Here is a 57,340-nt window from a genome sequence, read left to right as displayed (position 1 = left end):
CCGGTGATGGGGTCGGGTCAGTGGGCCTCGGCCCGGGCGCCCGGCCGCGCAGGATCGCCCTGAGCGGTGCCCCGGGCGGTGAGCTGGGAGAGCAGGGCCAGCGCGGCTCGCGCGGGGGAGTCGGCCTGGGTGGTGGCGACCACGATGTTCTGGTCGGGCCCCTGGCCCAGGGTCTGTTGTGTGACGGTCAGCTGACCGACCAGCGGATGCCGCATCCCGTAGGAGGCCACGGCACATGCCTTGACGCGGTGGTCGGCCCACATCGAGGCGAAGTCCGTGCTCTTCGCGCTCAGTTCACCCACCAGCGCGTGCAGCGCGGCGTCGTCCGGGTGTCGGCCGGCCACCAGACGCAGATTCCCCACCACGGCCCTGGCCTTGCTGGGCCAGTCCGCGTACAGGTCACGGGTATGGGCGTCGAGGAACACCAGCCGCGCCATGTTGGGGCGCTCCGCAGGCCGGTCAGGGGCGCCGGGGTCGAGGTGTGCGGCGAACAGCGCGTGGCCCAGCCGGTTCCACGCCAGGACGTCGCTCCGGCGGCCGGTCACGATCGCCGGGACGTCCGCCAGCGCATCGAGCAACTGGCAGGTCGCCGCGGTCACATGCTCGGGCGCCGGCCGTCGGCCCCGGCCGGGGCCCTTGGCCGACCGGGCCAGGTTGTGCAGGTGCAGGCGCTCGGACTCGTCCAGGCGCAGCGCCCGGGCGATGGCATCCAGGACCTCCGGTGAGGCGTTGAGCGACTGCCCCTGTTCCAGCCGGGTGTAGTAGGAGCTGCTCACACCGGCCAGCAGGGCCAGCTCCTCGCGCCGAAGCCCCGGCACCCGCCGCCGCTCCCCGTAGGTCGGTATCCCGAGATCCTCAGGAAGCAGCTGGGAGCGCCGCGTCCGCAGGAAGTCCCCGAGCTGCACTTGTGCGTTCATGGATCCGAGTATGGGCCGGACCGCACCGGACAGCCTGTCCCTGCTGGGGATAGGCACCCGCGGGTCCGGCTCCCCGGCACGACCGGGTTTCCGGTCCGGTGAGCGGACCGAAGCCATTCCACCGCCCCGCCCCACCGCGGACAATCCGAGTGCGGGACGGCCTCCGTGTGCGGGACGACCGCGGTTGTGCTCATGAAACAATCAAAGACGGCACCTGGCTTGTCGGTGAACTGATCAATTACTGGATCGCACAGGGGGTCCGAGGTGGCTGAGACGGCGTCCGAGTCTGTCGTGTACATCGTGGACGACGACCAGGAACTGTGCGCGTCGCTCGCCTGGCTGCTGGAGTCGGTCGCCATCCGGTCGCGGTGCTTCTCCGACGCCAGGTCCTTCCTGGACTCCTGTGACCCGGAGCAACCCGCCTGCGTCGTCCTGGACGTACGGATGCCGGAGATCAGCGGGTTCGGCGTACAGGAACTCCTGAACCGGGCCGGATCCGTGCTCCCGGTCATCTTCGTCTCCGCCCACGGTGACATCAGGATGTCGGTGCGGGCGCTGCAGAGGGGGGCCGTGGACTTCCTGGAGAAGCCCTACGACCCGCAGCACATGATCGAGGTCGTTCAGTCGGCGCTGCGCACCGCCGAGGAACGGTTCGCGGCGGCGGCCCGGCGGCGCGGCCTCCTGGAGCGCCTCGACGGCCTGACGTCCCGCGAGAGCGAGGTCCTGGATCTGGTGATCGACGGGGCGCCCAGCAAACACATCGCCGCCCGGCTCGGCATCAGCGCGAAGACCGTCGATGTGCACCGCACCCGTATACGGGAGAAGACCGGGGCGGAGTCCATCGCCACCCTGGTGCGCGATGTGCTCCGGGCGGGGCTGCGGCTGCCGACCCCGTAACCACGAGGAACCCCTATGCGCCCTCCGGAACCGGCCGACTACCAGGCGTTGGTACAGGCACTCAAGTACTGCGTGCTGGTGCACGACGCCGAGACCAAAGAGATCGTCTGGGCGAACAGAGCGGCTTGTGAGCTGCTGGAGTTCACGGTCGACGAGCTGAAACCGCTCAAGGCTCCGGACATGAGCGGCAACGCCCGGCAGTACAGGCGCGAGATCGGTGTGGCCTGGCTGCAACGGGCCGTCGACCACGGGGAGAGCGCCACCGAGTGGTGCTACCGCTCCAAACGGGGCGACGAGGTCCTCACCGAAGCCATCGCGATCCGGGTCGACCTGCCGTCCCGCCCCATCGTGATGGTCCAGTTCCGGGACATCGCCGAGGAGAAGGCGACCCAGCGCGACCTGTTCAGGACCGAGGGCCGGCTCCAGGCGTTTCTGCGCAACCTCGACGAAGGCATCGTCGTCCTGGACGACGACCGAACGGTGACCTTCGCCAGTGAGTCGGCCGCGAAGCTGCTGGACATGGATATCGCCGAGCTGCGCGGATCCGACTTCGGGGAGTACTGCGACGCGGCGTCGTACGCGGAGCTGAACGAGGTCGTCGCACGGACGCTGACGGGCTCGCCGCCCCAGGACTCGCGGTATCGGCTCGCCGCCCCCGGCGGTGCTCCCCGGTGGTACGCCGGGACCTGTCAGTACATCGAGATCGAGAGCGATCTGCGCGGGCATCTGCTGCTGTTCCACGACATCTCGGACCGGGTGCGCGCGGAGGAGGAACACCGAAGGGACACCCAGCACCTCAATTACCTGGCCCGCTACAACGCCATGGGGGACATGGCCATGGCCGTCGCACACGAGGTCAGCCAGCCCCTGGCGGCCGCCTTCAACTTCGTCGAGGGCGCGCGCGGCAGGCTGGACTCCGCCCCGGGGGCGGGTGCGTCGGTGAGTTGGGGGCTCGACAACGCCACACGGCAGATCGGCCGGGCGAGCCGGATCCTGAAGAGCCTGCGGCAGTACGTGGTGCGACTCGAACAGTCCGAGCAGCTCATCGACCTCAACACGATCGTCGCCGACTGCCTCTACTTCATCGAACTACGGGCCGCTCAGCATTCCGTCGTTCTCACCCTCGACCTCGCCGACGAGCCGCTTCCGGTCCGCTGCGAGAACGTCCTCATCGGACAGGTCGTCATGAACCTCGCCTTCAACGCGATCGACGAGATGTCCCGATGGCCGGAAGACCGGCGGAGAGTCGAGCTGAGTACGCGACGCTCGGCCGACGACCACGCCGAACTCACCGTCCTCGACCACGGCCAAGGACTCTCCGCCATCCCCGGCGGCCAGATCTTCGAGGGTGTCTTCACCTCGAAGGAGAACGGAAACGCCATCGGTCTTGCGCTGAGCCACCGCATCATCACCCGGCACCGCGGCCGCATCAGCGCGACCGAGAACGAACCTCAGGGTGCGGTCTTCTCCTTCGCGCTCCCGTTCGGCTCCGGCGCGTAAAGAATTCCTTACCCCGGTACGGGAATTACGCACAACCACGCCAAGTGAATCCCCATGGCGGGATATCCGGTCGCGGAAATAACCTCGAAGTGCACTCGCCGACAGGGAGCCCCACACCGAAGAACGAGGAGACCCGTGTGCTGACCTTCGAGGATACGCTGGCGCAAGTGGCCAGGCGGCGCGCAGAATTCACCGCAGGGCACCATGTGCCGCGCGACATGATCGAGGAGTTCAAGCGGACCGGCATCTACCGCGCCGCCACCCCGAAGCGCTTCGGCGGTGACGCGCTGCCGCCGAGTGACTTTCTCCGCGCCATCGAGCGGATCTCCGAGGTGGACGGCTCGGCGGGCTGGGTCGCCAGCTTCGGCTCCGCCTCGGTCTATCTCGCGGCCCTGCCGCTGGACACCCAGGCCGACCTGTACGCGGACGGCCCCGACGTGGTGTTCGCGGGCGGGCTCTTCCCGCTCCAGCCGGCCGAGCCTGTCGACGGCGGCTTCAAGGTCAGCGGGCGCTGGAAGTTCTCCAGCGGGTGCAAGGGCGCCGATGTCCTGGGCGTGGGGATCGGGGTGGGCGGCGAGGGGCCGGGCAAGCCGCGGACCGCGGTGCTCCGGCCCAGCCAGGTCGAGATCGTGGAGAACTGGGACGTGGTCGGTCTCGAAGGGACCGGGAGCCACGACCTCAGCGTCGACGGTGTCACCGTCCCCGAGGAGTGGACGTTCGTGCGCGGCGGCGAGCCGACCGTCGACGAACCCCTCTACCGCTATCCGACGGTCGCGTACGCCGCGCAGGTGCTGGCCGTGGTCAACCTGGGCGTCGCACGTGCCGCACTCGACCACGCCATCCGCGTCGGCAGCGGCGCGGGCGGGATCACCGGCGCCCCGGTCCCCGCCGACCGCCCGTACTTCCGTACCGCGGTCGCCAGGGCGGAGGCGGAGCTGCGATCGGTCCGCGCCTTCTTCTACGAGATGACCGACGAGGTGTACGAAGCCGTGGCAGGCGGTGCGACCGCAACGGACGAGCAGACCGGTCTGCTCCGGCTCGCCGCCGCCCACGCCGCGAAGGTCGGCTTCGACGTCGTACGCGCCGCCTACAACGTGTGCGGGACCGCGGCCATCCACGCGGGCAACCCGATGCAGCGCTATCTGCGTGACGCGTCGGTGGTGCCCCAGCACGCCTTCCTGACGGAGGGCATGTACGACGGCGCCGGGGCCGTCCTGACGGGCGTCAAGCCCTTCCCCGGCTTTGTGTGACCCAGTCCCGCCGAGGGCGCAGGCCCTCCCGAGAGCTAAGGAAAACCATGTCCGAAACACCCGCGACCCCGCTCCGCGTGCTCTTCTGCATCGGTATCAACCAGAACTTCTTCGACCTTCCCACCGGACAGGGCGGCGCGGTGTGGGAGGCGTTCACCGGCATGATGACCGCGCTGGGCGAACTGCCCGGCGTCACGGTCATCGGTGACATGGACGACGACCAGCACATGGTCGGCCCGTCCGCCTCCTGGCCCTGGACGTCGTACATCCTCGCGGACGTCCCCGACCAGCAGACCGTCGCCGCTGCCTGCAACCTGTTCAGGACCACGCGGGTCGGCGAACACTCCCTGTGGCGTTACGCCCAGGTCGAGGCCCGTATCGGCCGTCCGCTCACCACGCCCGCGAGCATGGCGGGGGAGGCGGGACAGTGACCTCCGGCACCGGCGGTCCGCCCGCCAGGACCGCACACAGCAGGCTCGGACCGGGCTCCGCGGTCGCCGTGGTGACCGGCGCGGCCGGCGGCCTCGGACAGGTGATCGCGGCCCGGCTGCACGAGCAGGGCTACCGGGTCGCGCTCACCGACCTCTCCGGCGAGCGGGCCGAACGGGCCGCGTCCGCACTGGATCCCAGCGGCGGGACCGCTGCCGGGCTGTGTCTCGACGTACGGATCAAGGCCGACTTCGAGCGGGTGAGGGACGCGATCACCGCACGCTGGGGCGAGGTCCATGTGCTGGTGAACAACGCGGGGGTCTCGAAGGCCGAGCCGCTGATGGACATCACGCCGGAGAGCTTCTCGTCCGTCGTGTCGACCAACCTCGACGGTGCGTTCTTCGGCAGTCAGGTGTTCGGGGCGTACTTCGCGAGCCGCGGGTACGGCCGCATCGTCAACGTCGCCTCGCTCGCGGGCCAGAACGGCGGTACGGCCACCGGTGCGCACTACGCGGCGGCCAAGGGCGGCGTCGCCACCCTGACCAAGGTCTTCGCACGCGATCTGGCGAACCGGGGGGTGACCGTGAACGCGGTGTCCCCGGGGCCGCTCGACGTACCCGCCGTGTACGAGATCGTCGGGCCGGAGCGGATCGAGGGGATGAAGGAGAACATCCCGGTGGGCGACCTGCTCTCGCCCCGGTTCGTCGCCGACGCGGTCGCCCTGCTGGCCGCGGAGCACGCGGGATCGGTGACCGGAGCCTGCTGGGACGTCAACGGCGGCCTGTACATGCGCTGACGCGCGCCCGGCCGGGGAGAGCAGACGGGAAAGACCGCCCGACCCGGCAGTCAAGCAACGCATCGCTCGAGGAGATGACACGTGATGACGACTACGAGCCCGACCCGGGCGGACTTCCGTGAGGCGATGGCGCACCTGCCGGCAGCCGTCAACATCCTCACCACGGACGGCGCCGGCGGCCGGTGCGGAATCACGGTCAGCGCGGTGTGCTCGGTCACCGACTCGCCCCCCACCGTGCTGGTCTGTGTGAACCGGAGCAGCGCCACGCACGATCTGTTCAGCGCCAACAGCCGCGTCTGCCTGAACGTGCTCGGCGGCGAACACGAGGAACTCGCCCTGCACTTCTCCGGCGCCACGAAGGTGCCGATGGCGGAGCGCTTCTCCTGGGACATCTGGGAGCCCGACGAGACCGTCCCCGTACTCCGCGACGCGCTCGTCAGCATGGTCGGCACCATTCGCGACCGCAGGCCCACGGGCTCGCACACCGTGATGTTCGTGGAGACCGAGCGGATCACCATCCGGCAGGGCGGCGACAGCCTCGTCTACTTCAACCGGCGCTTCCACCGGCTCGACCCCGCCGCATGAGGCGGACGACCGCTGTGCCGGCCGCGGGTATTCGCCCGTGGCCGGCCCGGCGGCATTGATATCGCCGGCGTCTTAATACCCGCTGAACCGATATTGGTCGTGCCCGGAATCCGGCTCTAAGCTGAGGTGCATTCGAGGGGGCTTTTGATGGAACTCAAGCACTTTCGGTATTTCGTGGCCGTCGCCGAAACGCGTCATTTCGGAAAGGCCGCTGAACGGCTGCACATGGCCCAGCCGCCACTGTCCCAGGCGATTCGCCGCCTGGAGACGGAACTGGGTGTGGAGCTGTTCACCCGCACGACCCGGCAGGTCACCCTGACCGGCGCCGGCGAGGTGTTCCGCACCGATGTGCAGCGGATCCTCAAAGCCGTCGACGACGCGGTGGCCAGAGTCGGGCGCTTCACCTCAGGCACGGAGGGAGTACTCCGGATCGGCCTGACCGGATCCGCCTCGTACCGCCAACTGCCCTCACTGGCACGGCTGGTGAAGCTGGAGATGCCGCACGTACTGCTGGAGGTGCACACCGAGATGCTGACGCCCGCCCAGGAGAAGGGACTTGCCGAGCGGCGCATCGATGTCGGAGTCCTCCGCCCGCCGGTGCGGGAGGACGGGATCACCCACCGCCCCATCGCCGCCGAACCCCTGGTCGCGGCCGTCCCCGCGGAGCACTGGCTTGCCGGCGCCGGGTCCGTACGGGTCGAGCAGCTGCGGCACGAGAACTTCATCATGTACGGGGCCACGCTCGGCTCCGTCGTCCACGACCTGGTCGTACGCAGCTGTCTTGCCGCCGGTTTCGCTCCGCACTGCGCCTACGAGGTCACCGAGACCTCGGCCGCCCTGGCGCTGGTCGCCGCGGGCCTCGGTGTCGCCGTGCTCCCGGACTCGATCCGCTCCGCACCCCGCGAAGGGGTGCTGTGCAAGGAGATCGAAGGCGCGCTGTCCGTCCGGCTCGACCTGGCCTGGCGGACCGATGACACGTCGCCGCTGCTGCGGAATCTCCTGAAAGTGCTCGAACGGAACGACATATTTCTTGAAGGAGCGGCATGAAGATCGTCAAGGTGGAGGCCGTACCCTTTGCCATTCCCTACAAGAAGCCGCTGAAATTCGCGAGTGGTGAGGTGCACAGCGCCGACCACGTCCTGGTGAGGGTGCACACCGACCAGGGGCTGACCGGAACCGCCGAGGCCCCGCCCCGCCCCTACACCTACGGCGAGACCCAGGAATCGATCGTCGCGGTGATCGACAAGATCTTCGCGCCGCAGATCCTGGGGCTGACGGCCCTGGAGCGAGAAGCGGTCCACGGCAGGCTCGACCGGACCGTCGGCAACCCGACTGCCAAGGCGGCCGTCGACATGGCCCTGTGGGACATCCTCGGTCAGGCCGCGGGCCTGCCGGTCTCCGGACTGCTCGGCGGCTACACCGACCGTATGCGGGTGAGTCACATGGTCGGGTTCGCGCCCACCGACCGCATGGTCGCCGAGGCCGAACGGATCCGGGACACCTACGGCATCACCACGTTCAAGGTGAAGGTCGGCCGGCAGCCCTACCGCGCCGACGTCGAAGCCTGTCGGGCGCTGCGCGAGGCGCTGGGCCCGGAGACCGAGCTCTACATCGACGGCAATCGGGGCTGGAGCGCGTCCGACTCGGCGCGTGCCCTGCGGGAGATGGCCGATCTCGGTCTGACCTTCGCCGAGGAACTCTGCCCCGCCGACGACGTGTTGGGACGGCGCCGGCTGGTCGCCCAGTGCCCCGTCCCCTTCATCGCCGATGAGAGCGCGACACGCCCCGCCGAGGTGACGCGTGAACTCCTCGGCGGCTCCGCCACCGCCATCAGCATCAAGACCGCCCGCACGGGGTTCACCACCTCCCAGCGTGTCCTGCACCAGTGCGAGGGGCTGGGCGTCGAGGTGGTGATGGGTAATCAGATCGACGGCCAGCTGGGCACGTTGTGCACGGTGGCCTTCGGGGCCGCCCACCGCGCGTCCTCCGCGCACGCCGGTGAGCTGTCCAACTTCCTCGACATGACCGATGACCTCCTCGCCGAGCCGCTCACCATCGCGGACGGCACCCTGCGGATCCGCGAGGGTGCCGGACTCGGAATCGACATCGACCCCGACAAGCTGGCCCGCTACCGCCAGGACCGCTGACCGGCGCATCCGCCGCAGGACGACCGACAGACAAGGAACGGCACAGTGACCGACATCATCACGGACCAGCCCGCCGACCAGCCCGCCGAGCAGGCCACCGCGGCCGCCTCCGGAGCCGCCGCCACCGAGCGGTTCCGTACGCATGCGAAGCAGAACTCCGGCGCCGCCGGCACCGACACCCGCCGTGTGGACACCCTGGTCTCCGAACTCCTCGCCGCCACACACGCCGTCATCCGGCGCCACCAGGTCACCTACGCCGAGTACGACGCCCTCAAGGCATGGCTGATCCAGGTCGGCCAGGACGGTGAGTGGCCGCTCTTCCTCGACGTATGGATCGAGCACGTGGTCGAGGAGGTCGCGGGTGAGAGCCGGGAGGGCAGCAAGGGCACCATCGAGGGCCCGTACTACGTCCCGGACGCCCCGCGTCTGCCCGCCGACGCGACCCTCCCCATGCGCGACGACGAGGAAGGCACCCCGCTCCTCTTCCAGGGGCAGGTCACATCCGTGGACAACACCGTGCTGGCGGGCGCCACGATCGAGATGTGGCACGCCGACAACGAGGGCTACTACGCGCAGTTCGCCCCCGGTCTGCCCGAGTGGAATCTGCGCGGCACGGTCATAGCCGACGACCGGGGCAACTTCAGGATCCACACCATCGAGCCCGCGCCCTACCGGATTCCCACCGACGGCTCCTGCGGCCGGCTCATCGCCGCCGCGGGCTGGCACGCGTGGCGCCCCGCGCACCTCCACCTGAAGGTGTCGGCCCCCGGACACCAGCGTGTCACCACCCAGCTGTACTTCAAGGGCGGCAGCCACGTCCAGGACGACATCGCCTCCGCGGTGAAGCCGGAGCTGATCCTCGACCCCGCCCCCGCGGCGGACGGCGACGGCCGCGAAGTCACCTACGACTTCGTGCTCGACAAGGCGTGACACAACAAGCGAACCGATCGGCCCCGGCAGAGGACACAGGCATGCTCTTCGCAGTGAAGATGAACGTCGAGATACCCCGCGACCTGGACGAACAGGTCCGAGTAGACCTGGTGGAGCGGGAGAAGACGTACTGTCAGGAATTGCAGAAGTCGGGTACCTGGCGCCATATCTGGCGGTGCGCCGGACAGTACGCCAACCTGAGCATCTTCGATGTGGCGGACAACGAGGAACTGCATCGCATCCTGTGGAACCTGCCGCTCTTCCCGTTCATGACCATCGACATCACCCCGCTGGCTCAGCACCCGTCCGATCTGGCGGCCGGTGCGCGGTGACCCCCGGCCGCCTCCTGCACCACGAGATCTCCGGGCCCGCGGACGCACCCCTGCTGATCCTCGGCCCCTCCCTGGGCACGTCGACGACGGTCTGGGAGCCGCACCTGACCGCGCCGGCCACGGACTTCCGCGTGCTGCGCTTCGACCTTCCCGGCCATGGCGGCTCCCCGGCCGCCCTGCTGCGGGACACCGGGCCCGGACGGACGACGGTGGAGGATCTCGCGCAGCTGGTCCTGGCCATGGCCGATGAGCTGGCCTACGACGAGTTCCACTACGCGGGCATCTCCCTGGGCGGTGCCATCGGCGCGTGGATCGCGGCCCGCTGTCCCGGGCGGGTCGCCTCACTGGCCCTGATCTGCACGTCCGCCCACTTCGGAGAGGAGCGGCCCTGGCGGGAGCGTGCCGAGCTGGTACGGCTGAAGGGCACGGAGCCTCTGCTCGCCACCAGCCCAGGACGCTGGTTCGCCGATCCGCGCCAGGCCGGCACACCTCTCGGCCGGGCGCTGCTGAAGAACCTCGCCGACGCCGACCCCATGGGGTACGCGGCCTGCTGCGACGCCCTCGCCGCTTATGACCTGCGGGCCGAGCTGACACACATCACGGTGCCCACCCTGGTCATCGGCGGCTCCCGGGACACAGCCACGCCACCGCACCACGCCGAGGAACTCGCGGCCGGTATCCCGCACGCCACTCTGCGGACGGTCGACTGCGGACACCTCGCGGTGGAACAGCCCGGGACGGTGGCGCTCGCCCTGGACACTCTCCTCCGGCCGGAGCGGGCCAGGTGCTCCCCGGCCGGCCCCGGCATCGGCGAACCGCAGTCCGTATCCGACTGAACCGCCCGCTCCCCCGGCGGCCGCCCACGTTTCGGCTACTGCCGTGCGCGGGCGGCCAGTTCGACGGCGTGACCGAGGGCGAAGAGCTGTTCCGGGCGGTCCGGATGCCCGATGAGCTGCACCCCCAGCGGCATGCCACGGCGGTCCAGGTGACCCGGTACGGACAGGGCCGGCAGACCGAGGAGCTGCCACGGCCGGCTCAGTACGGGGGAGCCGGTGGCCGCCAGCCCCTTCGGCGCGGGCCCCGGGGCGGCCGGTCCGAGGACGGCGTCGACATCGGTGAGCAGTGACAGCATCCCGGCGCGACCCTCCTCGGCGACGGACAGCGCGCGGTGGTAGTCCCCGGCCGTGATGCTGCGCCCGTGCGCCAGAAGCTCGTTGAGCTGTGGGCTCAGCCGGTCAGGGCGGGCGCTCTCCGGCGCCAGGCTACGAGCGGCCTCGTACGCCATGACGGTGGTGTGGGCCTCGACCAGCCGGGGAGTCAGCGCGGCCCAGTCCACCTCGACCAGCACCGCGCCGCTCGCCACGGCGTCATCGGCGGCCAGCCTCAGAGCGGCTCGCATGTCAGCTGCGATCTCGGCCAGTTCGGTGCCAGGCCACACCGCCAGCCTCGGGTGCGCGGGCGGTTCGGAAGGGCCGCCGAGCGGGTCGGCGCCGGTCAGTGCCGCGTAGGCGAACCGGAGATCGGCGACGGTGGCGGTGAGCAGCCCGGCCGCGTCGAGGCTGTGGGACAGGCCCACGAACCCCGTGGTGTCGAGTGGGCCCCCGACCGGAGCCACGAACCCCGCGACACCGCAGTACGCTGCCGGCCGGATCAGCGAGCCGGCGGTCTGACTGCCGAGAGCCAGGGGGACCACACCCGCCGCGACGGCAGCCGCGGAACCGCTGGATGAACCACCGGGCGTGTGCGCCGTGTTGTGCGGATTCCTGGTGGGGCCGGGGGAGAAGTAGGCGAACTCGGTGGTGACCGTCTTGCCCAGGGGCACGGCACCGAGTCTCCTGAGCGCGTCGACCAGCGGAGCGTCGGCACCTGCCACCCGGCCGCGCCGCAGCGGGGATCCGCACTCGGTGGGCAGGCCACGAACGTCGACGATGTCCTTGACCCCGAACGGGATCCCGCGCAGGGGCCCGCCCGCCGGCCCGGCACCGAGCTGCCGGGCGGCGGACAGCGCCCCGGCGCGGTCGACCCGTACCCATGCCCGCACCTCGGGCTCCGTACGGTCGAGGTGTTCCAGTGCGCCGCCGACCACATCGCCGGGGCTCAGCTCGCCCGAGGCAAGCCGTTCCGCCAGGGCGGACAGGGTCCTCTCATGCGGTACTGCCCGCATCGGGTGTCTCTCCTTCCGGGGACGCCCCGGGGTATTCATACCGGGACGTCCCCTGTCACCTGGTTCGTTGACGAGGCGGGCTACAGTTCCAGCACCAGGCGGTCCGTCCTGGCCCGTGACACGCACGCGGCGATCTGGTCGCCCGCCTCTTTCTCCTTGCGGGTCAGACAGTTGTCGCGATGTTCCGGCACCCCGTCGACGACCGTGAGCACACAGGTGCCGCAGATGCCCTCGCGGCAGGACGTGTCGACCATGATGCCGCCGTCCTCCAGCACCTCGACGATGCTGCGTCCGGGCGGGACACGGAATACCTCACCGGTGTCCAGCTCCACCTCGAACTCGCCGCCCGCATCGGCCGTCGGCTCCAGCGCCTGGAAGTGCTCGAAGTGGACGTGGTCCGCCGCGGGCGTCCCGGCCGCCGCATCGGCGACCCGTTGCATGAACTCCTTGGGACCGCAGGTGTAGACGTGCGTTCCGGAGTCAGCGTGCGACAGTGCTTCGGCCAGCACTCCGGGCTGTTCGCCGCGCCCGAGCCCGAAGTGGAACTCGGTGTCGGCGGCGAACTCCGCGCTCTCCAGCAGCGGTACGAACGCCGCGCTCTCCCGGCCGGTGGCGAAGTAGTGCAACCTGAACGGGCTTCCCGTACGGCGTAGTCGGTACGCCATACTCAGCAGCGGCGTGATGCCGATGCCGGCCGCGACCAGCATGTGCCGGCTCGCCGTCGGCTCGATGCCGAAGAGGTTCCGCGGCTCGCTGATGGTGAGTTCGTCGCCCGCATCGACCTGGTCGTGCAGCGCTGCGGAGCCGCCCCGGGAGCAGTCCTCCCGTTTGACCGCGATCAGATAGGAGCCGGTCTCGTCGGGCGGGCCGCACAGTGAGTACTGCCTGGTGGTCCCACCGGGGCCCAGGACGTCCACATGCGCCCCCGCCTCGTACGGCGCGAACGGGCGGCCGTCGCTGCGCCGCAGCCGGAAGCACTTCACCTTGCTGGTTTCGGCCGTTGTCTCGCTGACCGTGACTCTGATCATCCTCGCCTCATCTACAGCAGGAAGCCGGACGCGTTGACGGCGTTCTCGGAGTTGACGAGCCGGATGATCTTCGTCTGGATCAGCGGCTCGGGTCCGTCGACACGGATGCGGTGGGTGAGGTCCGCTGCGAGTACCTGGGTCGTGTCGTGTTTGTGGCCGACGAGTACCTGTGCGGAGCTGAGCTCGACGGTGTGGTCGTCGGCGGCGGTGACGACGAAGCGGGACACGGTCCGTACGGTGCGCGCGGCGGCCACCGCGGAGATGGAGTATCCGGTGGTGAGGCGTTCGATGCGCATCCGGCGCATCCGGTCGTCGTCGTAGACCATGTTCAGGGTGGCCGCGAAGTCGTCGGTGTCGGGGTCGATGGGGATGACGTACGTGCCACCCGGGGCCCACAGCCGGTCCCACTCCTGGTACCGCTTGTTGTCCAGGAGCCGGGCCTCGCGCCAGATCAGCTCGACGGCCGCGACGGCCCGGGGGTCGGTGAGCCCCAACACCGGTCGTGCGATGGCGTGTTCACTGGTCATCGGTCATCATCTTCTTCCACATCGCGTATGCCTCGCGCATGCCTGTCTCGTCGGTCGAGTGGGCGGTGCGGTCGCCGTTCTGGTCTTCCGTCTCGCGCGAGAGCCCGCGGTTGACGAGGATCGGGAGGCCGGGCCCGGCCGCTGCGCCGCGCTGGACCCGGTCCCAGGCTTCGGAGTCGTCGGACGTGCCGAATCCGAACGGTCCCTGGAAGTGTTCGTGGATCCGCAGGCGTTCGCGGTTGACGATCTCCGGTCCGCCGTCGAGGCCCAGGGCCAGGTGCCGTATTTCGGTCTCGGTCACCGAGAGCGGGCGCAATACCCGCAGGAAGGACATCGACATCGCGACGTTGGGGAACAGGTTGAGGTTGAATCCCGCGCCGTGCATCGAGCGCACGATGCGGCGTACCTCCGCAGGTTCGAAGTCGCGTGAGAGGTCGTCGACGATATGGGCGAAGCGCTCCTGCAGGGGCTCGGTGCCGTCGTCCTCGTCGAGGTCGACGTGTTCGGGCACCATGATCATGACGCTGTGTCCGTTGCCGAGGGAGTGCGTGACCGCCTTCTCGTCGGTCATGAACGACAGCATGTCCGCCGTCTCGGCGTCGACCGACGACATCCAGGACCGGTGCACGATCGGGAAGTGGTAGCCGTCGGTGGTGTTCTCCAGCTGGATCTTCCAGTTGCCCCGGAAACGGAACGTGTGCTCGCCCTGCACCTTGACCGGGTATCCGGCTCCCTGCTTCATGAACAGGTCCATCCAGCGCCTGGCCGGTCCCAGGAAGTCCGCCAGTGGTTCCACACCGGGATCGAGACAGGCGAAGACCATCCCCGCGTAGCTGTCCACCTTCAGCCGGTGCAGCGCCAGGTCCTTCTTCTCCAGCACATCCTCGTAGCCGTCCGGGTACGGGATGCCCCGCAGCTTCCCGTCCAGCGCATACGACCACGCGTGATACGGACAGGTGAAACCGTTCCCGTTGCCCTTGGGCGTCTCGCACAGGCTCGCCCCGCGGTGACGGCACCGGTTGAGCAGAACGTTGATTCCGCCACGCCGGTCCCGCGTCACGATGACCGGCTGACGGCCCACCACCGCCTTCTTGAAATCCCCGGCCCGCGGGATCTCACTCTCGTGCGCCACCCACACCCAGGTCCGGTGGAACACCCGGTCCATCTCCGCCTCGAACACCTCCGGGTCCGTGTAGAGGGAGACATCCACCCGGTCGTGCCCGACCAGGCCGGCTGTGTCGCCGCCGGTGCGGCCGGTTGTAGCTGGTGTGTTCATTCCGTCATTCCCCTTGAGTTCGTGGGTTCGGCCCGGTCGTCCCATACGGCGGCTGCCGTCCAGTAGTCGCTTCCGTCGGCCCGGATCCCGTGCTGCCACTCGGTGGTTCTGCGCAGGGTGGGCTCGACGGCGGCGCAGGCGGCGTCCGCTCCGGCGGGGCCCTCCTCCGCGGTCTGCCAATGGACCCAGTTCAGTTCCCTGCCGTCGCGGTCGTGCAGGAACAGATCCACGTGGTGCCAGCCGTAGTCACGGATGTCCCGGTAGCAGGTGAGGAGCATCGCCCGGCCGTCCCGCGCCGTCATCGCGTTGTCACCTCCTGGAGACCGGTCGCCAGGGCCGGGCCCAGCTCCGCGTCGAAGACCCGCCGGGTGCGGAAGTGGGAGATCAGAGCCCTGCCCCCTTCGGCGTCCCCTCGGCTGTCCTCTTCGCTGTTGTCTTCGATCCGGAAGTCCAGCTCCAGCCGGGCCAAGACGAGTTCGGCCGCACCGGACTCGTACCGGGTCAGCTGCTGCATCAGCCACTTCCCGCGGACCTCGTTGTATGCGGCGTGGGTCGTGCCGTGGTGGAGCAGGTGAACGTTCGCCTGGAATCGCCCGTTCGGGGGCAGATGGGCCGAGAGCATCGCCGCGATGGCCCCGGAGCCGGTCGTCCGGCCGAACTTCGCGGCGTAGAGCGGCCCGACGCCCTCCCACACGGCGTCCGGGGTGAACAGATCCTCCAGGCGGCCTGTCGTGTCCGGCGGCCGGGGAACGTCACAGAGCTCCAGGTAGCGGGTCAGCGCCTCGTGCGCCAAGGATTCGGGTGACCGCGGAACGGCACTGGTCGATGGCATGGATGAACAGCCTCCTTCCTGTGATCGGGGAACTGGTGGTGGTGGATCGGGGTGCCGAAGCCGGGACGGCGGGCTGAGCGCGCCGGTCAGGTGGTTCGGGCCGCGGCCGCCGCTGTGGCTTCCTGCGGCATCTCGCCCTCGTCGAGGGCCTGCGCGCGGGTCTCGGGAGCGAACGCGAGGGCGACGACGGTGACCACGCCCATACCGATCAGGAAGAGCGAGATCGGCCAGGACGCGCCCGCCCAGGCGAGCAGCGCGGTGGCGATGATGGGGGAGAACCCGCCGGCGACCATCGAGGCGAGCTCGTGCCCGAAGGCGACCCCGCTGTAGCGCACCCGGCTGTCGAACAGCTCGGTGAAGAGCGCCGGCTGGGTGCCGATCATCGCGCCGTGGCAGACCACGGCCGCCACGAACACGGCCAGGAACACCAGCACAGGATTGCCCGAGTCGAACATCGCGAAGAACGGGTAGGCCCACACGATCATCGCGATCGCACCACCCATATAGACCGGACGGCGTCCGACGCGGTCGGAGAGCGCCCCCCACACCGGCATCGCGAACGACTCGAACAGCATGCCCACCACGACCGCGGAGAGCACGAGACCGCCGTTCAGCCCGATCTTGGTCGCGTACGTGAGGCAGAAGGTGAGGAAGACGTAGATCGCGCCGTTCTCCGCGATGCGCGCGCCGAAGGTGATCAGTACGGACTTGGGGTGGCTGCGGATGACGTCGAGGATCGGGGCCCTGGTCTTCTCGGGTTCCGGAGTCCTCTGCCGGAACGCCGGTGTCTCCATGACCCGGAGCCGGATCACCAGCCCGACCGCGGCGAGCAGGATGCCGGACATGAACAGGATCCGCCAGCCCCACGCGAGGAAGGACTCCGTGCCGGCCAGGGCGTGGACCAGCGAGTACGCCGACGCGGAGAGCACGAACCCGAGTCCCACCCCGGTCTGGCTCCAGGCCGAGTAGAAGCCGCGGCGGTGGTCCGGTGCGTGTTCGCTGACGATCAGTACGCCGCCGCCCCACTCGCCGCCGGCGGCGATGCCCTGCACGATCCGCAGCACCACCAGCAGCACCGGGGCCCACACCCCGATGGTGGCGTAACTCGGCAGTACGCCGATCAGGAAGGTCGCGACGCCCATGATGCCGAGAGTGACGGCCAGCACCGACTTGCGGCCGATCCGGTCGCCGAAGTGCCCGAAGACGATTCCGCCCAGCGGCCGGGCGAGGAAGCCCGCCGCGTTGGTGCCGAAGGCGGCGATCGTGCCCACCAGCGGATCGAAGGTGGGGAAGAAAAGGGTGTTGAAGACGAGGGCGGCAGCGGTGCCGTAGAGAAAGAAGTCGTACCACTCCAGCGTGCTGCCGACCAGGCTGGCCAGCACCGCCCTGCGCACCTCACGAGGCACACCATTCGTATCCGCCATGCTCACCCTCCAACCGCAGCTCCGGAACAGGTCGACGACTGCGGCCCGGCTGCTCATGGATTGTTCGCGAGGACTCCGGCGGGGGAAATGGCATTGGTCCGGTCAACGGACCGAAAGGTTGGCGATGTTGTCGGCGAGTTGTCGGCGAGCTGTGGGTGGATGTTGTGGGGGATGTTCCGTGTTCAGTCGTTCACGGACTCGAAATCCCGTGTCACCGCGCGGCCGGCCGCTGTGACCACGGGCGCGAGCCGTGGCACGTCCAGCCGGTCGATCGGCCCGGTCACGGTGAACGTCGCCACGGCGACACCCCTGGCGAAGACCGGCGCGGCGACCGCCCCGTACCCGACGACGAGCTCCTGACGGTCGATGGCGTAACCCTGCCGACGTGTCTGGTCCAGCTCGGCCTCCAGCCGCGCGGGCTCCGTGATGGTCCACGGAGTACGGCGGCGCAGCGGTGACGCCATGACACGCTCGCGTATCGCGGGGTCGCCGAAAGCCAGCAGGGTCTTGCCCGACGCCCCGCAGTGGAACGGCACCCGGCCTTCCACCTGGGTCACGGCGACGCCGCCGCCCCGCTGGCTGAAGTACTTCTCGACGAAGAGGACGTCCTGGTCACCGGGGAAGGAGAGCACCACGGTCTCCCGGGTGGTCAGCGCCAGGTCTTCGAGGTACCGGGCAGCGATCAGCCGAAGGGCCCTGGTCCGGGGGACGCGCTGGCCCAGCTCGAAGAGCAGCGAGCCCAGCTCGTAGCGGCGGCCGTGCCGGTTCAGCAGGCCGACACCGACCATCTCGGTGGCCACCCGGTGCACCGTGGTCTTCGCCAGCCCGGTCCGCCGCGCCAGCTCCGACAGACCGAGCACGGGCGCCCCGGTGCCGAAGGCGCCCAGGATCAGCCGCACCTTCCGCAGCAAGGAGTCGCCGTCAAGTCCGTTACCCACCCCGGTCACCCGCCTCGCCCGAGGCCCGATGGCTCAGGCGTCCAGGAGTGCTTCTGCGGTGTCGCACAGGACGGTGCCGCCGGTACGCCGGGACGCTCGCGGTGTGCGCCGCGCGGCCCGCGACTCACAGTCCGCGCCAGACGTTGGCGAAGGCCGCCTTCTCGATGGACCGCCGCTGCCGTACGGCCTCCAGCTCCATCAGCGCGTCATGGACCACCGCCACCACGGTCGTCACCGCCTCGTCGTCGAAGCCGGGCTCGTCGCCGGACTGCTCGCCGTCGATGCCCACCGCGGAGGCGAGAGCGGCCAGGACGGGCTCCTCCTCCCTCCAGCGCTCGGCCGACCGGCGGTGCGCGGGAGTGTCGACCGGCTCCACGCGTTCCGGGCCGAAGGGCAGCCGGCCGCTCCGCCTCCGCGTCAGCTCGCCGTCCTCCTCCAGGGTGGCCTGGTACGCGGCCGAGAGGTCTCGGCCCCGGCGCCAGAGCCAGTCCTCGATCCGCTCGTACGGCGGCTGCCGGGTGAGCCCCGCCGCGGCCTCGCTCATGAGCCGGTCGTCCAGCACCGGCGGGGCACCCGGCACGATGCGGTCGCCGTCCACGGCAACCGCTCCCGCGTCGATGAGATCGATCAGCTCGGCTCCCGCGAGCGCGAGCGACAGGTCACCCTGTCCCACCGGACGCTCCGGGTCCATGGCGATGATGAACAGGTCTTTCGCCGTGGTCATGAACGGCTCCCCTCGCAGACATGGACAGAGACGCGTCCCCACCGCCCGATCGGGGCCGGCCCGCGTCGGGGACCGGCCCCGACAGCTGAGGCCGCGTGGTCAGGGTCGCACGGCAGCCCCGGCGGGCGGGGGTACCGGGGCGGACTCGGGCCCGGACAGCAGCCGCATGACGTGGTCCACCGTCGTGAGCCTCTCGTCGACCGAGGCGCCGACGGGAACCTGGACCTTCGCCCCCGCGTAGGAGAGCGCGCCCCCGGCCGCGCGGAGACAGCGGCGTACCTCGTCGGCGTCCATGAGGGAAGTCGGCTCGTCCTCGGTGAGGGGCAGGTGCGCGTCCGCCCACGGTCCGCCGAACCGGTTCGCGGCCGGGCCCGCGCCCGAGAACATCACGCCCTCCAACAGGCCGTCGGAGGCGAGCCGTTCGATCTGGGCGAGCGGCCGGCCCGGGTCCCGCGCCTCGATCGCCGAACGGCCCCAGTTGACGGCGATGCCGATTCCCCCGTCGCGTGCCAGGGGGATTTCGTCCTCCAGCGGCAGGAACCGCTTCTCGCCCGGGACGTCAGGTGTGTACGCGTCGCAGTGCTCCAGGACGAGCCGGGTGGACCAGGCGCCCGCGGCGGGTACGGTCGCCGCGATCTCTCCGAGGGAACGGGCGAACATCTCCCCGGCAGCGGTCGTCGACGGTGCGGTGTGGATGTGGATGGCGGTGACCGACTGTTCGCCGGTGAGCTGGTTCACCTCCTCGGCGGCCGTACGGGCCTCGCGGAGGAACGCGAGCGCCGCCCGTCGGCCTTCCTGGTCCGCCGAGGCGAGCCCGAAGGTGCCCGACGCGCCCACGCGCACCATCGTGCCGGGAATCAGGGTGATCACCGAGCGGGTGAAACGGCCGCGCAGCTGTGCGGCCAGCCACCGGATGTCCTCACCGATGCCGTCGTCGCGGAACGGGATCTCCAGCCCGTCAGCGATTCCCCGGCCGGCGAGCCCTTCGTAGAAGCGTTCCCGGTCGGCACGGAGGGCGGGCAGCGCCGCATACGCGCCCACCAGCGCGGCGGGCCGCCGCCGCTCTGTGTTCATGGTGCGAGGTCTCCGGAGCCGACGGGTCCCGTGCTGCTCGCCGGTGATGACTTCGTCGCGCCGAGTGCCCTGTCGAGGGGGTCGTAGTGAGCCGTGACCGCGGCGTGGAAGGCGCGGACATCGCCTGCCTCGGCCGCGTCGAGCATGAGGCCGTGTGCTCGCGCCGTCTGATCCATGTCGGCCGCGACGGACAGCCCCAGGGTGGGCACCACCACCGTGTGCACTTCCCAGAACGCGCTGACGAGCTGTCCGACCAGCGCGTTGTCCAGCCGTGCCAACAGGCCGGTGTGGAACGCGCGGTCCTGCTCGGGGAAGGTGCGCCCTTCCGCGGCCACGGCGACCATCTCGTCCACCAGCGCGTGCAGATCGGCGTTGAAGGTGCCCGCCAGACTCGCCACGATGCGCACGGCCATCCCGTGGTCGAGTACCTGGCGGATCTCGACCACGTCACGCAGCGCGCGCAGGTCGTCGCCCGGACTCAGCACCCCGCGGAAGACGAGCATCTCGACGAGGGCGTCGAGCGACATGGCGCCCACATAGGTGCCGTGGCCGTGGCGGACATCGACGATGCCGAGGGTCGACAGGGTCCGGATCGCTTCCCGCACACTGGAGCGGGAGACACCGAGCCGCTCGCAGAGTTCGGCCTCTGTGGGCAGCAGATCCCCGGGACACAGCCCCTCGACCAGGATGAACTCCTTGATCCGGCCGGTGGTGGCGGCCCGCCGCGAGGCGTCCGTCCCGCGCGACACCCCGGGCACGAGTGTCCTGAGACTCGGTTGTGCTGCGGCCATGCTGACCCCTTCGGTTCGCGGTCCTGAGGGGTGACTTTACCCAAGATCGGACATCAGATGTCTAGAAGGGCATTCGCTGTCGCGAGAACGCGCTGAATTCCGCGGTCGGTGAGCCGGCCGTCAGGCAGCCCGGAGCGTCAGGGCGCCCTCCGGGTCCGGCGCGGAGCACGGGCGGAAGCCCTCCGAGAGCCGGTCGAGGAGGGAGCGCAGCCACCGGCAGTCGTCGGACGAGGGGTGGCACAGGCGCATGCGCCTGGCCTGAAGTGGAGTGATGCGCAGCTCGGTGAGCCGGCCCGTGCCGGGCTCCAGCGAGGGGAGGTAGAGGAGCCGCAGGTCGTCGCGGTACTGCGCGTGGCCGGTGATGCCCTCGTAGTCGTTGATGAGGTCCCCGCAGCCGTACAGGACGAGCTTGCCCCGGTACACCTCCAGGGGGCGGGGGTGGTGCGAGGAGTGGCCATGCACGATGTCCGCTCCGGCGTCGACCAGGGCGTGGGCGGTGGCGACTTGGTCCGGGGGCAGGCGGTAGCCCCAGTTGGAGCCCCAGTGGACCGAGATCACCACGAGGTCGCCGGGGCGCTTCATCTCCCGGATACGGCCGGTGACTTCGGCCGCGGCGGCGTCCGGAGGACCGGCCAGGAAGCCGACTCCGCCGCGCGACCCGGTCGCGGCCCAGGACTGCGGGACACCGCTCGACGGCATGCCGAAGGAGAAGACCAGGAGCCGTCGGCCACCGTCGAGGGGGACGGTCGCCGGGCGGCTCGCAGCGGCGGCGTCCCGGCCCGCACCGGCCGTCCGTATCCCCGCGCCGGCCAATGAGCCGAGTGTCTCCGTGAGGCCGCGGCGGCCGAAGTCCAGGACGTGGTTGTTGGCCAGTACGCAGACGTCGGGACGGGCGGCCGACAGACAGGGGAGGTTGGCGGGGTGCATCCGGTAGTGGATCTCCTTGCCGGGGGCGAACGAGCCGCTGCGCGTGACGCTGGTCTCCAGATTGAGCACGCGGGCGTCGGGCGCGGCCGACCCAAGGGCTTCCAGTGCGTCGCCCCAGGGCCAGGCGAAGCCGACCGGACGCGGGACGGGTCCGTTCAGCGCCTCGGCCAGACCGATGTAGTCCCGGGCGTCCCTGACGTACCTCTCGCGGAGTTCCGGGTCGCCGGGGTGCGGCAGGATCTGGTCCACGCCGCGGCCGAGCATGACGTCGCCGCAGACGGACAGGGTGATCAAGCCGGCCCTCCGTTCCGTGTGCCGTACCACCATTGTCGCGCCGCGATACGCCCTCGGCTCAGCCCGAGTCCGCAGCCAGGCGGTCCAGGAGGGCAGGCAGCGCGGCGAAGGAGTCGATGACGTGGTCGGGTGTGCCCGTGGCCGCCCGGTGGGTCTCGGGTGTGTACTTGCCGGTCCTGACGAGGACGCCGGTGATCCCGCCGTGCTGGGCGGCGAGTACGTCGGACTCGATGTCGTCCCCGACCATGAGCGCCGTCGACGGCTCGGCGCCGAGGTGGGCGAGCGCGGCGGCGAAGAACGCCTCCGACGGTTTGCCGGTGATCACCGCCTCGGCCCGGGCGGCCCGCTCCAGGCCCAGGAGGAAGGCGCCGCTGTCGAGGCTGAGACCGTCTGCGGTGCGCCAGGAGAGGTTGCGGTGCATCGCCACGAGGGGGACTCCGCGCTGCAGGTGGCGGAACACGCGGTTGAGCGCCGGATAGCCGAACTCGTCGCCGGCCCCGCCGACGACGACCACGTCCACGTCGGCGCCCGGATCCGTGTCGTCGACGAGCGTCACACCCGGCAGATCGTCCCCGATGTCACCGGAGTTGAGCAGCAGACAGCGGGCGCGCGGCCAGTGCTCGCGCAGATACGCGGCGGTGGCGGCGGGCGCGGTGAGGATGTCGTCGACGGTGACGGGGAACCCCGCCCCGGCCAGGCGTTCGGCGATCGAGGCGCGAGTCCGCGAGGTCGTGTTGGTGACCAGGGCGAAGGGGCGCTCCGAGGCGCGCAGCCGCTCCATGGCCGCGACGGCGCCGGGCAGCGGCTCCCAGGAGACCGTGAGTACTCCGTCGATGTCGATCAGGACCGCGCCCAGCGCCGCGCCGCTTCGTTCCATACGACCGACGGTAGCCACCCCCGTACGGCAGCGCAGCGTGTACGGAGCCCATCGCGCATCCGCCCCGAGTTGCGGCATACCGCGAACAGAGCTAAGCCGAGAACAGGCAGCGGGGACAGGTCTGCCGTCTCTTCAGGGAGGAGGCGAAGACGGTGTTGTTCGCCGACCGTACGGACGCCGGACGGCGTCTCGCCCCAGCAGTGGAGCACCTGCGGGAGGAAAGGCCCGTCGTCCTGGGCCTGCCCAGGGGCGGTGTGCCGGTGGCTCACGAGGTGGCGCGGGCGCTCGGCGCCCCGCTCGACGTCGTCGTGGTGCGCAAGCTGGGGGTCCCGTACCACCCTGAACTGGGTTTCGGCGCGATCGGGGAGGGCGGCGTACGGGTGCTCAGCGATGACATCGTGCGCCGCAGTGGGGTCCGGCAGCCGGAGCTCACGGCGGTCGAGCACGCGGAGGAGCAGGAGCTGCTGCGGCGGGCGCGGCGCTACCGCGAAGGGCGGCCCCGGGTCGCCGTCGACGGCCGGACGGTGATCGTGGTGGACGACGGGGTCGCGACCGGCGCCACGGCGGCCGCCGCCTGCCAGGTCGTACGGGAGCAGGGCGCCGCCCATGTGGTGCTGGCCGTGCCGGTGGCGCCGCCGGACGTGGTCGGGCGGCTGCACGGGGCGGCGGACGACGTCGTGTGCCTGTCCAGGCCCGACCTGTTCAGCGCCGTCGGCGAGTGGTACCAGGACTTCGCGCAGACCACGGACGAGGAAGTGATCACCCGCCTCACCGAAGCTGCGGCGGCCCGTTCCGCACCGGTCACCGCCGAGGTCGATGTGGACGCGGACGGTGTCCGGCTGGCGGGAGACCTCGCGCTGCCGGCGGGCGCGACAGCCGTGGTGATGTTCGCCCACGGCTCCGGCAGCAGCCGGCACAGCCCGCGCAACCGGTCGGTGGCGGCGGCACTGCGCGACGCGGGCCTGGGCACGCTGCTCTTCGACCTGCTCACCCCGGCCGAGGAGGCCGACCGGGCGAACGTCTTCGCCGTCGACACCCTGGCCAGGAGGCTGTCGACGGCCACCCGCTGGCTGCGGGAACGCGAGTCCCTGCCGATCGGCTACTTCGGAGCGAGCACCGGGGCCGCCGCCGCGCTCCGGGCGGCCGCGGACGAGGAAGCGTCCGTCGGCGCCGTGGTGTCGCGGGGCGGACGGCCCGATCTCGCCGCGCCCCGCCTCGGCGACGTACGGGCACCGACGCTGCTGATCGTCGGCGGGGACGACACATCGGTGCTCGACCTCAACCGCGCCGCCCAGGCCGAGCTGCGCTGCGAGAACCGCCTCGACATCGTCCCGGGGGCCACGCATCTCTTCGAGGAACCCGGAGCGCTCGACCAGGTCGCCGACCTCGCACGTGCCTGGTTCGTCCAGCATCTGACGGCGGGCGGCGGTGGTGCGTAGGCCGATGCCGTCATCGCGTCAGGTGAAACGGCAATCGGCCGGTACGAGCCTCGGATATCCGGCGGAGGCGGGGCCGGGCACACGACTCGTTGTAAAGTAGGGCAACGGTACTTGACCTGCAAAAACGCAGGCAGGAAGCCTAGAATCGGGAGTGCCCTCATGATGCGCACCATGTTCAAGTCCAAGATCCACCGTGCCACGGTGACCCAGGCCGACCTGCATTACGTCGGTTCGGTCACCGTTGACGCCGCCCTGATGGAAGCCGCCGACCTGCTGCCCGGCGAGCTCGTACACATCGTCGACATCGACAACGGCGCCCGCCTGGAGACGTACGTCATCGAGGGCGAGCGCGGCTCGGGCGTCATCGGGATCAACGGCGCCGCCGCCCACCTCGTCCACCCCGGCGACCTGGTGATCCTCATCAGTTACGCGCAGGTGGACGACGCCGAGGCGCGTACGCTCCGGCCGAGCGTCGTCCACGTCGACGCGGACAACCGGATCGTCGCCCTCGGGGCCGACACGTCCGCGCCCGTGCCCGGCACCGGTCAGGTGCGCCCTCCGCATGCCAGGCCCCTGGCCGCCGGAGCCTGACGCAGGGCCGCCCCCGTTATGTTTTCCGCGGCTCCGCAATGGGGCCGCTGGCCTCCGGGCCCGGCATGACTGTTGCCCCCTGTCGAAGGCATGACCTGGGGGGTGGTGTTCACCGGGCCCGAGAGGTGTCCGTCGGAGACGCTGATCAGAGGTCCGGCCACCGTCCGGCCCGGCGCAATGCCGGACAGTTCGCGGGCGGCAGGTCTGCATAACGTGGATGCGCGAGCACGACACCCAAGCCGAGGCCGGCACCGTCAACACCCCGGAAAGGGAACGATGTCCGAGATTGAAAATGTCGGCGTATTCCTGGGCCTGGACGTCGGCAAAAGTGCCCATCACGGTCACGGACTCACCCCGGCCGGGAAGAAGGTCTTCGACAAGCCCCTGCCCAACAGCGAACCCAGGCTGCGGGCCGTGTTCGACAAACTGGCCGCGAAGTTCGGCACCGTCCTCGTCGTTGTCGACCAGCCCGCTTCCATCGGCGCCCTGCCGCTGACCGTCGCGAGGGACGCGGGCTGCCGCGTCGCCTACCTGCCCGGCCTGGCCATGCGGCGGATCGCCGACCTCTACCCGGGCGAGGCGAAGACCGACGCGAAAGACGCCGCCGTGATCGCGGACGCGGCCCGCACCATGCCGCACACCCTGCGCTCGCTGGAGCTGACCGACGAGATCACCGCCGAACTCACGGTCCTTGTCGGCTTCGACCAGGACCTCGCCGCCGAGGCCACCCGCACGTCCAACCGGATACGCGGCCTGCTCACCCAGTTCCACCCCAGCCTGGAGCGCGTTCTGGGTCCCCGCCTCGACCACCAGGCCGTCACCTGGCTCCTGGAGCGCTACGGATCCCCGGCCGCCCTGCGCAACGCCGGCCGACGCAGACTCGTGGAACTGATCCGCCCCAAAGCCCCCCGCATGGCACAGCGACTGATCGACGACGTCTTCGACGCCCTCGACGAACAGACCGTCGTGGTCCCCGGCACCGGCACCCTCGACATCGTCATCCCTTCTCTGGCCGCCTCCCTGACCGCCGTCCACACCCAGCGCCGGGCGATGGAAGCCCAGATCAACACCCTGCTGGAGGCTCACCCTCTTTCCCCGGTCCTGACGTCGATGCCCGGCGTCGGCGTCAGGACCGCCGCAGTCCTGCTGGTCACCGTCGGCGACGGCACCAGCTTCCCCACCGCCGCCCACCTCGCCTCCTACGCCGGACTCGCCCCCACCACCAAGCAGTCCGGCACCTCGATCCACGGCGAACACGCACCCCGAGGAGGCAACCGGCAACTCAAACGGGCGATGTTCCTGTCCGCCTTCGCCTGCATGAACGCCGATCCGGCTTCCCGCGCCTACTACGACAGGCAACGGGCCCGCGGCAAGACCCACACCCAGGCCCTCCTCCGCCTCGCCCGCCAACGCATCAGCGTCCTGTTCGCCATGCTCCGCGACGGCACCTTCTACGAATCCCGGACACCGAAGGGCGTCGAGCTCGCCGCATAACCTCAGCAACCCCGAACCACCCCAAACCCGGCAGGAGTGCCTTGACGAAAGACATAGAGGCACCCCCCCGCCCCGTCGTACGGCCCTGCGCCACCCCGGGCTCTCTCGGGCCTGCCGGTGCGGCCCCCGGTTGGCGGAAAGCCCCCGGAAGTGCTTCGGGGCGAGAGGCCGCGGCGGGCGGTGGCCGGGCCGGTTCGGTCCGCTTCGGTCCGGTTCGGTCCGGCGCGCGTGGGCAGGCGGAGCGGGAGACATTGGAAGGACATGCCGCCGAACTGTGGGAGGCCCACCGTGACGCATCCATATCCAGACCCCGTACCCCCGAATCCGACCCCGCCGCCGGGCCCCGGCCCGGCCCCGGTGCCGCCGCCGCTGCCGGATCCGCTGCCCGACCCCATACCGCAGCCGCCCGGCCCCGAGCCGACACCGACGCCAGGACCCGGTCCTGGCCCAGGCCCCGACCCGTCGCCCGAGCCGCAGCCCGGCCCGGTGTCACACCGCTGACCGGGCCACCGACCGGGCGCGGCCGCCACTGGGCCGGCCGGTCACCCGGCGCTCGCCCCCGCCGGAGCGGCCACCGCCCCGGACCGGGCGGCACGAGCCGCGCCCGGTCGGCCCTGCGGTCGGTGCACGCGGCGCAGGAGCCGCGGCTGCTCCGTCTCCGTTACTGCTCCGTCTCCGTCCGCCCCGCCTCGAAGTCGAAGTCCTCCACGAAGTAACTGTCGTGGCGGACACGGAACTCCTTGAGTTCCTCCGGGCCGCGCCGAGACATCTCCGCGACCCGCTCGAAGTACTCCTCGCGCGGGGAGCCGGGGGAGAAGAGCATCAGCATCGACACGGGGTCGTCGGTCACGTTCTTGAAGGCGTGCAGACCTCCGACCGGCACATACAGGAAGTCCCCCTCACGGCCGGTGACCCACTTCTCGCCGTTGAACAGCTCCAGTTCGCCGGAGAGGATGTAGAAGGACTCCGACATCGCCCGGTGGAAATGGGTCTTCGCACCGGCCGACCGTGGGCCCAACACCCCTTTGTACAGACCGAATTCGCCACCGGTCGACTCCTGGGTGGCCAGGTAGCTGGTGGATCCGCCGGGCGAGGAGACCTCCGGCGGTGTGTCGGCCGAACGAAAGGACGCGTTCACCTCGCCCCTGGTGCCGTGGTAACGGGGCTCCGGGTACTGCAAGTTCTCGAAGTACGACATCGTGCGCTCCTTGTCGGCAGGTTCACCACAAGCATGTACGCCGCGGCCGGGGGCCGGTGGTCGGGCGGTGTGCCGCGGCGATGGAAGGCGAGGGCGGGTCACAGCCGTGCGGCCGTGCGGATCAGCCCGGCGAGAGCGAGGGAGCGGCTGTGCGCGGGCCAGGCGATGTGGGTGACGACGGGGGTTGCGTCGGTCAGGGGAACGGCCGTGTGTTCGGCCCACAGCCAGGCGCGGGCCGAGTCGGGGAAGACGGCCATGGTGCGTCCGAGGGCGATCAGCTGGGCCAGCTGCGTCTGATCGTGGATCTCAGGGCCCGGGCCGGGCGGATACGTGCCGTGGCGGGACCAGCGGGCGAGCGGAAGATCAGGGATGTCGCTGATGTCGGCCAGGGACAGAGTCCTCCGCGCGGCGAGGGGGTGCGAGGCGGGCAGGATCGCGATCTGCCCCTCGGTCATCAGTTCCTCGCTGTCGAACCCGGCGAGGGAGTTGAACGGCGCGTGCATGAGAGCCACGTCAGCGCGGCCGTCGCGCAGCATCCCTTCCTGCTCGCACGTGCCGCTCGGCAGCACCTCGATCTCGGCGGCGCCGGGCTCGGCCGCGTAGGCGTCGAGGAGCTTGTGCAGCAGCTCGTGGGACGCGCCCGCCTTCACGGCCAGTACCAGCCGGTTGCGGGGGCCGCGCGGACTGTCGGCGCCACCGGCGCGACGGGTGCGGCGAGCGGCAGCGGTGGTCGCGTCGAGGGCCGCGCGGCCCTCGTGCAGCAGCATCTCTCCGGCGGCGGTCAGGGTGACGCCCCGGCGGTTGCGTGTCAGCAGGGAGACGCCGAGACGCCGTTCGAGCTGCTGGATCGCCCGGGACAGCGGTGGCTGGGCCATGCCGAGGCGCTCGGCGGCGCGCCCGAAGTGCAGTTCCTCCGCGACGGCCATGAAGTACCTCAGCTCGCGGGTCTCCAAGGTGTCCATGGGCGCAGCGTATCCCGGTGATACCTAGCGGGTATGACAGGGCACGGTGTCGGTATTGGATGCGCCGCTTGTCCGCGAGCGAACATCGACGGCATGAGCGAAACCACGAACACACCCTCCGCGTCACTGCCCGGCGGCACCTGGACCCTGGGCGATCTGACCGTCACCCGCTTCGGCTACGGCGCCATGCAGCTCGCCGGCCCCGGGGTCATGGGCCCGCCTGCCGACCGCGACGGCGCGCTCGCCGTTCTGCGCGAGGCCGCCGCCCTCGGGATCACCCATATCGACACCGCCGGCGCATACGGACCACGCGTCACCAACGGGCTGATCCGGGAAGGGCTGCGCCCCTACCCCGAGTCGCTGCACATCGTGACCAAGGTCGGCGCGGTCCGCGACCAGCAGGGCGGCTGGGTCCCTGCCCGACAGCCCGAGGATCTGCGCCGCGCCGTCCGCGAGAACCTTGAGGACCTCGGCCTCGATTCCCTCGACGTGGTCAATCTCCGGCTCGGCGACGCCATGGGTCCCCGGCCCGGCTCGCTCGCCGAGCCCCTCGCGGCCCTCGTCGAACTCCAGCAGCAGGGTCTGATCCGGCACCTCGGAGTGAGTAACGCGACGGCGCGACAGGTCGCCGAGGCGCAGGCGATCGCGCCGATCGTGTGCGTGCAGAACATGTACAACCTCGCCTACCGCCAGGACGACGAGCTGATCGACGAACTCGCCGACAAGGACATCGCCTACGTACCGTTCTTCCCGCTCGGCGGCTTCACCCCGCTGCAGTCCACGGCGCTCTCCGCCGTGGCCACCCGGCTGGACACGACACCGATGTCCGTCGCCCTGGCCTGGCTGCTGCAACGGTCGCCGAACATCCTGCTCATTCCCGGCACCTCGTCGGTGGCGCACCTGCGCGAGAACGTCGCCGGCGCGGGGCTCTCGCTCTCCGGCGAGGAACTCGTCGAGCTGGACAAGATCGGCCGATAGCAGGACGCGGCACGGCCCCCGGCAAGGCCGAGGGACGGTGTCGGCCGCGTCAGCTTTCGATCTCTGTCTTGTCCCCGCCCCAGAGGGTGTGGAAGGTGCCGTCGCGGTCGGTGCGGCGGTAGGTGTGCGCGCCGAAGTAGTCGCGCTGGCCCTGGGTGAGGGCCGCGGGGAGGCGTGCGGCGCGCAGTGAGTCGTAGTAGGCGAGGGCGGCCGTGAAGCCGGGGGTGGGTACGCCCTGCAGGACGGCGGTCGCGGTGACGGCGCGCCAGTCGTCCTGTGCGGCGGCGATCTCGTCGGCGAAGCCCTTGTCGGCGAGCAGGCTCGGCAGCTGGGGCTGTGCTTCGTAGGCGCCGGTGATCCGGTCGAGGAAGGCGGCGCGGATGATGCAGCCGCCCCGCCAGATCGCGGCGATCCGGCCGAGGTCGATGTTCCAGTCGTACTGCCGGCTGCCCGCGGCGAGTTCGTGGAAGCCCTGGGTGTAGGAGACGATCTTCGAGGCGTACAGGGCCTGTTCGACCTGGTCGGCGAAGGCCGCCGCCTCGTCGTCGCCCAGGGGCTTCGCGGTGGGTCCCGCGAGGTGCCGGGAGGCTTCGCGGAGGTCCGCGTGGCCGGAGACGGAGCGGGCGAAGACCGCTTCGGCGATGCCGGACACGGGCACGCCGAGGTCGAGTGCGATCTGGACGGTCCAGCGGCCGGTGCCCTTCTGCTCCGCCTGGTCGAGCACGACGTCCACGAAGGGCTTGCCGGTCGCCGCGTCGACGTGCGAGAGCACCTCCGCGGTGATCTCGATGAGATACGAGTCCAGGCGCCCGGTGTTCCAGGTGCGGAACACATCGGCGATCTGCGCGGGGGAGTAGCCGGCCACGTCCCGCAGCAGTTGGTACGCCTCGCCGATGAGCTGCATGTCGGCGTACTCGATACCGTTGTGCGTCATCTTGACGAAATGGCCGGCGCCGTCAGGGCCGATATGGGTGACGCACGGAGCCCCGTCCTTGGCCTTCGCGGCGATCTTCTCCAGCATCGGCCCGAGCGACTCGTACGACTCGGCGGAGCCGCCCGGCATGATGCTCGGCCCGTGCAGCGCGCCCTCCTCGCCGCCCGAGATCCCGGTGCCGACGAAGTGGATGCCCCGCTCGCGCAGCTCCTTCTCGCGGCGCCTGGTGTCCTCGAAGTGCGCGTTGCCGCCGTCGATGATCACGTCGCCGTCCTCCAGGAGGGGCGCGAACTCCTGGATCACGGCGTCGGTGGCGTCACCCGCCTTCACCATGACCACCAGCCGGCGCGGGCGCTCCAGGGCCGCGACGAACTCCTCGGGGCTCTCCGTCGGCACGAAGATGCCCTCTTCGCCGAACTCCTCCACCAGCTCGTGCGTCCTGGCCGCGGTGCGGTTGTGCAGTGCGACGGTGTACCCGTGGCGTGCGAAGTTACGGGCGAGGTTGCGGCCCATCACCGCGAGTCCCGTGACGCCGATCTGGGCTGTTCCACTCATTGGCCGTGCTCCTCGGAATCGTGCGGACGCTGCGCCCGGCTTCTACCCGGACTACCTGGACCGTACGTCCGTTGCCGCGCTCCCGGCGGGATCTGTGGGCCGGGCGGGCGGAGGCGGCAGCGGACACGCCGACGGGGCCCCGGCAGCGCCGGAGCCCCGTCGGTGGCATGCCTCGGTCAGCGGGGCACGCGAGTCACGCCGTGGCAGGGCGGCTCACGCGGCCCGCCGGCCCCGGCCGCGGGCCGCCCGGACGATGTCCGCGTACCGGTGGCCGCTGCTCTTGACCGTGCGCCGCTGTGTCGCGTAGTCGACGTGCACCAGGCCGAAGCGCTTGTCGTAGCCGTACGCCCACTCGAAGTTGTCCAGCAGCGACCAGGCGAAGTACCCGGCCAGCGGGACGCCCTTGCGGGCGGCACGGGCGCAGGCGGCCAGGTGCTCGTCGAGGTACTGGACCCGCTCCGGGTCGTGGACCGAGCCGTCGCCGCGGACCACGTCGGGGTAGGCGGAGCCGTTCTCCGTGACGTAGATCTTCCGCGCGCCGTACTCGTCGGCCAGCCGCACCAGGATGTTCTCCAGGCCGTCCGCGTTGACCTCCCAGTCCATCGCCGTGTGGCGGGCGCCGGGCAGATAGACCTGCTTGGCGTGCGGCAGCGGGCCCGTCGGGTCGTCCGTGACGACGTTGCGGAAGTAGTAGTTCACGCCCAGCCAGTCGAGCGGGGCGGCGATCGTGTCGAGGTCGCCGGTGCGGACCGGGAGGTCCACCCCGTACAGGTCGACCATGTCCTGCGGATAGCCGCGCCCGTGGATCGGGTCCAGCCACCACCGGTTGGTGTGCCCGTCGGCCCGGACGGCAGCCGCCAGGTCCTCGGCGCGCTCGGTGGCCGCCTCGCAGGGGCTGAGGTTGTTGACGATGCCGACGCGGGCACCGGGGACGGCCGCCCGGATCGCCTGCGTGGCCAGCCCGTGGCCCAGATGGAGGTGGTACGAGGTGCGGACGGCGGCGGTGATGTCCGTGAGGCCGGGCGCCATCCGGCCCTCCAGATGGCCGATCCAGGACGAGCAGAGCGGCTCGTTCAGCGTCGTCCAGTCCTTCACCCGGTCGCCGAGCCGCCGGGCCACCACGGCCGCGTACTCGGCGAAGTGCTCGGCCGTCTCCCGGGCCGGCCAGCCGCCGCGGTCCTGCAGCGCCTGCGGGAGGTCCCAGTGGTACAGGGTCGGGAACGGCGTGATCCCCGCTTCGAGGAGGCCGTCGACCAGCCGGTCGTAGAAGGCGAGCCCCTTCTCGTTGACCGGCCCGTCGCCGCCGGGCACCACCCGTGGCCAGGCCACGGAGAACCGGTACGCGTCCACACCGAGCTGCTTCATCAGCCCGATGTCCTCGCGCCAGCGGTGATAGTGGTCGCAGGCCACATCGCCGTGGTCGCCGTTGTCGATCTTCCCGGGGAGGTGCGAGAACGTGTCCCAGATCGAAGGCGAACGGCCGTCTTCGGCCACGGCCCCCTCGATCTGGTACGCCGCCGTGGCCACCCCCCAAGTGAAGTCCGCGGGAAGGGAGTTGTACTCGTTCACGGGCTGCCTTTCTGCTGCGGGTGCTGAGCGGTGGGGAGGTGCGGGGTGGGAGGGGCGCGCGGTCACTTCACCGCGCCGGCGGTCAGACCGGCGACGAGGTACCGCTGGAGCAGCAGGAATCCCGCGACGACGGGCACGCTGACGACGAGCGACGCGGCCATGATCTGGTTCCAGTACACGTCGTTCTGCGTCGAGTAGCCCTGGAGCCCCACGGCGAGCGTCCGCGTCGTGTCGTTGGTCATGACCGAAGCGAAGAGCACCTCGCCCCACGCGGTCATGAACGCGTACAGGGCGACGGCCACGATGCCCGGGACCGCCGCGGGGACGACGACCCTGAAGAGCGCCCCGAGCGGCCCGCAGCCGTCCACCATCGCCGCTTCGTCCAGGTCCTTCGGGATGGAGTCGAAGTACCCGATGAGCATCCAGATCGAGAACGGCAGCGAGAACGTCAGATACGTGAGGATCAGACCGCCGCGGGAGCCGTAGAGGTTCACGCCGGTCGAGTTCCCGATGTTCACGAAGATGAGGAACAGCGGGAGCAGGAACAGGATGCCGGGGAACATCTGGGTGGAGAGCACCGTGACCGTGAAGACCCGCTTGCCGCGGAAGCGGTAGCGGCTCACCGCGTACGCGGCGAAGATCGCGACCACCACCGAGCAGACACTCGCCGTACCCGCCACGATCAGCGAGTTCATGAAGTATCTGGCGAGCGGGATCGTGCTCCAGATGTCGATGTACGGGCGGACGGTGAACCCGGAGGGGATCCAGGAGAACTTGCCCGACACATCACCCAGCGGCTTGAGGGAGCTGCTGATCATGACGTACACGGGCACCAGCGTGAACAGCGACACCAGGGTGAGCGCCACGCGCCGGGTCCAGATGAAGGACCGCGGCGGCGCGGTGGGGGAGCGGGGGACGGTGGCCGGGCGCTGGGCCGCGGGGGAGCGCGGCGCGGTGCTGGTACTAGACATCGGTGCTCTTCCTCCCGCGCGACGTGAAGATCAGGTACACGGCCGTCACCAGCAGCAGGAAGAGCAGGAGCAGTACGGACATGGCCGAGCCGCTGCCGAAGTTCCAGGTGTCGAACGAGGACTGGTAGATGTGGATGGAGACCAGGTCGGCGGCTTCCGGGGCCGACTTGCCGAACAGGACGTACGGCGTGTTGAAGTCGTTGAAGGTCCACAGGAAGAGCACCAGGACCAGGACCTGGTTGACGGAGCGCAGCGACGGCAGGGTGATCCTGCGGATCTGCTGCCAGATCCCGGCGCCGTCGATCGACGCCGCCTCGTACAGCTCGCGCGGGATGTTCTGCAGCGCGGCCATCACCATAAGGAAGGCGAACGGCCAGGACTTCCAGATGGCGACGATGACCAGCGCGTAGAAGCTGTTGTCGCCGATCAGCCAGAACGACGGCTTGGCCGTGATGCCCAGCTGGTCGTGGAGGACGTGGTTCACCAGGCCGTTGTCCCGCTGGAACATGAACGCCCAGGTGATGATCGCGGTGTAGGCCGGCAGCGCGTACGGGATGAGGAAGACCGTCCGCAGCAGGCCCCGCCCGCGGAAGTCCTCCTGGAGCAGGATCGCCACCCCCGTACCGATCAGCCAGGAGAGCCCGACGGCCAGCACGGTGAAGCCACAGGTGACGTAGAAGGAGTGGAGGAGAGCCTTGCCGATCGGGGCGTTGAAGTCGACGGCGACGCTGAAGTTGTGCAGGCCGGTCCAGGGCGCCTGGCTCCAGTTGCGGATGAAGAACTGGGTGAGGCCGCGGAAGCTCATCACGATGCCGATGGCCATCGGCACGATGTGGATGAGCAGTTCGAGTACGAGCGCGGGCAGCAGCAGCAGATACGGCAGGCCGGCGCGGCGGATCCGGTCGGGGACGCGCGGGAGGCGTGGCCGCGTACCGCCGGACTTCTGTGTGCCGGCGCCGGCCGCCGGGGGCGTGGTCTCCTCCAGCAGGAGGGGTGAGGCGGAGCCTCTCGCGAGGGGGTGGGGGCCGGGTGGCGGGTGGGAGGTCATCGGAGTCAGTGCCTCACTGGGTCATCTGCTGCTGTGCCTTGGTGAGCTTTTCCTTGACCGAGGCCGTCGTGATGGCCTTGCCCGCGGCGGCGTCGGACCACAGCTCCTTGATGGCGGTTCCCACGGTCGTCTCGAACTGCGACTCCGACGGCACCTGCGGCAGCGGCGCCGCGCTGTTGGTCAGTGTGTCCTTGAGGACCTTCACACCGGGCACGTTGAAGGCGGGGTCCGACTGGGCGGCCGTGACGGGCGGCACCGATCCGTAGGCTTTGTTGAGGATCTTCTGCTCGCTGTCGCTGGTCATGAACTTCACGAACTTCAGCGCGCCCTTGGTGTTCTTCGTGTTCTTGAAGACGGCCATGTTGATGCCGGCGACCATGGAGTTGACGTTCTTGCCCTGCCCGGGGGTGCCGGAGGGGACGGGCGCCGGGGCGGCCCCCCAGTCCTGCGGCTTCATCCCCTGGGAGGCGAAGGTGGACGCGGCGGCCTGCCACAGCACCATGGCGGTCTTGCCCTTGGAGAAGTCGCTGAGCGACTGGTTCTGGGCGTACTCGGCGTTGCCCGGCGCGATGACCTTGTCCTTGCCCATGAGGTCGACGTACTGCTTCACGGCGGCGACCGCGCCGGGTGAGGTGAAGGTCGGCTTGCCCGACGCGTCGAAGAAGTCGGCCCCGTGCTGCTGGGCGAGTACGAACGCCTGGTGGATGTTCTCGGAGAGGTTGCCGCCCTCGGCGCCGAGGCCCCACTTGCCGCTGGTGCCGTTCTTGGAGATCTTCCGGCCGTCGGCGACCAGTTCGTCCCAGGTGGCCGGGGGCTTGGCTATGCCCGCGTCGGCGAACATCTTCTTGTTGTAGTAGAGCGCGTACGAGAGGGAGTACAGCGGGACGGCCGCCGGGTCCTTCTTCGCGGCGCCCGCCGATGCCACCGCCGCGTCGACGAACCGGTCGCGGCCGCCGATCGCGTCGAAGTTGGCCTTGTCCCAGGGCAGCAGAGCGCCGGTGGCCTGCAGCGAGGCCGACCAGGTGTTGCCGATGTTGAGCACATCGGGGCCCTGGCCCGAGGTCGTCGCCGCGAGGATCCGCTTGAGCAGGTCGGCCCAGGGGACGACCTCCAGCTTGACCTTGATCCCGGTCTGCTGCTCGAACTTCTTCAGCTCGGGCGTGAGGATCTTCTGGTCGGCGGGGATGTTCGGCCCCTGGTTCGACGCCCAGTAAGTGAGCGTCTTGGGGGAGGCGTTGCTGCCCCCGCCACTGGAGTCACCTCCCCCGCACGCGGTGGCTCCGGCGAGCGTGGAGACGGTGATGGCGACTGCTGCTGCGGCTCTGATACTGCGCATGTGCGTAGGCCCCTTCCCGGGGAGGGCTGCGTTCAGGATTCGAACGGCCTTCACGACTTAATTCAGATCGTGAGTTAAGTAGTGAGAGAAGGTCGCGTCAAGAGCTTTCACAGGGGTATGTTGCCTACCGGGAAGGAGCCACATGGCTGAACAGAGCAGACGAACTGTGCGTGACCTGCGGCGCGGCAACCGCGCCGAGGTATTGCAACGGTTGTATTTCGACGGGCCGCTCAGCCGCCAGGAGCTCGGCACCGCCACCGGTCTGAGCTCGGGTTCGATCAGCAATGTGGTCGCCGAACTGGCCGCGGACGGACTGCTCGAAGAGGCCGGAGTGGTCGAGTCGGAGGGCGGCAGGCCGCGCACCCTGCTGCGCGTCGCCCCCGCGAGCGGCCATCTGATCGGGATCGACGTGGGGGAGACCCGCGTCCGGGTCGAGCTCTTCGACCTCTCCCTCGGTGAACTGGCGCGCGCCGAACGCCCGTTGGCGCACCACGGCTATGACGTGGACCGGATCGTCGGCCATATCCGCGCAGCCGTCGCCGACGTACTGCGGGACGGGGACGTGAGCGCGGACCAGCTCGTCGGAGTCGGAGTGGGAGTCCCGGGGATCATCGACCGGGGCGGCTCCGACGGTGTCGTCGTACACGGGCAGACCGTCGGCTGGGACGCCGTCCCACTGGAGGCCATGCTCCGGGAGTCGGCCGAACTCCCCTCCTCCGTACCGTTCTTCATCGACAACGGGGCCAAGACCCTCGGCCAGGCCGAGATGTGGTTCGGCGGCGGGCGCGGCGCGAGCGACGCCGTCGTGGTGCTGTTCGGCTCCGGAGTGAGCGCGTGCATCGTCGTCGACGGTGAGCTCTACGGCGCGGACAGCAGGGCCGTCGAATGGGGCCACACCACCCTGCGGGTCGGCGGACGGCGCTGCCGCTGCGGTTCACCGGGCTGCCTGGAGGCGTACGTGGGCGCCGAGGCCATCCGCGAGCGGTGGCTCGAGTCGGGCGGGCCCGCGGCCGCTGCGGCCGACGAGGAAACCGCTCTCGCCACCCTGCTCGCAGCGGCGCTGCCGGCCGCCGGGGGCCTCGCGGGCGACACCGCGGCCGCCGGCCTGCTGGACGAGACCGCCGAGTACCTGGGGGCGGGCATCGCCGACCTCATCAACCTCTTCCGCCCCGAACGGATCCTGGTGGGCGGCTGGGCCGGACTCCTGCTCGGCCCCGCGCTGCTGCCCGCCGTACGCCGGTACGCGAAGGAGTACGCGATGCACCACCCGGCCGAGCGCGTCACCATCGACCTGGGCACGCTGGGCGCGGACGCGGTGACGCTGGGGGCGGCCACGCTGCCGCTGGCCGACTTCTTCGCCCGGGGCGGCAGACACCGCAGACACGATGCGCAGGACCCGGGGGCCGACCCTGCCGCCCTGCTGGGGCAGGGGAGTTGGCGGCCTGTGGTGGTCGAGCGGCGGTAGGCCGGGCGCCTCGCCGCCCGGCCTCGCTGCCAGGCCCCGAGGCCCCGCGCTGGCGGGCGCTGGCGGGCGCTGCCGGGTGCGCGGAGCGTCGGCGGCCGGGGCCTCAGGCGTGCGGGGCCTCAGCCGTAGCGGGGTCTCGGCCGTGCGGGGTCTCAGCCGTGCGGGAGGGCTCTGGTGGCCGTGGACGTCGTACGGGCGAGCAGGCCGCGGGTGCCGCTGACCGTCAGTGTCACCACCAGTACGGTCAGGGCCGTCGCCTGGATCCAGCCGCCGACAACGAGAGCGCGCGGGGCCTGCGCCGACGCCAACAGGGCCAGCAGGGCGCAGCGTTGGGCCAGTACAGCTGCGGCGAGAACCGCCAGCGCGAGAGGCAGGGCGGGCTCCGCGGTCCCCGCCCCGGCCCGCGCCGACCGGATCCGTACGACCCACCAGGCGGCCCCGGCCACGACCACGGCGGTACCGCTGCCCCAGACCGAGTCCGCGCCCTGCGGCCACGCCACCGTCGAGCCGCCCATGAGCACACAGGCGCCCAGGAGCGCTGGACCGGCCGGGGCGAAGGGCAGCCGGGCGGGCAGGGCGTCCGAGTGGTATCCGCACCGCACGGCCGCGACCGTCAGCCAGGCCGTGGCCGCCGTCACCACCGTCAGCGCGGACGGCGCCATGTCCGGCCCCCCCGCCGTTCGGCCGGCCGGCGAGAGAGGACAGCCAGGGCGCCGCGGCGAGCAGGGCGAGCACGAACGCGGCCCGCCGGCGGTCCCTGAGCAGCGCCGCGTACGCCACCGGCCAGGCGAGCGGAAGCGCCCAGAGTAGGGCCTGCACCACCCCCATGAGTACGCCGTCACCGGTGAACGCCCTCAGATAGTCCGCCCGGTCCTCGGGACCGGCCCCGGCGAGCCAGGCCGCGGGCAGGGCCCGCTGGACGAGGGCGTCGGCCGCCAGCAGCCCCACGCTCAGCAGGGCGAAGAGGCGCACCGCGGAGCCGATGGCCGCATAGCGCGGCGGGGATCCCGCGCTGCCGAGCCTCGTGCGGACCGCGAGGGCGGCGATGCTCGCCACCTCTCCCCAGGCGGGGCGTGACAGATCCTGGTCGGCCTCGTCCATGTCGTCCAGATAGGTCTCGACCATCTCCTCCTCGCGCTCGGCCCGGTAGTACGCGGGCAGCAGCCGCAGCACCGTGCGGTAGCGCTGTTCGAGCAGTGTGGTCATGCGCCACCTCCGGCGAGGCCCGGGCGTCCCGGCCGGGCGGTGGGCTGCGGGCGGGCGTCCGCAGGGCGGTGGGCGGCCAGCCGGCCGGCCGCGGTACGCGCCCCGGCCGCCATCCGCGCCGCCTCGGCCGAGACCGCGGCGGCGCCGTCGTCGGTGAGCGCGTAGTACCGCCTGAGCCGGCCCTGCTGGACCTCCTCGCGGTCCAGCTCGATGAGCCCGTCGGCCGCCAGCCGGTCCAGTACGCCGTACAGCGTCCCGACCCGGAGCCGGACATCGCCGTCGGAGAGCTCCTCGACCTCGCGCACGATGCCGTACCCGTGTCTCGGCTCGTCGATCAGGGCGGTCAGTATGAAGAACGCGGCCTGGGTCATGCCTCGGGAAGCCATGAGGGTCATGTTATATCGGCTTCCGATATATAGCGAGGCGCGAGCCGTGTCGCCTACGGCACGAGCCCCACGCCGACATAGCCCGGATACGGCGTGAGCTCGGGGGCGGGCGTGTCCTTGTACCACTCGGGGCCCGTCACCACGCCCGGCTCCACCAGGTCGAGCCCGCCGAAGAACCGCTCGATCTCGGCGCGTGCCCTGGGGCGGAAAGGGATCTTGCTGGAGTAGGTGTTCGCCACATGTTCCTCGGCCTCGGGGAACGCGTCGAGGCTGGCCTGCGCGAGGATGAGGCAGCTGCCGGGCGCCAGCTGGGCGACCAGCTCCCGCACGATCGTGTGCGGGTCCTCCTCGTCGAGGATGAAGTGCATGACGGCGATCAGCGACAGGGCGACCGGCCTGCTGAAGTCCAGGAACGTACGGGCGTGTTCGAGGATCAGCTCCGGCTCGCGGATGTCGGCCTCGATGTAGTGCGTGGCGCCCTCGGGGGAGCTGACCAGCAGGGCCTCGGCGTGGCGCAGCACGATGGGGTCATTGTCCGCGTACACGACCCGGGCCGCCGGGACGATCTCCTGGACGATCTGGTGCAGATTGGGCTCGGTGGGGATCCCGGTGCCGATGTCCAGGTACTGGTCGATGCCCCGGTGCGCGGCCCAGGCGACCGCGCGGTGCATGAACGCGCGGTTCTGCTCCGCCCCGACCCGGATGAAGTCGGCCAGCTTCTCACCCAGTTCACGGTCGACGAGATAGTGGTCCTTGCCGCCCAGCAGATAGTCGTAGACGCGCGCGGGGTGCGGCTTGCTGGTGTCGATCTGGTGCTTGGGGCTGCCTGCCGTCATGGGTGCTCCGTTGCGGTCCGAACGTGGCGGGAACGAGCGGGGCGGGCGGCGCGGCCACGGCGCTCACACACCGCGCGGCCTCCCGTCCCCCTCTCGGAGTCTGTCACTTCCCCGCCGGTGGGTGCCGGTACCCGGACGCGGTACCCGCGGCCGGGCCGGGGCGCCGCGCTCAGGCCCGGTACGCGTCAGAGCAGCGCGCTCGCCACGGGCGCGGTCACCGGTACGGTCACCTCCGTCATGAGCGGCAGATCCCCGGCCGACCGACCCGCGTACACCGTGAACGCGCCCGGCTCGACGCACCAGCGCCGCTCGTCGACGGCCCAGTGGCGCAGGGCCCGCCAGGACACCCGGACGACCGCGTCCACCGCCTCACCGGGCCGCGCCCGCACGGCGGTGTGGCCCGCGAACCAGCGGACCGGGCGCTCCAAGGCCGACGCCGGGCGCGCCAGATAGAGCTGGACGACCTCGCGCCCCTCGCGGCCGCCCGTGTTGCGGACCCGTACCCGTACGTCGAACGAGCCGTCGGCCGACACCTCCGCGGGGGCGTCGACCCGCTCGTACTCCCAGCTGGTGTAGCCGAGGCCGTGGCCGAACCAGTAGGCGGGCGCCACCGTCCCCCGCAGCCAGGCCCGGTAGCCGATGTGCAGGCCCTCGGTGTACCGCAGCGCACCGTCGCGGGGTGTGGTGGTGAGCACCGGTACGTCGTTCTGCCGGGCCGGCCAGGTGGTGGGCAGCCGCCCGCCAGGTTCCGCCCCGCCGAAGAGGATGTCCGCCACCGCGTGGCCCCCCTCCTGGCCGGGGAACCAGCCGATCAGCACCGCCGCCACCTCGTCCCGCCAGGGCAGGAGGACAGGGCCGCCCGCATTCACCACCACCACCGTGTCGGGGCGGACCCGGGCCACAGCCCGTACCAGCTCGTTCTGCCCGCCGGGCAGGACGAGCGAGACCCGGTCGGTGCCCTCCGACTCGCTCTCCTCCGTGGTCCCGACGACCACCACGACGGCATCCGCCGCCCGGGCCGCCGCGACCGCTTCGGCCAGTGCGGCGGCGCGGGCGGCGGGTGGCGGGGCGGCGGCGAGGATCGTGGCGATCCCGGTGCCCGGGGCCAGCCCGCGCCGGGCGACGATCTCGGTCTCCTCGCCCGCGGTGAGGGTGATCCGCCCCGACCGGTACGGGGGCGCCACATGGATATGGGTCGGATCATCGCTGTCCGGGGCGAACACGCCCGCCACGACGGTCCGGCCGTCCGCGGTCAGCGAGACCGGGCCGAACCCGCCGACCGCCAGGGTCCATTCGCCGCTCACCCCGGGCCGCAGCAGAGCGCGGATCTCCACCGTGGCGGCGCCGTCGAGCCTGGCCGGTTCCACGATCCGCCCCGACAGCCGGTGTTCCGCGTGCAGTACGGCCCCCTCCGCGTCCAACAGGCGTACGAGAACGCCCGGTTCACCCGTATCCGGGTTCCGGATCAGCTCGCCGGTGAGCGGCACGGGCCCGCGCTCCGGCGGCACCCCTGGCGCATGCGGCACCCGCGCCCCCGGGCCGAGCGCCGCACGGATCCCCTCCAGCGGGGAGACCACGGACGCGGGGAAGACCTCGGCGCTGCCACCGCCCTGGATACGGGGCTCGGCGGCCCGCGGCCCCAGCACGGCCACGGTCCGCAGGCCGTCAGGGTCGAACGGCAGCACCTGCCCGGCGTTGCGCACCAGTACCGTCCCGGCCGCCGCCGCCCGGCGCAGCAGCGCACGCCGCCCGGCCTCCGGTACCACCGGACGCCACACCGGCGGCGGTGTGCCGAGCGCGCCCACCCGGCCGGCCAGCCGCAGCAGTCTGCGCACCTTGTCGTCCACCGCCGACCGCGCGACCGCCCCTGTCCGTACGGCCGCCAGCAGCGCGTCCCCCCAGGCGCCGTCCGGGCCCGGCATGGCGAGGTCCTGGGCGGCCCGCGCGCTCTCCACGGTGGTGCGCACCGCACCCCAGTCCGAGATCACCACGCCGTCGAAGCCCCACTCGCCCTTCAGCGGTTCGGCCAGCAGCGGACTCGCCGACATGGTGGTGCCGTTGACCCGGTTGTACGCCGACATCACCACCCACACACCGGCCTCGACAGCGGCTTCGAAGGGGGCCAAGTACACCTCGCGCAGGGCCCGTTCACCGACGCGGACATCGACCGTGAGGCGGTCGGTCTCCGTGTCGTTGGCCACGAAGTGCTTGGCCGTGGCGGCGACTCCGCCCGCCTGCACGCCGCGGATCAGCGCGGCACCGACCAGGGAGGTCAGCAGCGGATCCTCGGAGCAGCACTCGAAGTGGCGGCCGCCGAGCGGTGTCCGGTGCAGGTTCAGGGTGGGCGCCAGCAGCACGTCCACGCCTTTGTGCCGGGCCTCGGCGGCCAGTAACCCGCCCAGTTCCGCGGCGAGTTCCTCGTCCCAGGCGGCCGCGACGGCGGTGGGGGACGGCAGTACCAGTGAGGTCTCCCGTTCGTCCCACGACTCGCCGCGCACCCCCACAGGTCCGTCGGACGTGACCAGCGCCCGTAGCCCGGCAGCCGGTTCGGCGTGGGTCCGCCAGCCGGATGCGCCGGTCAGCAGCCGCACTCCGGCCGTCAGGTCCACCGCGGCGACCAGGGTGTCCAGCTCTTCTTCCGTCATGAAGACCCCTCCGCGCCCACCACTTGGAGAGCGCTCTCCCGTAGGGGCTCCAAGGTTACGGTGAACACGCGCTCTTGTCATTCCCTCCACAACCGCCTTACTTTTGCGCCCTGCGACGTGCCCGGAGGGCGTGTCCGACACGCGAGTGGGGGAGCCGTCATGGCCGCATCCGGTCGTCATCGCCGTTATGAGCCGAGCCGGATCAACCGTGCCTCGCTCGCCGTCACCGCCGGCGGCGCCGGACTCGCGCTGCCGCTGCTCACGGCCGGATCGGCCGGCGCGGCTTCGGTGGACGTCTGGGACAAGGTGGCGCGCTGCGAATCGACCGGCGACTGGCAGATCAACACGGGCAACGGCTACTACGGCGGGCTCCAGTTCAGCCGGTCCACCTGGCAGGCGTACGGCGGTGGCGTGTACGCACCGCGGGCGGACCTGGCGAACGAGCGGCAGCAGATCGCGGTCGCCGAGAAGGTGCTCAGGGCGCAGGGGCCCACCGCCTGGCCGGTCTGCTCGGTACGGGCCGGGCTCAGCAGGGACGCCGCCGCGCCGCGGCCCGCCGGACGGACCGGGACTCCGAAGGCGGCGGGGCGCGAAGCGGCACCGAAGCCCAGGACCGCGGAGCCGCAGCACACCCCGCACCCCGCATCCGCGAGTCACCCGGAATCCGCGAGACCGGCGGCCGCCGCTCGCGCCGCGCACCCCGACGCCTACACGGTGGTCAGCGGTGACTCGCTCTCCGGGATCGCCGAGGCCGAGAAGGTCGACGGCGGCTGGCAGCGGCTGTACGAGGGGAACCGTACGGTGGTCGGCGCCGACCCCGACCTGATCATTCCCGGCCAGCGCCTGACCATCGGCGGGCAGCAGCAGAAGAAGGCCGGCGCCGGACACACAGCCGCCCCTGCCGGACACGCGGCCCCTTCCGCCGGACACACGGCAGCAGCGCACCCGAAACCCCACCGGACGGCGCCGCCCGCGCAGCACCACGCCACGGCGCCGCCCGCCAAGCGCCACACCACCGCGCCGGCCGCCGCAACATCCGCCCTGGTCGCGCCCGTGCCAGGGCACCACACCACGGCGTACCGCGCCTCCGGCGGTTCCTGGTCGAGCGGCCACCACACGGGCATCGACTTCCCGGTCCCGACCGGTACTTCGGTCAAGGCGGTCGCCGCGGGCTGGGGCGGGGCCTACGGCTACCAGGTGGTCATCCGGCACGCCGACGGCCGGTACACCCAGTACGCCCATCTGTCCGCACTGACGGTCCGGATGGGCCAGAACGTCCGGCAGGGGCAGCGCATCGCCCGCTCAGGGGCCACGGGGAACGCCACCGGCCCGCATCTGCACTTCGAGGCGCGGACCGGGCCGGACTACGGCAGCGACATCGACCCGCTGGCCTATCTGAGGGCGGGCGGCGTCGCCGTCTGATCGCCCTTCCTCGGCCGCCGCGCGGGCGCCGCCACCAGGTGCGGCGACGGCCCGCCGGGTGGCGGGACCTGGGCCGCGGCCGGCCGGTCCTGTGAGCCGCGCTGCTCCCCGGGTCCGCGCTGCTCGCCGGGTCCGTGCTGCTCCTTGGAACCGCTCCGCTCCCCGGGTCCGTGCTGCTCTTCGGAACCGCTCCGCTCCCCGGAACCGCCCTGCTTCCCGGAGTGCGGCCGGTCCGCGGAGAGCCGCTCCGTCGTCAGCAGGATCAGCCCGCCCGCCGCCACGACGCCGCAGGCGAGCGCCAGCACCTCACCGGTCACCCCGTAACGGAACTCCTCGCCGAAGAGCGTGACCCCGATCGCCGCCGCCAGGACCGGATTGACGACGGTGACGGTGGCCAGCGGCGCCGCGAGTCCGGCTCCCCGGTACGACGCCTGCGAGAGCAGCACCCCGGTCCCCGCGAACCCGGCGATCGCCAGCAGGCTCAGCCACTCCGCGGTCGGCGCGTGCGAGGTCAGGTCCACGGCGACGGTCTTGGTGAAGACGGAGGCGGCGCCGAAGGCCACACCGGCCGCCGTCGCCAGCACGATGCTCCGCACGACCGGCTTGCGCACCCGCAGGGCGACCAGGAAGAGCACCGCGATCCCGCCGAAGGTCGCCAGCGCCAGTACGGTCCGCTCACCGCCCGGCAAGGTGCTGTTGTCAGCGCCGCCGGTCAGCGCGAGCAGCCCGGCCAGACCCACGGTCGCCATGATCGCGCCGCGCCAGGCGGCGGCGCCCGCCCTGCGCCGTACGAACACGGCGGCCATCGGGAGCGCGAAGACGATGGTCAGCGCGCCCAGCGGCTGCACCAGGCTCAGCGGCCCGTAGGCCAGGGCGATCACATGCAGGCCCGCTCCGACGCCGTTCAGCGTCATCGCGGCCCACCAGCCGCCGTGACGCAAGGGTGCGTACGGGCTGCCGGGGGTGGCCGCGGCGACGCGTTCCTGCACGATGGCCCCGGCCGCGTACGCGACCGCGGAGACCAGCGACAGCAGCACGGACAGCGCGAGGGCACTCATGTTTCAACGATCTCTCCTTTCGGCCGGAATGTCGTCGTACCCAGGCACCGAATCCTTCGTACTACCAGAGCAGTACACGGCTGCACGCCACGTAGTACTCGCGGCGGTCGTGCGGGCGGCCCGAATCCGTCCGGTGCGCGGCCCCGCACCGGACGGCGTCACAGCATCCTGCGGCGCCTGCCCAGCCAGGTCTGGGCAATGACCACGGCCGCCAGGAAGGCACCGCTGACCACCTGCTGATACGCGGAGTCCAGCGAGCCGATCTGGTTGATGACGTTCTGGATGACCTTCAGCAGCAGCACCCCGACCAGCGAACCGCTGATGAAGCCGAAGCCGCCGGTCAGCAGGGTCCCGCCGATGACCACGGCCGAGATCGCCTCCAGCTCCATGCCCGAGCCGAGAATGGTGACACCGGAGACCAGCCAGGCGGCGTTGAGCGCGCCCGCGAGCCCCGCGCAGACCCCGGAGAGCGCGTACACGGTGGTCTTCGTACGGGCGACGGGGGCGCCCATCAGCGCGGCCGCGTCCTCGTTCCCGCCGACCGCGTACACATACTGGCCGAAGCGGCTGCGCCGCAGCACGACCGCGCCCAGCACGAAGAGCACCACGGTGATCCAGACCGGCACCCCGACGCCGAGCAGCTTGTCCTGGCCGAGGTGGGCGAAGAACGACGTGTCGTCGACCAGGTAGGTCGTCGCGCCCTCATGGGTGATCGCCAGCAGAATGCCGCGCGCGGCGAGCAGGGAGGCGAGGGTCACGATGAACGGGGCAAGCCGGGCCCGAGCGATCAGCAACCCGTTGACCAGGCCGATCAGCCCGCAGACCGCCACCGGGAGGAGCAGCGCCACCAGGGTCCCGTACCGCGAGCCCCAGGCGCCGAGCACACCTCCGAGCGCGAAGAGCGAGCCCACCGACAGATCGATCCCGCCCGTGATGATCACGAAGGTCATACCGAGGGCGACGACGGCGAGGAAGGCCGATGAGACGGCCATGTTGCCGAGGTTGTCGGCGGTGAGGAAGGTGTCGAAGCTCAGCGAGGCCGCGATCACGGCGACGACCAGCGTCACCAGGGCGCCGTGCTGCTGCGCGACGGCGCTGATCCGTTCCCCGCGGGCCGGTCCGTCCGGCTCGTCCCCTCCGGTCGGCCGACCGGTTCCGATGGTCTGCACGGCGGTCACGGCTTCCCCCGTTCCCGTGCCGCGTACACCGCGAGCACGATCACCACGGCCTGAGCGATCTGCGTCCAGGACGGCGGCAGATCGTGCTTGATGAGCGTGGCGGTGAGCAGCTGGATGAGGACGGCCCCCGCCACGGTGCCGCCGATCCTGACGCGGCCGCCGCTCAGCGGCGTACCGCCGACGACCACCGCGGTGATCGCGGAGAGTTCCATCAGAGTGCCGAGCGAGGTCGGATCGCTGGCCTGCAGCCGCGCCGACGCGAGGACGCCCGCGACGGCGGCCAGCACCCCGGAGCAGACATAGACCAGGATCAGCACCCGCCGCACCGGAAGCCCGGCCAGCCGCGCGGCCGGCCGGCTGTCACCGATGGCCAGCAGCTGCCTGCCGAAGGTCGTACGCCGCACGGTGAACGCGACGATCAGCGCCAGGGCGGCCGCGATCAGCACCAGGTACGGGATGCCGAGCACGGCCCCCGAGCCGAGCGACGCCATACCGGGGTCGTGGATGTCCTTCAGCTGGGGGAGCAGCACGAGGGCGAGTCCGCGCCCGGCGACCATCAGCGCCAGTGTCGCGACGATGGGCTGCACACCGATGAACGCGATCAGCGCACCGTTGGCCACCCCCACCACGATCCCGCCGACGACGGCCGTGATGAGCGCGATCCACACCCCGTAACCGAGATAGAGCGAGACCAGCGAGGTCGAGAGCGCCATCACCGAGCCCACGGAGAGGTCGACGCCCTCACTGCCGATCGCCAGCGCCATCCCGAGCGCCACGATGAGGACGGGTGCGACCTGCACGGCCTGGGTGCGGAAGTTCTCCGCGGACAGGAAGTGCGGCGTGAAGGCGATATTGGCCAGGATCAGCACGGCCACGCCGGCGTACACCCCGTACTCCTGGAGGAGCCGCAGCAGCCGGTCGCGGTCGTACGAAGTGCGCCGCAGCGCCAGGTCAGTCATGGTCCCCGCCCTTCGCGGCGATGGCCCGGAGCAACTGCTCCCCGGTGACGGCGTCACCGGACAGCTCCGCCACGACGGCGCCGTCCCGCAGGACGACCACCCGGTCGGAGCCCTCGATCAGCTCCTCCATGTCGGACGAGATCAGCAGCACGGCCAGTCCGTCCCGGGCGAGTTCGTCGATGAGTTTCTGCACCTCGGCCTTGGCGCCGACGTCGATGCCCCGCGTCGGCTCGTCGAGCAGCAGCACCTTGGGCCGCATGGCCAGCCAGCGGGCGAGCAGCACCTTCTGCTGGTTGCCGCCGGAGAGTTCGCCCACTTTCTGGTGCGGGCTCGCGGCCTTGATCCGCAGCCGCGCCATGAACGTCTCCACGATGCTGTCGATACGTTTCTCGTCGACCAGACCGAAGCGCGAGAGCCCCGGCAGCGCGGCGAGCGCGATGTTCTCCCGGACCGAAAGGCCCGGCACGATGCCCTCGGCCTTGCGGTCCTCGGGCAGCAGACTGATGCCCGCCCTGATGGCCGCCGGGGTGGATCCGGTACGGACGGCGCCGCCCGCGACGCGCACCCGGCCCGCGTCGGGCGCCAGCGCGCCCGCGATGGCCTTGGCGGTCTCGCTGCGGCCCGAGCCGAGCAGCCCGCCGAGCCCGACGACCTCACCGGGCCGGATGGCCACCGACACATCGCTCAGGACATGGCGGACCGTCAACTCCTCCGCCAGCAGCACGGGTTCCGCGTCATCCGCATGGCCTCCGGTGAACTTGGTGAGGCCCTCGCTGCGTACCTCGCCCATCTCACGCCCGAGCATCAGCGAGACCAGCCGCAGCCGGTCCAGCTCGGCGATCGGCCCGCTGTGCACGACCTTGCCGTCCCGCAGCACGGTGACCGTGTCGCAGACCTCGTACAGCTCCTCGAGGCGGTGACTGACGTAGATCACCGCGATCCCGCGCTCGCGCAGCATCCGGATCACCCCGAACAGGGTCCTGACCTCGGCAGGTTCGAGCGAGGACGTCGGCTCGTCCATGATGACGACCCGCGCGTCGACCGAGACCGCGCGGGCCAGCGCCACCATCTGCTGGGTGCCGACGCCGAGTGAACGCAACGGTCTGCGCACATCGGTCCGTACGCCCAGCGAGCGGAGCGCCTCGTCCGCCTCACGGTGCATCCGGCGGAAGTCGATCAGCCCGATACGGTTACGGGGTTCGCGGCCCAGGAAGAGGTTGCGGGCCACGCTCAGCAGCGGGACCAGGTTCACCTCCTGGTAGATGGTGGAGATCCCGGCGTGCTGCGCGGCGAGCGGCGTGGCGAAGGAGACCGCCTCACCGCGGTAGGTCAACTCCCCTTCGTCGGGCCGGTAGACGCCGGTCAGCACCTTGATGAGGGTGGACTTCCCGGCGCCGTTCTCACCGATCAGCGCATGGACCTCACCGGGCCGCACCGCGAAGTCCACCCCGTCGAGCGCACGGGCGCCCGGGAATGTCTTGGTCAGACCGGTGACGGACAGCACCGGCGGTTCCGGCGCCCCCATGCTCAGAACGCCTTGCCGATGTCGGACTTGGCGTTGTCCTTGCTGTACTCGCTGTCCTGGATGATGATGTCCTGCGCGACCGGCTGGCCCTTGGTGAAGTTGTCGAGCGTCTCGAAGGCGAGCGGCCCGAAGCGCGGGTTGGACTCCACGTCGCCGCTCATCCAGCCGTCCACGATCTGCTGGACGCCGTTGCGTGTGCCGTCCACCGTCACGATCTTCACCGCGCCGGCCTTCTTGCCCGCTCCCTTGAGCGCGTTGACGGCGCCGAGGCCCATCTCGTCGTTCTCCGCGTAGATCCCGGCGATATCGGGATTCGACTGGATGAGCTGCTCCGTGACCTGCTGGCCCTTCTCGCGGACGAAGTCACCGGTCTGCTCGAAGACCACCTTGAGCCCGGGGGCTTTCGCCTTCAGCTCGTCCTTGAACCCCTTGGTGCGTTCGGTGGTGACGTTGTTCCCCGCGGAGCCCAGCAGAATGGCGAGCTTCCCCTTGCCACCGGTCGACGCGATCATCCGGTCGGCCGCCCGCTTGCCCTGCTGGACGAAGTCGGAGCCGATGAAGCTCACATAGTCCTTGCACGGAGTGGCGTTGATCTTGCGGTCCACGGTGACGATCGGGATGTGCTTCGCCCGCGCCGTACGGAGCACCGGGCCCCAGCCGTCCGAGTTCAGCGGGGCGATGACGAGCAGGTCGGCGCCCTTGGCCAACAGGTCCTGGACATCGCTGATCTGCTTCGAGAACTGCGACTGGGCGTTGGCGGTGAGCAGCTTCAGGCCGCGCTTCTTGGCCTCGGCCTTCATGGACGCGGTCTCGGCGATCCGGAAGGGGTTGGCCTCCTTCTCGGACTGCGAGAAACCGATGGTCGCGCCCTTGATGTCGAGCTTCTTGCCGCCGAACTGGCTGATCGTGCAGCTCTTGGCGTCGCCCGCGGACGGAGTGGCGACGACCTGGCCCGAATCGCCCTTGCCGGACGACGCGGAGGTGTCCTTGGCACCGTCGTCCTCGGACTTGGCGCAGCCGGACGCGAGCGCAAGGCTCGCGGCGAGGCCGGTGGCGAGAAGGGCTTTGCTGGTGGTACGTCGAAGGAGCATGGTCGGATTCATGGCGTCCCCAGATTTGGCGCAGGCCCGTGGCTACGAGGCACGGGAGGCGGGCTCGTACGAGTCGACTCAGCGTTCCGGGGCACTTTTTACAACGTTAGAAGGGTCCTGTAAACCCTTCGCGTACCTGACAACCGATACCGGTGCCGATGCCGGTGCCGACAGCGGTGCCGATACGGGTCCCGGTACCGCGTCACCGGCGCCCCAGCGTGCTCTCCCGCTCCACCAGCCGGAATTCGGCGATGAGTTCACGCCCGGCGGGCCCGTCGGCCGGCTGCTCGGACCGCCGGTCAGGGCCCGTCTCAGCACCCTTTTCCGGGCCCTGGAGGCCCCCGATGACCGACTCCACCGCGAGCCGCGCGATGGACTGCTTGTCCGGCGAGACGGTGGTGAGGGTGACCGCGCCGAACCGGCCCTCCGCGATGTCGTCGAACCCCACCACCGCGACGTCCCACGGCACCCGCAGCCCCCGCTCCGACAGCACCCGCATCGCACCGACCGCGACCAGGTCGTTATAGGCGAAGACGGCGTCGGGCCGCTGCCCCGAGTCCAGCAGCCAGGCCATCGCCTGCGCCCCGTCCCCGCGGTCCCAGCCGCTCGTCGGCGCCACCAGTGTGTCGGGCGCCGGCAGCCCGGCGGCGGTCAGCTCATCGCGCCAGCCGCGAAGACGCAGCTGGGCGGGGAAGTTGATGCGGTCGGTGCGCGCGCCGAGATACGCGATACGGGTGCGGCCGAGCCCGATCAAATGCCGCACCGCCCGGCGGGACGCCGCGACGTTGTCGATCGCGATGTGGTCGTACGGCAGGTCGTACTCACGCTCGCCGAGCAGCACCAACGGGGCGTCGTGGCTCCTGCTGCGCAGGTCCTCGGCCTCCAGCTCGATGGGGGAGAGGATCAGCCCGTCGATGACCCGTCCCCGGAACCCCTGGCTGACCAGGATCTCCTGTTCGCGCTCGCCCCTGGTGTGGTCGAGCAGCACCGTGTAGTCGTGCTCGGCCGCCGCGTCGATGACGGCCCCCGCGAGTTCCGCGAAGTACGGGTTGCCCAGCTCGGGCACGGCGAGGGCAAGGATGCCCGTCCGGCCTTTCCGCAGGTGGCGTGCGGTGAGGTTCGGTACGTAACCGAGCTCGTCGATCGCCGCCTGCACCCGGGCCCGCATCGCGGGTGTGACGTGCTGGTAGTTGTTCACCACGTTCGAGACGGTCTTGATCGAGACGCCCGCGAGCCCGGCGACGTCCTTGAGGCTTACGCCCACTGAGTCTCCCCTCCGAGTGGTCATGCCCTGGACAGCAGGCAGGAGTCGTGCTGTCATGCCAACTGCCGTTCCTTCCAACGTTGTACAGACTGTTGCAACGAGCCGCCACCCTTCCTCACCAAAGGAGGATCCGTGCGCACCAGAAGAAATCTGGCCCTACTCCTCGCCGCCGTCACCGGCTTCGCGGGGCTCTCCGCGATGCCGGCCGCTTCGGCCGCGTCCACACCCGCTCCGGCCGCGTCCGCACCCCGCGCGTCCACTGTCACCGCCCATGGTCTGAAGGGGGAGTACTACACCCAATCGGCCCCGGGCGCCTTCGACTTCGGGCAGCTCAAGGCCACCGGGTTCGACCCCGACATCGACTTCCCCACCTTGGAGTCACGTCTCCAGTCGGCCACCGGGCAGTCGGACAACGACAGCGTCCGCTGGACCGGGAAGATCGTCCCGGAGAAGACCGGCGCCCACACGTTCTCGATGATCGGCGACAACGGTTTCCGCCTCTGGATCGACGGGAAACCCGTCATCGACCACTGGGTCGACGACTGGGAGAAGGAACAGACCTCCCAGCCGGTCGAGCTGACCGCGGGCAAGGCGTACGACATCAAGGTCGAGTACTTCGAGCACGAGGGCGGTTCCGACCTCCATCTGAAGTGGACCCCGCCGGGCGGCACCAAGACACCGGTCCCGCAGTCCGCGTTCCGGCTGCCGGACGGGTACGACTACGACGGGGCCATCGCCGCCACCGTCCAGAAGTCCGGCCGCACCCTCAAGCTCGACTTCGCGCAGCAGCTCGCGCCTCCGCCCGCCGGCCTCGCGGGCCATCTCGACGCCGAGATCGGCGGCGCGACCTGGCCGCTGGGCGCCGTCAAGGCCGACCCGTCCGACGCGCACAGCCTCACCGTCGCGCTCAAGGAGCCGGTCGTCGGCAAGAAGGGCGGCGGTGCCAACGGTCTCGCGGACATCCGCTACGACGGACAGGGCGGACTGAAGGGCCGGGACGGCAAGGCGGTCGGATCCTTCTGGTCGAGCGGCGCCAACAACTCCGAGTACGAACTGCGCACCAAGTGGGCCGACGACGTCAGCTCCTCCCACGCGCACCCCGAGTACCCGAGGCCCCAGCTCACCCGGGACGACTGGCAGAACCTCAACGGCAGCTGGCAGTTCGCCGCGGCCAAGGCGGGCGAGAAGCCGCCGGTCGGCAAGAAGCTGGCGGAGAAGATCCTGGTGCCGTACCCGGTGGAGTCGCAGCTCTCCGGGGTGGAGCGGCACGAGGACCGGATGTGGTACCGGCGTACGTTCACCGTGCCCAAGGGCTGGAAGGTCGGCTCGGGCAAGCGGCTCCAGCTCAACTTCGGCGCGGTCGACTGGCAGGCCGATGTGTACGTCAACGGCACCAAGGTCACCGAACACAAGGGCGGCTACGACAAGTTCAGCGCGGACATCACCGACGCGCTGAAGCCGGGCCGCACCCAGGAGGTGATCGTCGGCGTCTACGACCCGACCGACACCAAGGGCGGCGAGAACCCGCCGATGGGCAAGCAGCGCCAGGACCCGAGCGGCATCTGGTACACCCCGTCGTCCGGTATCTGGCAGACCGTGTGGATGGAGCCGGTCGCGGCCGACCACGCGGACTCGCTCAAGCTCACGCCGGACGTCGCGGCGCAGAAGGTCGCCGTCGACGTGCAGGGCGTCCGCGCCGGGGTGCCCGTCACGGCCACCGCGTACGACGGGAAGCGCAAGGTGGGCACCGCCACCGGCCGTACCGGTAAGGCGCTGAACGTCCCGGTGCCCAAGCCGCACCTCTGGTCGGCCGACGACCCGCATCTCTACCAGCTCAAGGTCACCGTCGGCTCGGACCGGGTCGGCAGCTACTTCGGGATGCGCTCCATCGCGGTCGAGAAGGTCAACGGCACGCCGCGCACCGTGCTCAACGGCAAGCCGGTCTTCATGATGGCCACCCTCGACCAGGGGTTCTGGCCGGACGGCCTGTACACAGCGCCGACCGACGAAGCCCTCGCGTACGACCTGAAGATGCACAAGGCGATGGGCTTCAACGCGGTCCGCAAGCACATCAAGGTCGAACCGGACCGCTGGTTCTACTGGGCGGACAAGCTCGGTCTGATGGTGTGGCAGGACATGCCGGCCATGGAGGCGGGCACCAACCCGTCGCCGGCCGCACGCACCGAGTACGAACACGAGATGAAGCAGATGATCGACCAGCACAGCAGCCATCCGTCGGTCGTCATGTGGGTGACGTTCAACGAGGGCTGGGGCCAGTACGACGAGGCGCGCATCGCCGACCAGGCGAAGGCGTGGGACCCGACGCGGCTGGTCAACAGCATGTCCGGCATCAACCTGGGAGCCGACGGCGGCACCGGCGACATCATCGACGAACACGGCTACCCGAGCCCGGCCCTCCCGGCACCCGACGGGAGACGCGCGCTGGTCAGCGGTGAGTACGGCGGACTGGGACTGGCTGTTCCCGGGCACGCCTGGGCGGTCCAGCAGTCGTACGTCGCGGTCGACCCGGCCACGTACACCGACGACTATCTCGCCAAGCTCGACGAGGTGCACAAGCTGGCCTGTCAGGGCAGCAACGGCGCCGTGTACACCCAGATCTCCGATGTGGAGGGTGAGTTGAACGGTCTGCTGACCTACGACCGGAAGATCGTCAAGCCCGATGTGAAGCGGGTCAAGGCCGCCCAGGACGCGCTGATCCACGACGCGTCGCAGGCGGTTCCGGCAGGGTGCCCGGCCTCCTGACCTGTCCGGGTGCCCGGACCGCGCGCGGCCCCGGGCACCCGGAGCATTCCGGTCGGAACTCTTGACGCGAGCCCGACAGGAACCAACAATGATCGCGTTCTGACAACGTTGTCCAAGGAGGCGGAGCGGCTTGCCCCACCACCCGTACGAGCTGAGCCGGCGCCGTTTCGCCCAACTCCTCGGTCTCTCCGCCGCACTGACGGCCACCCCACTGGTGACGGGCGCCCCGCCCGCCGCAGCCGAACCCGCGCATCCGCGGCATCCGGACGCGGTGGCGGAGACCTACTACCGGGTCCTGCTCGACCACACCCGCTGGTCCGAGACCCAGTGGGAGGCGGACACCGGCCACTACACCGCCACCGACTTCGGCTTCGCCGTCGTCCTGGGCAACGCGCTGCTGCTGACGCGCGGCCGCTACGACGCGGACGCCGCCGGGGTGGACGAGGGGACCCTGCGGAAGCGGACCCTCGCCACGATCCGGCACTTCGCCGCGTCCAACCGGCTCACCGGCGGCACCGAATGGGGCCGCACGCTCTTCTTCGACACCACCTTCCAGTCGTACTTCATCCTCGCGGCACGGCTGCTCTGGGCCGGCCTCGACGAGGAGACCCGGAGCCGTGTCGACACCATCGCCCGCGCCCAGGCCCAGTACACGACGGCCCTCGGCACCGGCGACGACCCGGCGTCCGGCGACTGGACCCCGCACGGCTCCACCGGCGGTTTCCGGGGCGACACCAAGCTGGAGGAGATGGGCGTCTACGCCCAGTCGCTCGCCCCGGGGATCGCCTGGGCGCCGCACGACAGCCAACAGGGCGACTGGCGCGCCGCGTTCGGCCGGTGGAGCCGCAACGAGACCGGGCTGCCCCCCGCCGACCTCGCCAACCCGGCACGGGTGGACGGCGTCCCGGTCAGCGACAACACCGCGCAGAATCTGTACGACACCTTCATCGTCGAGAACCACGGCTCGTTCGGCCCGCACTACCAGGCCGAACTCTGGCGCACATCGGGCCGCAACGCTGCCCACTTCCTCACCGCCGGGCAGCCGCTGCCCGAGGTCCTCACCGCCCAGCCGAACGCGGGCCCGCTCTGGGACACGCTGCTCACGGTGATGAGCGACGCGGGCGAACCGCTGATGCCGATGGTCGAGGACCGCGAGCATCTGTACGGCCGCGATGTCATCCCGCTGGCCTTCCTCGCCCAGGTCGCCGGGGACCGGTCCGCGGCCCGCGCCGAGGCCGCACTCGCCGGGCGCCTCCTGGCGTACCAGGCGTATCCGCCGGAGCACCGGATGGCGAAGTTCTCCGGGGAGCCCAAGTACGAGCCCGAGGCCCGCGCCGAGATCGCCATCAGCTATCTGCTGCACGAGTGGCGGGCCCGTACCGGCACCCCGGTGCGCCCGCTGAGCGAACGTGAACTGTTCGCGCGGGCGAGCGGCGCCAAGGACTTCGGCACCGGGCCCGGGCTGCTGGCCCACCAGTCGCCCGGTGCCTGGGCCGCCACCGTCACCAAGCCCGGCTTCGTGAAGTTCGCCTGGCAGCCCGCCCACGACGACTGGCTCTTCGCGCTCAGCGGCCACACCCCGATGTTCCTGCCCGGCAGCGGAGCCACGGTGCGTGCCCGCACCACCGTCACGTACAGCGCGCTGCGCGACGGTTTCGACGGAAGCGCGAGCCTGCTCACCCTGGATTCCGGCTTCGCGGGCATGACCACGCTTCCCTCCGGCACCGTGGTCTACGCGACTTCGGGCACCGGCGCGGGGGAGGGCCATCTCGAGGTGCGGAACCTGACCATGCCGGGCATGCCGGGACTGGACGGCAGCCGCACCTACACCGCGGCGGACGGCGTGGTCACCGTGCCCGCGCAGGACAGCGCGGGACCGGCTCCGGCCTCCGGGCGGACCGATGAACTCACCCTGGAAAAGGGGAAGGTCCGGTATGTCCGGATGCAGGGGATCACCCCCGATCCCGCGTACGGATACTCGCTGTACGCCTTCGAGGTACGGGACGGCGCGGCGGGCACCGACCTGGCACAGGGAGCCACCGCCACCGCGTCGTCCGAGGACCCCGGCAAAGAGGCCGCGCTCGCGGTCGACGGTGACGCCACGACCCGCTGGGCCGTGTCGCGCGCCGACCGGACCCGCGCGGACAGCCGGCTCACCGTCGACCTCGGCGCCGAGCGCGGCTTCGACCGCGTCACCCTGCGCTGGGAGGCGGCGGCCGGCCGCGCCTACACCGTGCAGGGGTCGGCCGACGGGCAGCACTGGACCGACCTGGCCCGCTACCCGCACCCCGACCTCACCAGCGCCGGCGGCTGGCTCTGTGTGGACGGGCGGGCCGGACTCGTCGTACGCGGGGCGCGCAGCCCGCTCGCGGTGTACGGCGACACGGTCGTCCTCTGCGACGGCCCCGCCCAGCCGCTGCTCGTGGAGGGATACCCGTCGGCCGGCGCCGACCGGACCCGCACGGCCGCCGCCAGGACCGCCCCCGCGTCCGGCCGCCCCGACGTCCTGGTCAGCGACGCGGAAGGCTGGCTGAGCCTCTTCAACCTCACCGCGCAGCCGGTCACCACCACGGTCACGCTCCCGCAGGACACCCGCTCGGTTCGCCTCTATCCCGGCGACCAGCGCGTCACGGGGGCGGGCACCGCCTATGCGGCCGAACTCGGCGCGGCGGCGGCCCTCCTGGCACCCGCGCGCCTCACGCTCCGTACGTCCTCGGGCGCACGGGTCCCCGCCGGGCTGCGGGCCGAGGTGACCGACGCGGGCACGGTACGGCTCACCGGCCCGTCCGGCCGGTACACCGTCACCGCCCAGGACGGCCGCGGCGCCCGCGTGACACTGCGGTCGGGACGCCCGTACGAGGTCAGGGTCCCCGGGGCCGCCCGCTATCCGCTCACCGATGCCGCGCTCGGCAGGACCACCTTCCCGACGGCCCCGCTCCCCGCGGGAATGTCGGACCCGGCGGCCGCGGTCGACGGGCAGAGCCACACCTCATGGACGCCGGGTCCCGGCGGCCGGATGGTCGTCGACCTCGGTTCCGTGCGGCCGGTGAGCGCGGTGCGGGCCCGGTGGACCGGCGGCCGTACCCCGGCCGCGCACCTGGAGCTGAGCACCGACGGCACCGGCTACCGGCCGGCGGGTGAACTCTCCCGGCGCGGCCGTGAGAGCACGCTGACCGTGGACGGCCCGGCCCGCTATGTCGCGCTCGACGTCCCCGGCTGGCGGCGCGGCGACGCCACGCTCGTCTCGCTCAGCCTCTCCTGAACAGCCCTTCCTGAAGCCGGCCTCACCTCGGCCCAGCTTCTCCCGACCCGCACGCCCCCGGTCCCGACCGTCACGTACACCCAGGTTCGCCCCTTACCCGTGGAGGTTCCCACCCATGTACTGGACACAACGGCTGCGCGGCGCAGGGACGGCCGTGGCCGCCGCCGCGCTCATCGGCGGGGTGCTCGCCGCGCCGGCGGCCCAAGCCGCGGGCGCCGGGCACGGCGGTCGACTGACCGATCTGGTCAACCCGTTCATCGGCACCGAGAACGAGGGCAACACCTACCCGGGCGCCGCGGTGCCGTTCGGGATGGTGCAGCTCTCGCCGGACACCGGGCACAACACCGGATACGACCACGCCCAGAACGAGATCCGCGGCTTCTCCAGCGTGCATATCTCGGGCGTGGGCTGCGGCCTCGGCGGCGATCTGCCGACCCTGCCGACCACCGGTGACGTCACGGAGACCGACTACGCCAAGTACGCGGCGAAGTTCAGCCACGACACCGAGAAGGCGAGCCCCGGCTACTACAAGGTCGGCCTCGACTC

51 protein-coding genes (1 of these 51 running past the window's edge) are annotated in these 57,340 nt (G+C 70.9%); 20 read left to right on the top strand and 31 right to left on the bottom strand.

Features of this window, described 5'->3' with window-relative positions; all coding sequences use genetic code 11:
* Positions 1–17: 17 nt before the first annotated feature.
* On the bottom strand, positions 18–917 hold the full coding sequence (locus tag OG510_RS03625) for a helix-turn-helix domain-containing protein (RefSeq protein WP_406135202.1): 900 nt from the start codon (positions 915–917) through the stop codon (positions 18–20).
* 264 nt (positions 918–1,181) lie between these two features.
* On the opposite strand from OG510_RS03625, the gene OG510_RS03620 reads away from it, so the two are divergent.
* The 11 genes from OG510_RS03620 to OG510_RS03570 all read left to right on the top strand — a co-directional run bounded on the left by OG510_RS03620 (position 1,182) and on the right by OG510_RS03570 (position 10,619).
* Complete coding sequence (locus OG510_RS03620; protein WP_406135201.1) at positions 1,182–1,814, top strand: response regulator transcription factor; 633 nt, start codon at positions 1,182–1,184, stop codon at positions 1,812–1,814.
* Positions 1,815–1,829: 15 nt separating this feature from the next.
* A complete protein-coding gene (locus tag OG510_RS03615) occupies positions 1,830–3,314 on the top strand; it encodes an ATP-binding protein (RefSeq protein WP_406135200.1) in 1,485 nt (494 codons plus the stop codon).
* 137 nt (positions 3,315–3,451) lie between these two features.
* Complete coding sequence (locus OG510_RS03610; protein WP_406135199.1) at positions 3,452–4,564, top strand: acyl-CoA dehydrogenase family protein; 1,113 nt, start codon at positions 3,452–3,454, stop codon at positions 4,562–4,564.
* A gap of 47 nt (positions 4,565–4,611) precedes the next feature.
* Positions 4,612–4,995, top strand: a complete 384-nt coding sequence (locus tag OG510_RS03605; protein ID WP_406135197.1) for a hypothetical protein — start codon at positions 4,612–4,614, stop codon at positions 4,993–4,995.
* Entirely contained in the window at positions 4,992–5,789 is a 798-nt protein-coding gene (locus tag OG510_RS03600; protein WP_406135195.1) for an SDR family NAD(P)-dependent oxidoreductase, read from the top strand. Before OG510_RS03605 ends, OG510_RS03600 begins: the two co-directional genes overlap by 4 nt.
* 84 nt (positions 5,790–5,873) lie before the next feature.
* A complete protein-coding gene (locus OG510_RS03595; RefSeq protein WP_406135194.1) occupies positions 5,874–6,374 on the top strand; it encodes a flavin reductase in 501 nt (166 codons plus the stop codon).
* A 147-nt stretch (positions 6,375–6,521) separates the two neighbouring features.
* Entirely contained in the window at positions 6,522–7,421 is a 900-nt protein-coding gene (locus OG510_RS03590; protein WP_406135193.1) for a LysR substrate-binding domain-containing protein, read from the top strand.
* Entirely contained in the window at positions 7,418–8,521 is a 1,104-nt protein-coding gene (locus tag OG510_RS03585) for a mandelate racemase/muconate lactonizing enzyme family protein (protein WP_406135192.1), read from the top strand. Before OG510_RS03590 ends, OG510_RS03585 begins: the two co-directional genes overlap by 4 nt.
* Positions 8,522–8,566: 45 nt before the next feature.
* Positions 8,567–9,451 (top strand): catechol 1,2-dioxygenase, encoded by an 885-nt coding sequence (catA, locus tag OG510_RS03580; protein WP_406135190.1) that lies wholly within the window; start codon positions 8,567–8,569, stop codon positions 9,449–9,451.
* A gap of 41 nt (positions 9,452–9,492) precedes the next feature.
* Positions 9,493–9,783 carry a muconolactone Delta-isomerase gene (gene catC, locus OG510_RS03575; protein ID WP_406135189.1) on the top strand — a complete coding sequence of 97 codons (291 nt, stop codon included), beginning with the start codon at positions 9,493–9,495 and terminating at the stop codon, positions 9,781–9,783.
* Positions 9,780–10,619 (top strand): alpha/beta fold hydrolase, encoded by an 840-nt coding sequence (locus OG510_RS03570; protein ID WP_406135188.1) that lies wholly within the window; start codon positions 9,780–9,782, stop codon positions 10,617–10,619. The genes catC and OG510_RS03570 overlap by 4 nt, the downstream gene beginning before the upstream one ends.
* A 35-nt stretch (positions 10,620–10,654) precedes the next feature.
* On the opposite strand, the gene OG510_RS03565 is transcribed toward OG510_RS03570, so the two are convergent.
* From OG510_RS03565 to OG510_RS03505, 13 genes are all read right to left on the bottom strand, one after another.
* Entirely contained in the window at positions 10,655–11,947 is a 1,293-nt protein-coding gene (locus OG510_RS03565; RefSeq protein WP_406135187.1) for an amidase, read from the bottom strand.
* 80 nt (positions 11,948–12,027) lie between these two features.
* Complete coding sequence (locus tag OG510_RS03560) at positions 12,028–12,975, bottom strand: PDR/VanB family oxidoreductase (protein ID WP_406135185.1); 948 nt, start codon at positions 12,973–12,975, stop codon at positions 12,028–12,030.
* An 11-nt stretch (positions 12,976–12,986) separates the two neighbouring features.
* Positions 12,987–13,502 carry an aromatic-ring-hydroxylating dioxygenase subunit beta gene (locus tag OG510_RS03555; protein ID WP_406135184.1) on the bottom strand — a complete coding sequence of 172 codons (516 nt, stop codon included), beginning with the start codon at positions 13,500–13,502 and terminating at the stop codon, positions 12,987–12,989.
* On the bottom strand, positions 13,492–14,778 hold the full coding sequence (locus tag OG510_RS03550; protein WP_406135183.1) for a Rieske 2Fe-2S domain-containing protein: 1,287 nt from the start codon (positions 14,776–14,778) through the stop codon (positions 13,492–13,494). The genes OG510_RS03555 and OG510_RS03550 overlap by 11 nt, the downstream gene beginning before the upstream one ends.
* Positions 14,775–15,080 (bottom strand): hypothetical protein, encoded by a 306-nt coding sequence (locus tag OG510_RS03545; protein WP_406135182.1) that lies wholly within the window; start codon positions 15,078–15,080, stop codon positions 14,775–14,777. The genes OG510_RS03550 and OG510_RS03545 overlap by 4 nt, the downstream gene beginning before the upstream one ends.
* Positions 15,077–15,610 (bottom strand): nuclear transport factor 2 family protein, encoded by a 534-nt coding sequence (locus OG510_RS03540; RefSeq protein WP_406135181.1) that lies wholly within the window; start codon positions 15,608–15,610, stop codon positions 15,077–15,079. Before OG510_RS03540 ends, OG510_RS03545 begins: the two co-directional genes overlap by 4 nt.
* 86 nt (positions 15,611–15,696) lie before the next feature.
* Positions 15,697–17,034: an MFS transporter gene (locus tag OG510_RS03535; RefSeq protein ID WP_406135179.1), complete on the bottom strand. Its 1,338-nt coding sequence runs from the start codon at positions 17,032–17,034 to the stop codon at positions 15,697–15,699.
* A 182-nt stretch (positions 17,035–17,216) separates the two neighbouring features.
* Positions 17,217–17,972, bottom strand: a complete 756-nt coding sequence (locus tag OG510_RS03530) for an IclR family transcriptional regulator (protein WP_406135178.1) — start codon at positions 17,970–17,972, stop codon at positions 17,217–17,219.
* Positions 17,973–18,096: 124 nt separating this feature from the next.
* A complete protein-coding gene (locus OG510_RS03525; protein WP_406135177.1) occupies positions 18,097–18,696 on the bottom strand; it encodes a GPP34 family phosphoprotein in 600 nt (199 codons plus the stop codon).
* A 99-nt stretch (positions 18,697–18,795) separates the two neighbouring features.
* Positions 18,796–19,770 carry a DUF4862 family protein gene (locus tag OG510_RS03520; protein WP_406135176.1) on the bottom strand — a complete coding sequence of 325 codons (975 nt, stop codon included), beginning with the start codon at positions 19,768–19,770 and terminating at the stop codon, positions 18,796–18,798.
* Complete coding sequence (locus OG510_RS03515; RefSeq protein WP_406135174.1) at positions 19,767–20,561, bottom strand: FadR/GntR family transcriptional regulator; 795 nt, start codon at positions 20,559–20,561, stop codon at positions 19,767–19,769. The genes OG510_RS03520 and OG510_RS03515 overlap by 4 nt, the downstream gene beginning before the upstream one ends.
* A gap of 120 nt (positions 20,562–20,681) precedes the next feature.
* A complete protein-coding gene (locus OG510_RS03510; RefSeq protein WP_406135173.1) occupies positions 20,682–21,815 on the bottom strand; it encodes a CapA family protein in 1,134 nt (377 codons plus the stop codon).
* 25 nt (positions 21,816–21,840) lie between these two features.
* Positions 21,841–22,659 (bottom strand): HAD-IIA family hydrolase, encoded by an 819-nt coding sequence (locus tag OG510_RS03505; protein ID WP_406135172.1) that lies wholly within the window; start codon positions 22,657–22,659, stop codon positions 21,841–21,843.
* A gap of 152 nt (positions 22,660–22,811) precedes the next feature.
* Between OG510_RS03505 and OG510_RS03500 the strand changes: the two genes are divergently transcribed.
* From OG510_RS03500 to OG510_RS03490, 3 genes are all read left to right on the top strand, one after another.
* Positions 22,812–24,098 carry a phosphoribosyltransferase family protein gene (locus tag OG510_RS03500; protein ID WP_406135171.1) on the top strand — a complete coding sequence of 429 codons (1,287 nt, stop codon included), beginning with the start codon at positions 22,812–22,814 and terminating at the stop codon, positions 24,096–24,098.
* Between the two features lie 159 nt (positions 24,099–24,257).
* The gene (gene panD, locus OG510_RS03495; RefSeq protein WP_406135170.1) at positions 24,258–24,689 is read left to right on the top strand and encodes an aspartate 1-decarboxylase; all 432 of its coding nucleotides are present in this window, start codon (positions 24,258–24,260) and stop codon (positions 24,687–24,689) included.
* A gap of 276 nt (positions 24,690–24,965) precedes the next feature.
* Positions 24,966–26,183 carry an IS110 family transposase gene (locus tag OG510_RS03490; RefSeq protein ID WP_406135169.1) on the top strand — a complete coding sequence of 406 codons (1,218 nt, stop codon included), beginning with the start codon at positions 24,966–24,968 and terminating at the stop codon, positions 26,181–26,183.
* Between the two features lie 661 nt (positions 26,184–26,844).
* Here the strand turns inward: OG510_RS03490 and OG510_RS03485 are convergent.
* Together OG510_RS03485 and OG510_RS03480 are read right to left on the bottom strand one after the other, a co-directional pair.
* Positions 26,845–27,381, bottom strand: a complete 537-nt coding sequence (locus tag OG510_RS03485; protein ID WP_406135168.1) for a cupin domain-containing protein — start codon at positions 27,379–27,381, stop codon at positions 26,845–26,847.
* Between the two features lie 98 nt (positions 27,382–27,479).
* On the bottom strand, positions 27,480–28,343 hold the full coding sequence (locus OG510_RS03480; RefSeq protein WP_406135167.1) for a LysR family transcriptional regulator: 864 nt from the start codon (positions 28,341–28,343) through the stop codon (positions 27,480–27,482).
* Positions 28,344–28,436: 93 nt separating this feature from the next.
* Here OG510_RS03480 and OG510_RS03475 point away from each other — a divergent pair, with 93 nt between their 5' ends.
* A complete protein-coding gene (locus tag OG510_RS03475; protein WP_406135165.1) occupies positions 28,437–29,321 on the top strand; it encodes an aldo/keto reductase family oxidoreductase in 885 nt (294 codons plus the stop codon).
* Between the two features lie 49 nt (positions 29,322–29,370).
* Here the strand turns inward: OG510_RS03475 and gndA are convergent, their stop codons facing one another.
* The 5 genes from gndA to OG510_RS03450 form a co-directional block, all read right to left on the bottom strand.
* A complete protein-coding gene (gene gndA / locus OG510_RS03470; RefSeq protein ID WP_406135164.1) occupies positions 29,371–30,810 on the bottom strand; it encodes an NADP-dependent phosphogluconate dehydrogenase in 1,440 nt (479 codons plus the stop codon).
* Between the two features lie 213 nt (positions 30,811–31,023).
* The gene (locus OG510_RS03465; protein ID WP_406135162.1) at positions 31,024–32,379 is read right to left on the bottom strand and encodes a GH1 family beta-glucosidase; all 1,356 of its coding nucleotides are present in this window, start codon (positions 32,377–32,379) and stop codon (positions 31,024–31,026) included.
* Between the two features lie 62 nt (positions 32,380–32,441).
* A complete protein-coding gene (locus tag OG510_RS03460) occupies positions 32,442–33,350 on the bottom strand; it encodes a carbohydrate ABC transporter permease (protein ID WP_406135160.1) in 909 nt (302 codons plus the stop codon).
* Positions 33,343–34,398, bottom strand: coding sequence for a carbohydrate ABC transporter permease (locus OG510_RS03455; RefSeq protein WP_406135159.1), 1,056 nt, complete (start codon positions 34,396–34,398; stop codon positions 33,343–33,345). Before OG510_RS03455 ends, OG510_RS03460 begins: the two co-directional genes overlap by 8 nt.
* 13 nt (positions 34,399–34,411) lie before the next feature.
* Complete coding sequence (locus OG510_RS03450) at positions 34,412–35,734, bottom strand: ABC transporter substrate-binding protein (RefSeq protein ID WP_406135157.1); 1,323 nt, start codon at positions 35,732–35,734, stop codon at positions 34,412–34,414.
* Between the two features lie 142 nt (positions 35,735–35,876).
* Between OG510_RS03450 and OG510_RS03445 the strand changes: the two genes are divergently transcribed.
* Positions 35,877–37,199 carry an ROK family protein gene (locus OG510_RS03445; protein ID WP_406135156.1) on the top strand — a complete coding sequence of 441 codons (1,323 nt, stop codon included), beginning with the start codon at positions 35,877–35,879 and terminating at the stop codon, positions 37,197–37,199.
* A gap of 152 nt (positions 37,200–37,351) precedes the next feature.
* Here the strand turns inward: OG510_RS03445 and OG510_RS03440 are convergent, their stop codons facing one another.
* From OG510_RS03440 to OG510_RS03425, 4 genes are all read right to left on the bottom strand, one after another.
* A complete protein-coding gene (locus OG510_RS03440) occupies positions 37,352–37,861 on the bottom strand; it encodes a hypothetical protein (RefSeq protein WP_406135155.1) in 510 nt (169 codons plus the stop codon).
* Between the two features lie 540 nt (positions 37,862–38,401).
* Complete coding sequence (locus OG510_RS03435) at positions 38,402–38,776, bottom strand: PadR family transcriptional regulator (RefSeq protein WP_406142293.1); 375 nt, start codon at positions 38,774–38,776, stop codon at positions 38,402–38,404.
* A gap of 68 nt (positions 38,777–38,844) precedes the next feature.
* The gene (locus OG510_RS03430; RefSeq protein ID WP_406135154.1) at positions 38,845–39,627 is read right to left on the bottom strand and encodes an SAM-dependent methyltransferase; all 783 of its coding nucleotides are present in this window, start codon (positions 39,625–39,627) and stop codon (positions 38,845–38,847) included.
* 185 nt (positions 39,628–39,812) lie between these two features.
* Positions 39,813–42,272 carry a glycoside hydrolase family 3 C-terminal domain-containing protein gene (locus tag OG510_RS03425; RefSeq protein WP_406135153.1) on the bottom strand — a complete coding sequence of 820 codons (2,460 nt, stop codon included), beginning with the start codon at positions 42,270–42,272 and terminating at the stop codon, positions 39,813–39,815.
* 159 nt (positions 42,273–42,431) lie between these two features.
* On the opposite strand from OG510_RS03425, the gene OG510_RS03420 reads away from it, so the two are divergent.
* Positions 42,432–43,694 (top strand): transglycosylase family protein, encoded by a 1,263-nt coding sequence (locus tag OG510_RS03420; RefSeq protein WP_406135152.1) that lies wholly within the window; start codon positions 42,432–42,434, stop codon positions 43,692–43,694.
* Here OG510_RS03420 and OG510_RS03415 read toward each other — a convergent pair.
* The 6 genes from OG510_RS03415 to OG510_RS03390 form a co-directional block, all read right to left on the bottom strand.
* A complete protein-coding gene (locus OG510_RS03415; RefSeq protein WP_406135151.1) occupies positions 43,664–44,752 on the bottom strand; it encodes a DMT family transporter in 1,089 nt (362 codons plus the stop codon). The two genes, OG510_RS03420 and OG510_RS03415, sit on opposite strands and share 31 nt — an antisense overlap.
* 158 nt (positions 44,753–44,910) lie before the next feature.
* Positions 44,911–45,921: an ABC transporter permease gene (locus OG510_RS03410; RefSeq protein WP_406142292.1), complete on the bottom strand. Its 1,011-nt coding sequence runs from the start codon at positions 45,919–45,921 to the stop codon at positions 44,911–44,913.
* Between the two features lie 5 nt (positions 45,922–45,926).
* Positions 45,927–46,889, bottom strand: coding sequence for an ABC transporter permease (locus tag OG510_RS03405; protein WP_406135150.1), 963 nt, complete (start codon positions 46,887–46,889; stop codon positions 45,927–45,929).
* Positions 46,882–48,393 (bottom strand): sugar ABC transporter ATP-binding protein, encoded by a 1,512-nt coding sequence (locus tag OG510_RS03400; RefSeq protein ID WP_406142291.1) that lies wholly within the window; start codon positions 48,391–48,393, stop codon positions 46,882–46,884. Before OG510_RS03400 ends, OG510_RS03405 begins: the two co-directional genes overlap by 8 nt.
* A 23-nt stretch (positions 48,394–48,416) precedes the next feature.
* Positions 48,417–49,505: an ABC transporter substrate-binding protein gene (locus tag OG510_RS03395; RefSeq protein WP_406135148.1), complete on the bottom strand. Its 1,089-nt coding sequence runs from the start codon at positions 49,503–49,505 to the stop codon at positions 48,417–48,419.
* Between the two features lie 202 nt (positions 49,506–49,707).
* Entirely contained in the window at positions 49,708–50,769 is a 1,062-nt protein-coding gene (locus tag OG510_RS03390) for a LacI family DNA-binding transcriptional regulator (protein ID WP_406135147.1), read from the bottom strand.
* A 132-nt stretch (positions 50,770–50,901) separates the two neighbouring features.
* On the opposite strand from OG510_RS03390, the gene OG510_RS03385 reads away from it, so the two are divergent.
* The 3 genes from OG510_RS03385 to OG510_RS03375 form a co-directional block, all read left to right on the top strand.
* Positions 50,902–53,532: a PA14 domain-containing protein gene (locus OG510_RS03385; protein WP_406135146.1), complete on the top strand. Its 2,631-nt coding sequence runs from the start codon at positions 50,902–50,904 to the stop codon at positions 53,530–53,532.
* 130 nt (positions 53,533–53,662) lie between these two features.
* Positions 53,663–56,794 (top strand): discoidin domain-containing protein, encoded by a 3,132-nt coding sequence (locus OG510_RS03380; protein ID WP_406135145.1) that lies wholly within the window; start codon positions 53,663–53,665, stop codon positions 56,792–56,794.
* A gap of 115 nt (positions 56,795–56,909) precedes the next feature.
* A protein-coding gene (locus OG510_RS03375; RefSeq protein WP_406135144.1) for a GH92 family glycosyl hydrolase crosses the window boundary here: on the top strand, positions 56,910–57,340 show its 5' portion. 1,912 nt of this gene lie beyond the right edge of the window; 431 of the gene's 2,343 nt are visible here — the first part of the coding sequence; its start codon is at positions 56,910–56,912; the stop codon falls past the right edge of the window.

This window comes from Streptomyces sp. NBC_01089 (assembly GCF_045162975.1).
Lineage (GTDB): Bacteria > Actinomycetota > Actinomycetes > Streptomycetales > Streptomycetaceae > Streptomyces.
The sequence above is the reverse complement of the archived record's forward strand: the minus strand, read 5'-3'. Positions and strand labels throughout refer to the sequence as shown.

Bases quoted from the DNA above. Each gene is read 5' to 3' on its own strand.
- OG510_RS03625 (WP_406135202.1), bottom strand. From the start codon at position 917: ATGAACGCACAAGTGCAGCTCGGGGACTTCCTGCGGACGCGGCGCTCC.
- OG510_RS03615 (WP_406135200.1), top strand. From the start codon at position 1,830: ATGCGCCCTCCGGAACCGGCCGACTACCAGGCGTTGGTACAGGCACTC.
- OG510_RS03605 (WP_406135197.1), top strand. From the start codon at position 4,612: ATGTCCGAAACACCCGCGACCCCGCTCCGCGTGCTCTTCTGCATCGGT.
- OG510_RS03595 (WP_406135194.1), top strand. From the start codon at position 5,874: ATGACGACTACGAGCCCGACCCGGGCGGACTTCCGTGAGGCGATGGCG.
- OG510_RS03590 (WP_406135193.1), top strand. From the start codon at position 6,522: ATGGAACTCAAGCACTTTCGGTATTTCGTGGCCGTCGCCGAAACGCGT.
- OG510_RS03585 (WP_406135192.1), top strand. From the start codon at position 7,418: ATGAAGATCGTCAAGGTGGAGGCCGTACCCTTTGCCATTCCCTACAAG.
- catC (WP_406135189.1), top strand. From the start codon at position 9,493: ATGCTCTTCGCAGTGAAGATGAACGTCGAGATACCCCGCGACCTGGAC.
- OG510_RS03565 (WP_406135187.1), bottom strand. From the start codon at position 11,947: ATGCGGGCAGTACCGCATGAGAGGACCCTGTCCGCCCTGGCGGAACGG.
- OG510_RS03560 (WP_406135185.1), bottom strand. From the start codon at position 12,975: ATGATCAGAGTCACGGTCAGCGAGACAACGGCCGAAACCAGCAAGGTG.
- OG510_RS03555 (WP_406135184.1), bottom strand. From the start codon at position 13,502: ATGACCAGTGAACACGCCATCGCACGACCGGTGTTGGGGCTCACCGAC.
- OG510_RS03550 (WP_406135183.1), bottom strand. From the start codon at position 14,778: ATGAACACACCAGCTACAACCGGCCGCACCGGCGGCGACACAGCCGGC.
- OG510_RS03545 (WP_406135182.1), bottom strand. From the start codon at position 15,080: ATGACGGCGCGGGACGGCCGGGCGATGCTCCTCACCTGCTACCGGGAC.
- OG510_RS03540 (WP_406135181.1), bottom strand. From the start codon at position 15,610: ATGCCATCGACCAGTGCCGTTCCGCGGTCACCCGAATCCTTGGCGCAC.
- OG510_RS03535 (WP_406135179.1), bottom strand. From the start codon at position 17,034: ATGGCGGATACGAATGGTGTGCCTCGTGAGGTGCGCAGGGCGGTGCTG.
- OG510_RS03525 (WP_406135177.1), bottom strand. From the start codon at position 18,696: ATGACCACGGCGAAAGACCTGTTCATCATCGCCATGGACCCGGAGCGT.
- OG510_RS03520 (WP_406135176.1), bottom strand. From the start codon at position 19,770: ATGAACACAGAGCGGCGGCGGCCCGCCGCGCTGGTGGGCGCGTATGCG.
- OG510_RS03515 (WP_406135174.1), bottom strand. From the start codon at position 20,561: ATGGCCGCAGCACAACCGAGTCTCAGGACACTCGTGCCCGGGGTGTCG.
- OG510_RS03510 (WP_406135173.1), bottom strand. From the start codon at position 21,815: ATGGTGGTACGGCACACGGAACGGAGGGCCGGCTTGATCACCCTGTCC.
- OG510_RS03505 (WP_406135172.1), bottom strand. From the start codon at position 22,659: ATGGAACGAAGCGGCGCGGCGCTGGGCGCGGTCCTGATCGACATCGAC.
- panD (WP_406135170.1), top strand. From the start codon at position 24,258: ATGATGCGCACCATGTTCAAGTCCAAGATCCACCGTGCCACGGTGACC.
- OG510_RS03490 (WP_406135169.1), top strand. From the start codon at position 24,966: ATGTCCGAGATTGAAAATGTCGGCGTATTCCTGGGCCTGGACGTCGGC.
- OG510_RS03485 (WP_406135168.1), bottom strand. From the start codon at position 27,381: ATGTCGTACTTCGAGAACTTGCAGTACCCGGAGCCCCGTTACCACGGC.
- OG510_RS03480 (WP_406135167.1), bottom strand. From the start codon at position 28,343: ATGGACACCTTGGAGACCCGCGAGCTGAGGTACTTCATGGCCGTCGCG.
- OG510_RS03475 (WP_406135165.1), top strand. From the start codon at position 28,437: ATGAGCGAAACCACGAACACACCCTCCGCGTCACTGCCCGGCGGCACC.
- gndA (WP_406135164.1), bottom strand. From the start codon at position 30,810: ATGAGTGGAACAGCCCAGATCGGCGTCACGGGACTCGCGGTGATGGGC.
- OG510_RS03460 (WP_406135160.1), bottom strand. From the start codon at position 33,350: ATGTCTAGTACCAGCACCGCGCCGCGCTCCCCCGCGGCCCAGCGCCCG.
- OG510_RS03455 (WP_406135159.1), bottom strand. From the start codon at position 34,398: ATGACCTCCCACCCGCCACCCGGCCCCCACCCCCTCGCGAGAGGCTCC.
- OG510_RS03450 (WP_406135157.1), bottom strand. From the start codon at position 35,734: ATGCGCAGTATCAGAGCCGCAGCAGCAGTCGCCATCACCGTCTCCACG.
- OG510_RS03445 (WP_406135156.1), top strand. From the start codon at position 35,877: ATGGCTGAACAGAGCAGACGAACTGTGCGTGACCTGCGGCGCGGCAAC.
- OG510_RS03440 (WP_406135155.1), bottom strand. From the start codon at position 37,861: ATGGCGCCGTCCGCGCTGACGGTGGTGACGGCGGCCACGGCCTGGCTG.
- OG510_RS03435 (WP_406142293.1), bottom strand. From the start codon at position 38,776: ATGACCCAGGCCGCGTTCTTCATACTGACCGCCCTGATCGACGAGCCG.
- OG510_RS03430 (WP_406135154.1), bottom strand. From the start codon at position 39,627: ATGACGGCAGGCAGCCCCAAGCACCAGATCGACACCAGCAAGCCGCAC.
- OG510_RS03425 (WP_406135153.1), bottom strand. From the start codon at position 42,272: ATGACGGAAGAAGAGCTGGACACCCTGGTCGCCGCGGTGGACCTGACG.
- OG510_RS03420 (WP_406135152.1), top strand. From the start codon at position 42,432: ATGGCCGCATCCGGTCGTCATCGCCGTTATGAGCCGAGCCGGATCAAC.
- OG510_RS03415 (WP_406135151.1), bottom strand. From the start codon at position 44,752: ATGAGTGCCCTCGCGCTGTCCGTGCTGCTGTCGCTGGTCTCCGCGGTC.
- OG510_RS03405 (WP_406135150.1), bottom strand. From the start codon at position 46,889: ATGACTGACCTGGCGCTGCGGCGCACTTCGTACGACCGCGACCGGCTG.
- OG510_RS03395 (WP_406135148.1), bottom strand. From the start codon at position 49,505: ATGCTCCTTCGACGTACCACCAGCAAAGCCCTTCTCGCCACCGGCCTC.